This is a genomic window from Novosphingobium sp. FG137 (assembly GCF_057809735.1).
The window spans coordinates 567,177-621,737 of the sequence record NZ_JBMDKN010000001.1; the positions used below are offsets into that span (position 1 = coordinate 567,177).

At 64.9% G+C, this 54,561-nt stretch carries 58 protein-coding genes (2 of these 58 running past the window's edge); 27 read left to right on the plus strand and 31 right to left on the minus strand.

The window, feature by feature from the left end:
- From ACODS2_RS02550 to ACODS2_RS02575, 6 genes are all read left to right on the plus strand, one after another.
- Nucleotides 1-393 carry the 3' portion of an SDR family NAD(P)-dependent oxidoreductase gene (locus ACODS2_RS02550; protein ID WP_488997434.1) on the plus strand. Its footprint begins 348 nt before the window's first position, so the window shows 393 of its 741 coding nt (coding positions 349-741); its start codon lies beyond the left edge, outside the window; it ends in the stop codon at nucleotides 391-393.
- A 96-nt stretch (nucleotides 394-489) separates the two neighbouring features.
- Nucleotides 490-1,731 carry a cytochrome P450 gene (locus ACODS2_RS02555; protein ID WP_488997435.1) on the plus strand — a complete coding sequence of 414 codons (1,242 nt, stop codon included), beginning with the start codon at nucleotides 490-492 and terminating at the stop codon, nucleotides 1,729-1,731.
- Entirely contained in the window at nucleotides 1,728-2,759 is a 1,032-nt protein-coding gene (locus ACODS2_RS02560) for an acyl-CoA dehydrogenase family protein (RefSeq protein ID WP_488997436.1), read from the plus strand. Before ACODS2_RS02555 ends, ACODS2_RS02560 begins: the two co-directional genes overlap by 4 nt.
- Before the next feature lie 27 nt (nucleotides 2,760-2,786).
- Entirely contained in the window at nucleotides 2,787-3,527 is a 741-nt protein-coding gene (locus ACODS2_RS02565) for a ThuA domain-containing protein (protein WP_298167323.1), read from the plus strand.
- The gene (locus ACODS2_RS02570) at nucleotides 3,527-4,735 is read left to right on the plus strand and encodes an acyl-CoA dehydrogenase family protein (protein WP_488997437.1); all 1,209 of its coding nucleotides are present in this window, start codon (nucleotides 3,527-3,529) and stop codon (nucleotides 4,733-4,735) included. The genes ACODS2_RS02565 and ACODS2_RS02570 overlap by 1 nt, the downstream gene beginning before the upstream one ends.
- A gap of 123 nt (nucleotides 4,736-4,858) precedes the next feature.
- The gene (locus tag ACODS2_RS02575) at nucleotides 4,859-5,629 is read left to right on the plus strand and encodes a helix-turn-helix transcriptional regulator (RefSeq protein ID WP_298167329.1); all 771 of its coding nucleotides are present in this window, start codon (nucleotides 4,859-4,861) and stop codon (nucleotides 5,627-5,629) included.
- Between the two features lie 123 nt (nucleotides 5,630-5,752).
- Here ACODS2_RS02575 and ACODS2_RS02580 read toward each other — a convergent pair whose 3' ends face one another.
- From ACODS2_RS02580 to ACODS2_RS02590, 3 genes are all read right to left on the minus strand, one after another.
- A complete protein-coding gene (locus tag ACODS2_RS02580) occupies nucleotides 5,753-6,535 on the minus strand; it encodes an SDR family NAD(P)-dependent oxidoreductase (protein WP_488997438.1) in 783 nt (260 codons plus the stop codon).
- 203 nt (nucleotides 6,536-6,738) lie between these two features.
- Nucleotides 6,739-8,268 (minus strand): acetyl-CoA acetyltransferase, encoded by a 1,530-nt coding sequence (locus ACODS2_RS02585; protein ID WP_488997439.1) that lies wholly within the window; start codon nucleotides 8,266-8,268, stop codon nucleotides 6,739-6,741.
- On the minus strand, nucleotides 8,265-10,541 hold the full coding sequence (locus tag ACODS2_RS02590) for a CoA transferase (RefSeq protein WP_488997440.1): 2,277 nt from the start codon (nucleotides 10,539-10,541) through the stop codon (nucleotides 8,265-8,267). The genes ACODS2_RS02585 and ACODS2_RS02590 overlap by 4 nt, the downstream gene beginning before the upstream one ends.
- A gap of 59 nt (nucleotides 10,542-10,600) precedes the next feature.
- On the opposite strand from ACODS2_RS02590, the gene ACODS2_RS02595 reads away from it, so the two are divergent.
- The 4 genes from ACODS2_RS02595 to ACODS2_RS02610 all read left to right on the plus strand — a co-directional run bounded on the left by ACODS2_RS02595 (nucleotide 10,601) and on the right by ACODS2_RS02610 (nucleotide 15,054).
- Nucleotides 10,601-11,224 carry a TetR/AcrR family transcriptional regulator gene (locus tag ACODS2_RS02595; protein WP_488997441.1) on the plus strand — a complete coding sequence of 208 codons (624 nt, stop codon included), beginning with the start codon at nucleotides 10,601-10,603 and terminating at the stop codon, nucleotides 11,222-11,224.
- A gap of 97 nt (nucleotides 11,225-11,321) precedes the next feature.
- Entirely contained in the window at nucleotides 11,322-12,119 is a 798-nt protein-coding gene (locus tag ACODS2_RS02600; protein ID WP_488997442.1) for an enoyl-CoA hydratase/isomerase family protein, read from the plus strand.
- 14 nt (nucleotides 12,120-12,133) lie between these two features.
- Nucleotides 12,134-14,164 carry an oxidoreductase gene (locus ACODS2_RS02605; RefSeq protein ID WP_488997443.1) on the plus strand — a complete coding sequence of 677 codons (2,031 nt, stop codon included), beginning with the start codon at nucleotides 12,134-12,136 and terminating at the stop codon, nucleotides 14,162-14,164.
- Nucleotides 14,165-14,373: 209 nt separating this feature from the next.
- Nucleotides 14,374-15,054: a hypothetical protein gene (locus tag ACODS2_RS02610; RefSeq protein ID WP_488997444.1), complete on the plus strand. Its 681-nt coding sequence runs from the start codon at nucleotides 14,374-14,376 to the stop codon at nucleotides 15,052-15,054.
- A 9-nt stretch (nucleotides 15,055-15,063) separates the two neighbouring features.
- On the opposite strand, the gene ACODS2_RS02615 is transcribed toward ACODS2_RS02610, so the two are convergent.
- From ACODS2_RS02615 to ACODS2_RS02655, 9 genes are all read right to left on the minus strand, one after another.
- Complete coding sequence (locus tag ACODS2_RS02615) at nucleotides 15,064-15,843, minus strand: enoyl-CoA hydratase (protein WP_488997445.1); 780 nt, start codon at nucleotides 15,841-15,843, stop codon at nucleotides 15,064-15,066.
- A gap of 62 nt (nucleotides 15,844-15,905) precedes the next feature.
- The gene (locus tag ACODS2_RS02620) at nucleotides 15,906-16,172 is read right to left on the minus strand and encodes a hypothetical protein (RefSeq protein WP_488997446.1); all 267 of its coding nucleotides are present in this window, start codon (nucleotides 16,170-16,172) and stop codon (nucleotides 15,906-15,908) included.
- Between the two features lie 98 nt (nucleotides 16,173-16,270).
- A complete protein-coding gene (locus ACODS2_RS02625) occupies nucleotides 16,271-16,546 on the minus strand; it encodes an HU family DNA-binding protein (protein ID WP_292945975.1) in 276 nt (91 codons plus the stop codon).
- Between the two features lie 259 nt (nucleotides 16,547-16,805).
- The gene (locus ACODS2_RS02630; RefSeq protein WP_488997447.1) at nucleotides 16,806-17,171 is read right to left on the minus strand and encodes a hypothetical protein; all 366 of its coding nucleotides are present in this window, start codon (nucleotides 17,169-17,171) and stop codon (nucleotides 16,806-16,808) included.
- Nucleotides 17,172-17,182: 11 nt separating this feature from the next.
- Nucleotides 17,183-18,436, minus strand: coding sequence for an aromatic ring-hydroxylating oxygenase subunit alpha (locus tag ACODS2_RS02635; RefSeq protein WP_488997448.1), 1,254 nt, complete (start codon nucleotides 18,434-18,436; stop codon nucleotides 17,183-17,185).
- 35 nt (nucleotides 18,437-18,471) lie between these two features.
- Entirely contained in the window at nucleotides 18,472-18,954 is a 483-nt protein-coding gene (locus ACODS2_RS02640; RefSeq protein ID WP_488997449.1) for a nuclear transport factor 2 family protein, read from the minus strand.
- Between the two features lie 64 nt (nucleotides 18,955-19,018).
- A complete protein-coding gene (locus ACODS2_RS02645; protein WP_488997450.1) occupies nucleotides 19,019-21,445 on the minus strand; it encodes a TonB-dependent receptor in 2,427 nt (808 codons plus the stop codon).
- A 343-nt stretch (nucleotides 21,446-21,788) separates the two neighbouring features.
- The gene (locus ACODS2_RS02650) at nucleotides 21,789-22,814 is read right to left on the minus strand and encodes an AraC family transcriptional regulator (protein WP_488997451.1); all 1,026 of its coding nucleotides are present in this window, start codon (nucleotides 22,812-22,814) and stop codon (nucleotides 21,789-21,791) included.
- Nucleotides 22,815-22,849: 35 nt separating this feature from the next.
- Nucleotides 22,850-23,593, minus strand: coding sequence for an aspartate/glutamate racemase family protein (locus tag ACODS2_RS02655; RefSeq protein ID WP_488997452.1), 744 nt, complete (start codon nucleotides 23,591-23,593; stop codon nucleotides 22,850-22,852).
- A gap of 308 nt (nucleotides 23,594-23,901) precedes the next feature.
- On the opposite strand from ACODS2_RS02655, the gene ACODS2_RS02660 reads away from it, so the two are divergent.
- The 3 genes from ACODS2_RS02660 to ACODS2_RS02670 are packed head-to-tail and all read left to right on the plus strand — an operon-like array spanning nucleotide 23,902 to nucleotide 26,708.
- Nucleotides 23,902-24,264: a hypothetical protein gene (locus tag ACODS2_RS02660; protein ID WP_488997453.1), complete on the plus strand. Its 363-nt coding sequence runs from the start codon at nucleotides 23,902-23,904 to the stop codon at nucleotides 24,262-24,264.
- Entirely contained in the window at nucleotides 24,261-25,451 is a 1,191-nt protein-coding gene (locus ACODS2_RS02665; protein WP_488997454.1) for an aromatic ring-hydroxylating oxygenase subunit alpha, read from the plus strand. The genes ACODS2_RS02660 and ACODS2_RS02665 overlap by 4 nt, the downstream gene beginning before the upstream one ends.
- A 30-nt stretch (nucleotides 25,452-25,481) precedes the next feature.
- Nucleotides 25,482-26,708 (plus strand): NAD(P)/FAD-dependent oxidoreductase, encoded by a 1,227-nt coding sequence (locus ACODS2_RS02670; RefSeq protein ID WP_488997455.1) that lies wholly within the window; start codon nucleotides 25,482-25,484, stop codon nucleotides 26,706-26,708.
- Here ACODS2_RS02670 and ACODS2_RS02675 read toward each other — a convergent pair.
- The gene (locus ACODS2_RS02675) at nucleotides 26,705-27,610 is read right to left on the minus strand and encodes a LysR family transcriptional regulator (protein WP_298167387.1); all 906 of its coding nucleotides are present in this window, start codon (nucleotides 27,608-27,610) and stop codon (nucleotides 26,705-26,707) included. The two genes, ACODS2_RS02670 and ACODS2_RS02675, sit on opposite strands and share 4 nt — an antisense overlap.
- Before the next feature lie 101 nt (nucleotides 27,611-27,711).
- Here ACODS2_RS02675 and ACODS2_RS02680 point away from each other — a divergent pair, with 101 nt between their 5' ends.
- Genes ACODS2_RS02680 through pcaD form a run of 6 tightly spaced genes read left to right on the plus strand, consistent with a single transcriptional unit; the run spans nucleotide 27,712 to nucleotide 32,247 of the window.
- Nucleotides 27,712-28,875 carry a muconate/chloromuconate family cycloisomerase gene (locus ACODS2_RS02680; protein ID WP_488997903.1) on the plus strand — a complete coding sequence of 388 codons (1,164 nt, stop codon included), beginning with the start codon at nucleotides 27,712-27,714 and terminating at the stop codon, nucleotides 28,873-28,875.
- Nucleotides 28,875-29,159 (plus strand): muconolactone Delta-isomerase, encoded by a 285-nt coding sequence (catC, locus tag ACODS2_RS02685; protein WP_488997456.1) that lies wholly within the window; start codon nucleotides 28,875-28,877, stop codon nucleotides 29,157-29,159. Before ACODS2_RS02680 ends, catC begins: the two co-directional genes overlap by 1 nt.
- A gap of 20 nt (nucleotides 29,160-29,179) precedes the next feature.
- Nucleotides 29,180-30,085 carry a dioxygenase family protein gene (locus ACODS2_RS02690; RefSeq protein ID WP_488997457.1) on the plus strand — a complete coding sequence of 302 codons (906 nt, stop codon included), beginning with the start codon at nucleotides 29,180-29,182 and terminating at the stop codon, nucleotides 30,083-30,085.
- Nucleotides 30,082-30,789, plus strand: coding sequence for a CoA transferase subunit A (locus ACODS2_RS02695; RefSeq protein WP_488997458.1), 708 nt, complete (start codon nucleotides 30,082-30,084; stop codon nucleotides 30,787-30,789). Before ACODS2_RS02690 ends, ACODS2_RS02695 begins: the two co-directional genes overlap by 4 nt.
- Nucleotides 30,789-31,439: a 3-oxoacid CoA-transferase subunit B gene (locus tag ACODS2_RS02700; RefSeq protein ID WP_488997459.1), complete on the plus strand. Its 651-nt coding sequence runs from the start codon at nucleotides 30,789-30,791 to the stop codon at nucleotides 31,437-31,439. The genes ACODS2_RS02695 and ACODS2_RS02700 overlap by 1 nt, the downstream gene beginning before the upstream one ends.
- A gap of 22 nt (nucleotides 31,440-31,461) precedes the next feature.
- Nucleotides 31,462-32,247, plus strand: a complete 786-nt coding sequence (gene pcaD, locus ACODS2_RS02705) for a 3-oxoadipate enol-lactonase (RefSeq protein ID WP_488997460.1) — start codon at nucleotides 31,462-31,464, stop codon at nucleotides 32,245-32,247.
- Between the two features lie 4 nt (nucleotides 32,248-32,251).
- On the opposite strand, the gene ACODS2_RS02710 is transcribed toward pcaD, so the two are convergent.
- The 9 genes from ACODS2_RS02710 to ACODS2_RS02750 all read right to left on the minus strand — a co-directional run bounded on the left by ACODS2_RS02710 (nucleotide 32,252) and on the right by ACODS2_RS02750 (nucleotide 40,823).
- Nucleotides 32,252-32,551: a non-heme iron oxygenase ferredoxin subunit gene (locus tag ACODS2_RS02710; protein ID WP_488997461.1), complete on the minus strand. Its 300-nt coding sequence runs from the start codon at nucleotides 32,549-32,551 to the stop codon at nucleotides 32,252-32,254.
- Nucleotides 32,552-32,592: 41 nt separating this feature from the next.
- Nucleotides 32,593-33,075, minus strand: a complete 483-nt coding sequence (locus ACODS2_RS02715; RefSeq protein WP_488997462.1) for a nuclear transport factor 2 family protein — start codon at nucleotides 33,073-33,075, stop codon at nucleotides 32,593-32,595.
- 2 nt (nucleotides 33,076-33,077) lie between these two features.
- Complete coding sequence (locus tag ACODS2_RS02720) at nucleotides 33,078-33,452, minus strand: hypothetical protein (RefSeq protein WP_488997463.1); 375 nt, start codon at nucleotides 33,450-33,452, stop codon at nucleotides 33,078-33,080.
- Between the two features lie 22 nt (nucleotides 33,453-33,474).
- A complete protein-coding gene (locus tag ACODS2_RS02725) occupies nucleotides 33,475-34,695 on the minus strand; it encodes an aromatic ring-hydroxylating oxygenase subunit alpha (RefSeq protein WP_488997464.1) in 1,221 nt (406 codons plus the stop codon).
- A 178-nt stretch (nucleotides 34,696-34,873) separates the two neighbouring features.
- A complete protein-coding gene (locus ACODS2_RS02730; RefSeq protein ID WP_488997465.1) occupies nucleotides 34,874-36,172 on the minus strand; it encodes an acetamidase/formamidase family protein in 1,299 nt (432 codons plus the stop codon).
- Between the two features lie 183 nt (nucleotides 36,173-36,355).
- Nucleotides 36,356-37,717, minus strand: coding sequence for an efflux transporter outer membrane subunit (locus ACODS2_RS02735; RefSeq protein ID WP_488997466.1), 1,362 nt, complete (start codon nucleotides 37,715-37,717; stop codon nucleotides 36,356-36,358).
- Between the two features lie 20 nt (nucleotides 37,718-37,737).
- Nucleotides 37,738-38,868 (minus strand): HlyD family secretion protein, encoded by a 1,131-nt coding sequence (locus ACODS2_RS02740; RefSeq protein WP_298167416.1) that lies wholly within the window; start codon nucleotides 38,866-38,868, stop codon nucleotides 37,738-37,740.
- 10 nt (nucleotides 38,869-38,878) lie between these two features.
- Nucleotides 38,879-40,558: an MFS transporter gene (locus tag ACODS2_RS02745; protein ID WP_488997467.1), complete on the minus strand. Its 1,680-nt coding sequence runs from the start codon at nucleotides 40,556-40,558 to the stop codon at nucleotides 38,879-38,881.
- Between the two features lie 40 nt (nucleotides 40,559-40,598).
- Nucleotides 40,599-40,823, minus strand: coding sequence for a hexameric tyrosine-coordinated heme protein (locus tag ACODS2_RS02750; protein ID WP_421839502.1), 225 nt, complete (start codon nucleotides 40,821-40,823; stop codon nucleotides 40,599-40,601).
- Between the two features lie 443 nt (nucleotides 40,824-41,266).
- On the opposite strand from ACODS2_RS02750, the gene ACODS2_RS02755 reads away from it, so the two are divergent.
- Nucleotides 41,267-42,190, plus strand: a complete 924-nt coding sequence (locus ACODS2_RS02755; protein ID WP_488997468.1) for a LysR family transcriptional regulator — start codon at nucleotides 41,267-41,269, stop codon at nucleotides 42,188-42,190.
- Between the two features lie 4 nt (nucleotides 42,191-42,194).
- On the opposite strand, the gene ACODS2_RS02760 is transcribed toward ACODS2_RS02755, so the two are convergent.
- Nucleotides 42,195-42,623 (minus strand): organic hydroperoxide resistance protein, encoded by a 429-nt coding sequence (locus ACODS2_RS02760; protein WP_488997469.1) that lies wholly within the window; start codon nucleotides 42,621-42,623, stop codon nucleotides 42,195-42,197.
- Nucleotides 42,624-42,774: 151 nt separating this feature from the next.
- The gene (locus tag ACODS2_RS02765; protein ID WP_488997470.1) at nucleotides 42,775-43,242 is read right to left on the minus strand and encodes a carboxymuconolactone decarboxylase family protein; all 468 of its coding nucleotides are present in this window, start codon (nucleotides 43,240-43,242) and stop codon (nucleotides 42,775-42,777) included.
- A gap of 383 nt (nucleotides 43,243-43,625) precedes the next feature.
- Here ACODS2_RS02765 and ACODS2_RS02770 point away from each other — a divergent pair, with 383 nt between their 5' ends.
- Nucleotides 43,626-43,853, plus strand: coding sequence for a hypothetical protein (locus ACODS2_RS02770; RefSeq protein ID WP_488997471.1), 228 nt, complete (start codon nucleotides 43,626-43,628; stop codon nucleotides 43,851-43,853).
- A gap of 187 nt (nucleotides 43,854-44,040) precedes the next feature.
- Nucleotides 44,041-45,660, plus strand: a complete 1,620-nt coding sequence (locus tag ACODS2_RS02775) for a GH35 family beta-galactosidase (RefSeq protein WP_488997472.1) — start codon at nucleotides 44,041-44,043, stop codon at nucleotides 45,658-45,660.
- A gap of 10 nt (nucleotides 45,661-45,670) precedes the next feature.
- On the opposite strand, the gene ACODS2_RS02780 is transcribed toward ACODS2_RS02775, so the two are convergent.
- From ACODS2_RS02780 to ACODS2_RS02790, 3 genes are all read right to left on the minus strand, one after another.
- Nucleotides 45,671-46,522 (minus strand): transporter, encoded by an 852-nt coding sequence (locus ACODS2_RS02780; protein ID WP_488997473.1) that lies wholly within the window; start codon nucleotides 46,520-46,522, stop codon nucleotides 45,671-45,673.
- 61 nt (nucleotides 46,523-46,583) lie between these two features.
- Complete coding sequence (locus tag ACODS2_RS02785) at nucleotides 46,584-47,339, minus strand: anti-sigma factor (RefSeq protein WP_488997474.1); 756 nt, start codon at nucleotides 47,337-47,339, stop codon at nucleotides 46,584-46,586.
- Entirely contained in the window at nucleotides 47,336-47,758 is a 423-nt protein-coding gene (locus ACODS2_RS02790; protein WP_488997904.1) for an RNA polymerase sigma factor, read from the minus strand. Before ACODS2_RS02790 ends, ACODS2_RS02785 begins: the two co-directional genes overlap by 4 nt.
- On the opposite strand from ACODS2_RS02790, the gene ACODS2_RS02795 reads away from it, so the two are divergent.
- The 4 genes from ACODS2_RS02795 to ACODS2_RS02810 all read left to right on the plus strand — a co-directional run bounded on the left by ACODS2_RS02795 (nucleotide 47,684) and on the right by ACODS2_RS02810 (nucleotide 51,319).
- Nucleotides 47,684-47,869, plus strand: a complete 186-nt coding sequence (locus tag ACODS2_RS02795) for a hypothetical protein (RefSeq protein WP_488997475.1) — start codon at nucleotides 47,684-47,686, stop codon at nucleotides 47,867-47,869. The two genes, ACODS2_RS02790 and ACODS2_RS02795, sit on opposite strands and share 75 nt — an antisense overlap.
- A gap of 37 nt (nucleotides 47,870-47,906) precedes the next feature.
- Nucleotides 47,907-49,130 (plus strand): S8 family serine peptidase, encoded by a 1,224-nt coding sequence (locus ACODS2_RS02800; protein ID WP_488997476.1) that lies wholly within the window; start codon nucleotides 47,907-47,909, stop codon nucleotides 49,128-49,130.
- A 98-nt stretch (nucleotides 49,131-49,228) separates the two neighbouring features.
- Entirely contained in the window at nucleotides 49,229-50,161 is a 933-nt protein-coding gene (locus ACODS2_RS02805; protein ID WP_488997477.1) for a hypothetical protein, read from the plus strand.
- Between the two features lie 522 nt (nucleotides 50,162-50,683).
- Nucleotides 50,684-51,319 (plus strand): Crp/Fnr family transcriptional regulator, encoded by a 636-nt coding sequence (locus tag ACODS2_RS02810; RefSeq protein ID WP_488997478.1) that lies wholly within the window; start codon nucleotides 50,684-50,686, stop codon nucleotides 51,317-51,319.
- 117 nt (nucleotides 51,320-51,436) lie between these two features.
- Here ACODS2_RS02810 and ACODS2_RS02815 read toward each other — a convergent pair whose 3' ends face one another.
- Nucleotides 51,437-52,021: a DUF4142 domain-containing protein gene (locus ACODS2_RS02815; RefSeq protein ID WP_488997479.1), complete on the minus strand. Its 585-nt coding sequence runs from the start codon at nucleotides 52,019-52,021 to the stop codon at nucleotides 51,437-51,439.
- 226 nt (nucleotides 52,022-52,247) lie between these two features.
- Here ACODS2_RS02815 and ACODS2_RS02820 point away from each other — a divergent pair, with 226 nt between their 5' ends.
- A complete protein-coding gene (locus ACODS2_RS02820; protein WP_488997480.1) occupies nucleotides 52,248-52,613 on the plus strand; it encodes a PRC-barrel domain-containing protein in 366 nt (121 codons plus the stop codon).
- Between the two features lie 138 nt (nucleotides 52,614-52,751).
- On the opposite strand, the gene ACODS2_RS02825 is transcribed toward ACODS2_RS02820, so the two are convergent.
- From ACODS2_RS02825 to ACODS2_RS02835, 3 genes are all read right to left on the minus strand, one after another.
- A complete protein-coding gene (locus ACODS2_RS02825) occupies nucleotides 52,752-54,161 on the minus strand; it encodes a class II fumarate hydratase (RefSeq protein ID WP_488997481.1) in 1,410 nt (469 codons plus the stop codon).
- A gap of 8 nt (nucleotides 54,162-54,169) precedes the next feature.
- Nucleotides 54,170-54,376, minus strand: coding sequence for a NepR family anti-sigma factor (locus ACODS2_RS02830; protein ID WP_488997482.1), 207 nt, complete (start codon nucleotides 54,374-54,376; stop codon nucleotides 54,170-54,172).
- A 153-nt stretch (nucleotides 54,377-54,529) separates the two neighbouring features.
- Nucleotides 54,530-54,561 carry the end of a response regulator gene (locus ACODS2_RS02835; RefSeq protein WP_488997483.1) on the minus strand. It continues 790 nt past the right edge of the window, so 32 of the gene's 822 nt are visible here — the last part of the coding sequence; its start codon lies off the right edge, out of view — the gene reads right to left on this strand; the stop codon is at nucleotides 54,530-54,532.

Sequence of the window (54,561 nt, forward strand, 5' to 3'; positions counted from 1 at the left end):
CGCGCACTGATGCCGATGCTGGCCGCTTCCGGCCATGGGCGGGTGGTCAATGTCGGCTCGATCATGTCGCGCTATGGCGATGCGGGGCTGGTGGCCTATACCACCTCGAAGCATGCGGTGCTGGGGCTGACCCGCGCGCTGGCAATGGAACTGGGGCCAAACGGGATCACGGTGAACTGCGTGCAGCCGGGCGCAATTGCGACGGGAATGACGCGCGATCTGTTCGAAGGCACGCCGGGCGCGAAGGACTATTACGCGGGCCGTTCTGCGCTTGGCCGGATCGGTCAGCCGGAAGATGTGGCGGATGTCATGGTGTTCCTCGCCACCGACGATGCGCGCTTCATCACCGGACAAGGCATCATGGTCGATGGCGGCGTTATGGTACACTCTTGAAAACCTGCCCGGCAGGGCAAGCGAACCTAGCATTTTCGCGCGTGGCACGGGGTATTTGACGGTGCCACATCCAAGCTGAACCAAGTGGGAACTGCCATGAATGAAATGACCAGCGCGAAATCACTGCTCGATCCCGAGGTGATGCAGAACCCGTTCCCGCTCTACCAGTGGGCCCACGCCAATGCGCCGGTGATCGAGCTGCCCGAAACCGGCATGAAGATCATCATGAGCTACGAGATGTGTTCGGAAGCGGCCGGGCGTCCGGATGATTTTTCGAACGACTTCAGCGGCGTGCTTTCGGGTGCGCTGGCCGAGGATCCGGAAGTGAGCGGCATTCTGGCCGAAGGCTGGCCGCAGATGAACACGCTGCTGACCGCCGATCCGCCAGTCCACACGCGTTTCCGCAAGCTCGTCAACCTCGCCTTCTCGATGCCGCGCGTGAACGCGCTCGAAGCCGGCATCCGCGACAAGGTCAACAAGCTGATCGATGGTTTCATCGAAGACGGCGAGTGTGATTTCGTGACCGCGTTCAGCGTCGGCCTGCCGGTGCAGGTGATCTGCGAGCAGCTGGGCTTCTCCGAGGCCGAGCGCGCAGACGTCAAGCGTTGGTCGGATGCCTTTGCCGATCGGCTCGGCCACATGATCCCGCGTGAGCGCGAGATCGAGTGCGCGCACGAGATCGTCGACTTCCAGCGCAAGCTCAAGGTCAAGATCGACGCCCGCCGCGAGACGCCGACCGATGATCTGCTTTCGGACGTGGTCAATGCCCGGCTCGATGGCGAAACGCCGCTCAACGACGCCGAAATCCTCTCTATCGCGCAGCAGCTGATGGTTGCGGGTAACGAGACGACCACGCACTCGCTGGCAGGCGGCATCGTCCACCTCGCGCAAAATCCCGATCAGCAGGACAAGGTCCGCGCCAATCCCGCGCTGATCGGCAACATGATCGAGGAAGTGCTGCGGCTCGATACGCCGACGGCGGGCATGTGGCGGCTGGTGAAGAAGGACACCGAGCTGGGCGGGCACAGCTACAAGGCGGGCGAGATGGTCATGCTGCGCTATGCGGCGGCGAACCGCGATCCGGCCAAGTATCCCGATCCTGACAAGTTCGACGTCGAGCGCACCAATGCGCGCACGCACCTCGCCTTCGGCAAGGGCATCCACATGTGCGTGGGCAACATGCTGAGCCGCAAGGAAATGACTGTCGCCTTCACCGAGTTGCTGCGCCGGCTCGATGATATCCGTATCAAGGACGGCGCGGAGCTGCGCGTTTCTCCGAACCTGCTGCTGCGCGGGTTCGTTTCGGTGCCAATTACCTTCAAGAAGGCAGCTGCATGAACTTCGATCTCGACGAGAACCAGGAGCTGTTCAAGGCGGCGGTCGAGCGCTTTTGCCAGGGACAGGACGTGGCCGCACGGCGCGCGGCGCGGGCACTGCCCGGCGGGATCGACCGGGCGCGGTGGAAGGAGCTGGCGGAGCTGGGGCTGATCGGTCTCGCTGCGGGTGAGGCGGATGGCGGCATGGATGGATCGCACGGCGATCTCGCCGTGGTGGCGCAGGCGCTGGGCCATGCGCAGGCGGTGGAACCGTGGCTGGAGTGCGGGTTCCTTCCCGCGCGGCTGCTCGCGGGTTCCTCGCACCTCGAGGGCGTGATTGCGGGCGACAAGATCGCAGCGTTTGCCTTTGCCGAGCCGGGGCGGCGCTTCGTGCTGGAAGCGAGCGGCGTGAAAGCGCGCGGCGGCAAGCTGAGCGGCACCAAGCAGTTCGTGTTGGGCGGCGGCGCGGCGGATGTGTTCGTGGTGACCGCCGAGGATGGCGGCAAGACCGGGCTCTATGTGGTCGATGCCAAGGCGGCGGAAGTCGAAGTGCGGCCCTATCCAGTCGCGGATGGCGGCGTCGCGGCCATCGTGACGTTCCACGATGCGGCGGCGGAAGGCCCGCTCACGGCGGACCTCGCCGCGGTGATCGATGAGGCGCGGCTGATGGCGGCGGCAGAGATGACCGGCATTGCCCAGCGCCTGTTTGCCGACACGTTGGAATATCTCAAGACGCGCGAGCAGTTTGGCCAGCCGTTGGGGCGGTTCCAGGTGCTCCAGCACCGCATGGTGGATGCTTATGCGCGGGTCGAGAGCATACAGTCCGCGATTCTTCGCGCGCTGCTGCAGCCTGCGGCACCGATGGCGGCGATCAAGGCCCATGTGGCTGAGAACGCGATCTGGGTCGGTCATCAGGCGGTGCAGCTGCACGGCGGCATGGGCATGAGCGACGAACTTGGGATCGGCCACGGGCTCAAGCGGATCGTGCTTTTGTCCAAGCTGTTCGGCGATCCGGCGAGCGATATTCTGGATTACGCCCGCGCGGCGTGACCGCGGCGGGTAATTGGAGTGTTAGGAATGACCAAGCGGATCGATGCCCACTTCGTGGCCGCCGGCAAATACCACGATATCGACTTCGCCCGGCTCGAAGTGCTCAAGCTGCTCGGCGAGCATCCGGAAATCCGCACCACCGTGGCGATGGACTTTTCGAACACCGAGCGGCTGGAGCAGTGCCAGTTCCTCGTGACCTACACCTGCACCGTGCTGCCGACGCCGGAAGAGACGGTGAAGATCAAGGAATTCCTTGATCGCGGCGGGCGCTGGCTGGCGCTCCATGGCACCAATTCGATCCTGAAGTTTGTCGAAGGCGGGGTCGATTGCCCAGAAGAGCGCGACGACGTGATGGAAGTGCTCGGCACCCAGTTCAAGGCGCATCCGCCCATCGGGCCGTTCCGTGTCGAGGTGGTCGACAAGACCCATGCGCTCACGCAAGGCCTCGAAGATTTCGACGTGATCGACGAGCTTTACATCATGAAGGAAAAGGCGCCGATCAAGATCCTGATGCAGACGCGCTTCGATGGTGAGGCTACCGGCTTCATCGAGGCGAACTATTCGAACGTCGTCGTGCCGATCCTCTACTTGCGCGATCACGGCAAGGGCGGGGTGCTCTACAATACGCTCGGCCACTGCCGCAGCCATTTCGATGTCATTGAATTGCTGCCCTTTTGGACACATCCCGAACGCTGCAGTTGGAACTATCCCGTGTATTACGAGACGCTGCGCCGCGGCATTCGCTGGGCCATGAGTGAGATAGCCTGATGGATATGGATTTTGCCCCCGAGGATCTCGCCTTCCAGAAGGAAGTGCGCGCATTCCTCGACGACAAGCTCAACGCCCGCCTGCGCGAGGGCGCGGCCAGCACACCGAGCGTGTTCACCGAGCCCGACATCACCCGCGAATGGCAGGCCATTCTCGCCGAGAAGGGCTGGCTCGCCACCTCGTGGCCGGTCGAGGATGGCGGTCCGGGCTGGACGCCGACGCAGAAGTACATTTTCGAGAAGGAATGCGCGATTGCCGGCGCGCCTTCGCTGCCGATCCTGGGCCTGCGCCTCGTCGGACCGGTGATCTGCCACTTCGGCACGCCCGAACAGAAGGCGCGCTTCCTGCCCCGTATCATTTCGGGCGAGGATTACTGGTGCCAGGGCTATTCCGAACCGGGCGCGGGGTCAGACCTTGCTGCGGTGAAGACGCGCGCTGAACGGGTCGGTGACAAGTACGTGGTCAACGGCTCCAAGATCTGGACCACCCATGCGCACCACGCCAACTGGATCTTCGCGCTCGTCCGCACCGATCCCACTGTGCAGAAGCAGCGCGGCATCAGCTTCCTGCTCATCCCGATGGAGCAGCCGGGGGTCAGCGTCTCGCCGATCATCACGATGGCGAACGACCACGAGGTCAACGCGACCTTCTTCGACAATGCCGAAACCCCGGCGGACAACCTGATCGGCGAGGAAGGGCAGGGCTGGACGATCGCCAAGTTCCTGCTCGAGAACGAGCGCGGCGGTTCGTGCGCGGCGCCTGCGCTGCTGGCCAAACTCGACCGGATCGAACGCTGGGCGCGCGAGGAAGCCTCGGGCACCAATGGCAGCATGATCCATGATCCCAATATCTCGCAGCGCCTGGCCCGCCTGCGGCTTGAAGCGCAAGCCTTCGAAGTGACCGAGCTGCGCATCCTGGCCGAGCTCGCCAAGGGCCGCCCGGCTGGGCCGCAGACCTCGCTGGTTAAGCTCACGAGCTCGAACCTGCGGCAGGCAATCGACGAACTGGCCGTGGACCTGTTCGGCTACGATGGGTTGCAGCTCCCCGTCACCCGCCCGCTCTATGGTAACGAGGCGCCCGAATATGTCGGCAGCCGCGCTGCGCAGCTTTCGATGCCCGCCTATCTCAACGGCCGCGCCTACACGATCTTCGGCGGCTCGGACGAAGTGCAGAAAACCATCATCGCCAAGCAGGTCTTGGGCCTCTGACCTGTTACCCGGAAGCCCCATGTCCGAACCGTTTCGGATGGGGCTTCCGCTACGGCACGCACTAGGTTAGCATGCGAATCGATCCGGATGCCGGAATAACTGGCACCGACGAGAGGATGCACCATGGACTGGGCGAACACCACCTTCGAGCAGGTGACGATTCGGGCCGTTGAAGACGTGCGGCCCGCCGCAATTGCCATTCGCGACGTTGCCTTGAAGCTTGACCTGCGCATAGCGGTCTGCCCCGACATTTCGTCGAAGGAGCAGATGCTCGATGCCGATGGCAAGATCATCAACGCGGACATCTTCGGCTGGACCGCCGATGGCGAGCGCTGGTGGGAGAACGGCACGCTGGCGCTCTCCTCGCCCTTCCCGCGCGCCAGCCGGTATGAAAGCGAGCCCTTCTGGTGCAACGCCCACGGTGCTTTCACCGTCAGCCGCAACAACTACCTTGAAGACCTGAACTTTTCGGAGTTCCACAAGTTCAGCAAGGCGCGGGCGATGATCGTCATCCCCTCGCACCTCTCGTTCGGCCAGATCGCCGCAGCGAGCTTCGTGCCGGTGGACAAGACGCTCGATGACTTGTCGAACGTGTTTGCCGAGCACGGCGATTTCCTCGGTGCGCTGACCCGGCGCTTCGTGGCGAGCTACGTCAGCACGATGCGCACGCAGCAGTGGATCCCGAGCGACTGCCGCCTCTCCAAGCGCGAGGTTGAATGCCTGCGCTGGGCCGCCATCGGCAAGACCGACAAGGAAATCAGCCTGATCCTCGCGCTGAGCCACGCAACCGTGCGCTATCACATCCAGCGCGCGGGCGAGAAGCTCAACGCGGTGAACCGCAGCCAGGCTGTGTTCAAGGCGGGGCAGCTGGGGTATTTGGGGGCGGCGGCCTGAGGGCCGCCCAAACCCCAACCACCATTTCGTCATCCCCGCGAAGGCGGGGATCCAGAGCCGGCGCAGCGCAATGTTGCTCTGGATCCCCGCCTTCGCGGGGATGACGAGGTCTTGGGGCGGACCTTAAACCCCCATCATCCCCGCAGTGCTCGCCCCGTCGATCCCGTATTCCGAGCCGGAGATGAAACCCGCTTCGTCCGAGGCGAGGAACGCCACCAGTGCGGCAATTTCCTCGACCCGGCCCATGCGGCCGATGGCAGACATCGCGTTGAATTGCGCACGCGCGGCGGCGCTGTCGGGCGACCGGTCAATCACGCCCCGGATCAATTCGGTCTCGACCACGCCGGGGTGGATCGAATTGACGCGGATCTTCGTCTTCAGAGTGGCGCAGTGGAGCGCCGAGGATTTCATCAGCGCAATCAGCGCGCCCTTGCTCGCCGAATAGGCGACGTAGTTGGCCAGCGGCCGATAGGCGCTCATCGAAGAGTTCACCACGATGGAGCCGGTAGGCCCATCGGGATTGGCGCGCATCGCGCGGATCGCGTGCTGGATGGTCAGCATCACACCGGTGAGATTGACTCCCATGACCCGCTCCCATGCTTCCATGGTGATGTCCTCAACGCTGCTGTCACCGGTTTCGATGCCGGCGTTGGCGAAGGCGACATCAAGCCGGCCATGCTCGGCCTTGATTTGGGCCATCAGCACGTCCCATGCGGCGGCGTCCTCCACGCGGTGCGCGACGAACTGCGCGCCGGTTTCGGCGCAGAGCGCGGCGGCGGCTTCAGCCTTGGAGCCAGTGAACACGACCTTCGCGCCCTCGCTCGCAAGCCGCCGCACGGTGCCCGCCCCGATGCCCGAAGTGCCCCCGGTGATCAGCGCCACTTTGCCTGCGAACCGTCCGCTCATGCATTTCCTCCTTGGTTTGGAGCAATGATAGGGCGGCGATGCGGACCGGCTACTGGCAAATTTGATCTCGACCATAACTTCGTCATTGCGAGCACAGCGAAGCAATCCAGAGCGGTAGCGCGTGACGCTCTGGATTGCTTCGCTGTGCTCGCGATGACGAGGGAATGGTGTGACGGAGGTGGTTGGGCCAGGTTTGGGGGACCTTACCGCCCCCACACCCGCAATTCGCCTATCACGGCAATCGCACCGCTGGTGCCGACCGGCTCCACCGTCCCATCCATGAAGAAGCCGAGCATCGCGGCATCGGCCACATCGATGTGGCAGAGCGTGCGCCTGCCTTCCGGCGTGCGCGCGATGACCACGCCGCTGGAAGGCGCGCCTTCACGGTTGTGGAAGACCGTGTAGCTTTCGACCATTGCGGGGCCGACGTAGTCCTTGTCGAGTTCGGGCACAGGCCCGCGCGCCGCGTCGGCTTCGGCCTGATAGTCGAAGTCCTGCGGGAACTGCGCGGCGGCGATGGGCTGGCGCGAGACGACGATGCAGTGGTTGTCCGTTGCGTAGCCGCCGTTGGCGAACAGGAAGCCGGTCTGGCCATCCCCCGAGCGGAGGCGGTCCACCATCGAGACGACCGCATGGCTCATGTAATTGGCGATGGGGCCGCCGCCGAATGTCAGCCCGCCAAACACCGTGGCGGGCTTATCCAGCGGCCAGCCGAGAACGCGGCGCGCCATCTTGGGGACGCAGGGGAAGCAGCTGTAGAGCTCGACATGGTCGAAATCCGCGCCGGTCATCGCGTTGAGCTCCAGCGTGCGGCGTATCGCGGTGTCCATGCTGGAGGAGCGATCATAGCGGTCGCGGCGCAGGATGCTGGGGTCTTCCTTCGCGGCGGCGCCCATGCCGACGTAGATCAGCCGCTCCTCGGGAATGCCGCGCCGCCGCGCTTCGGCGAGGCTGGCGACAAGGAAGCCCGCACCTTGGTTCACAGAGGAGTTGGCGACGGTCAGCTTGGTATAGGGGAAGGCCAGCGGACGGTTGGACGGACCCGGCGTGAGGATGTCTTCGGCGCTCACGGCTTTCCTGATCCACGCGCCTTCATTGGCGGCGGCAACCTGGCTCATGCCCGCCCAGATCGCGCCGCTTTCGGCCTGCGCCTCGGCCAAGGTCTGACCATAAGCGGCGCGACCGGCATTTTCGTAGATCGGGTAGACATCGACCGGCGCGGTCAGGCCATGCGCCTGCGCGTAAGTAGGATCGCGGCGGGTCGAGACATTGCGGACCGCGTTGTAGCTCTTGTCCTCGCCTTTTGCCGCCAGCGCGGCAAGGCCGGCGGCGGTGCGCAGGGCTTCCGCGCCGACCACGGCGGCAAGCTTCACTTCGCCTGCGCCGATGCGGTTGGCCGCTTCGTTGAGCAGGCGGATCGGGGTGTCGCCATGCGGGGCTTCGGACTGGTAGTTTACCGCCGGGTTCGCGCCGATGGCTGCAGCCACGCGGTCGCACAGATTGCCGAGGTGGCGGAAGCTGATCTGATCGACGATAGCGAGGCTGTCGAGGTCAGCGAGCAGATTTCCGCCCGCATCGGTTTCCGCGATGCGCAGCGCTGCGGCCATCAGGCCCGGCGGATCGAGCCCGAGTTCGGGGCTCGCGGGCCGGTCGTTCAACTGGCCGACGCCGATGATTACGGGGATGCGTTCGGGATCAGTCCCCCATGAAGAATCGGACAAAGGCGCATTCATCGGGCAGTCTCCAGATAGGATTTGGTGGCGACCATCTCGCGGATCTTCTCGGGGATCGTTTCGAGCACGCCCGCCGCTTCAAGGGAAATGCATTCGGCTTCGTCCATACCCAGCCAGTCGTGCATCACGGCGTAAGTGTCCTGACACATCAGCGGGGCAGGGCGGGCGTCCGCATCCGGGATCGATTGCCAGACCGCAGGGCGGCGCTCGGCGGTCATCGGTTCGGGGAGCAGATCGTGCGGATCGCTGCGGAAGAGACCGCGCGCCGTGTAGTAGGAATGATCGGCAAGGTCCGCAGCGCGGAGCATGGGGGCAGCGGGAATGCCGGCGGCCTGCAAAGCTCGCGCGGCTTCTGCAGCCCCCCTGTCCGCCAGCCATGCGGCGAGGTCCTGGCTGCCGATCACGGCGGAGAGCCGCTGACGGTCGGCCTCATCGCGCGGGGTGACGACGCACCATTCATCTTCGCCCTTCGCGGGGAACACGCCCGATAGCGCGTCCTCGCTGTCTGCGAGGCCGAGCGCGGTGCCGGCGACTTCGGTGGCGAGTTGGGCAAGCATGACTTCGGCCTGCGCCACATCGACATGCCCGCCGCGCCCGGTGCGCTGGCGGCGGGCAAGGAGCGCCATGACCGCGCTCGCGCCGATGCGGCCGCAGACGTGATCAGGGTAGATCGTGACCGAGTCCGAGAAGCTCTCCGGATCATCGGGGTAGCGCCACATTGCGGTGAGCCCCGCGGCGGCGCGAACCAGCGGGCCGTAGCCCATGCGCTTCGACCACGGGCCGGTCGCGCCGAACGCGCTCGATTCCACCGCGATCAGCCGCGGGTTGATCCGGCTGAGTTCGGCATAGCCGAGGCCGAGCGATTCGAGTGTGCCGGGCTTGAAATTGGAGAGCATCACGTCGGCATCGGCGACCATGCGGCGCAGCAGGGCCTTGCCCTCATCGGACTTGAGATTGAGGCCAAGGCTACGCTTGTTGCGGTGACCTGCGCCGAAGCTGCTCGAAAGACCGATCTTCAGCCAGGTCTGCCGCGAGCCATCGGGGAAGGCAGCGGATTCGATCTTCACCACATCCGCGCCGAGATCGGCGAGCAGGCGGCCGGTCTCTGCACCGACAACGATCACGCCAAGATCGAGCACCTTGAGGCCTTCAAGCGGCCGGCCGGGCTTTGCAGTCGCGTGTGCCGGGCGCGGGGTGGGGGCACTGGCGTGGATTGGTCCCATGCGCTGCCCGTCGATCACCATCAGGCCATCGGGGACGGGCACGCGGCGACCGCCAGGCAGGTCCACCTCGGCAAAGGTGCCGCGCGCGCGGATGTGATCGGCGGCAAGGCAATCGCCGAGGGTGTTGAGCCCAGCAAGGGGGACGCCGTGCTGCTGGCCGAGCGCCTCGATTTCGGCGCGGGTCTTGTCGGCAAGGAAGGCCTGCATCGCCGCGAGCAGTTCCTTGCTTTTGAAGCGGATCATGATGTCGCGGAATTCCGGCCCGGCGAATTCGGCGGGCGAGCCCATCATCGCGTGCATCCCCTGCCACTGGCGCGGGGCGAGCACGCAAAGGCGGACATAGCCATCGGCGACCGGGATGATCGGATATTGCACGCCCTTGGGCGGGCGGCCGGGTGGAAGCGAGGCGGCGGGGCGGCCATTGGTGGCGCTGCCGGAAATGCCGAATGCGGGATCGAGCGCCTGCATCGCGCCATCGAGCGCGGCGTAATCGACATGGGTGCCAGTGCCGCTGACGAGCGCCTGCGTGAGCGCGGCCATCGCGACGAAGGCGCCTTGCGCCACCGCGCACTGCAGCGCGATCTCGCCCGGCGGTAGCAGCGGCGCACGGCCCCTGATGCCCGAGCGCGAGAGTTCGCTGGTGAGGGCGTGGAGCACCCCGTCGGTCCACTGCCAGTGTGAGAAGACGTTGCCGAGGCCGAAGCCGGTGGCGGTCATGTGGACGAGCGCGGGGTTGGCGGCGCGGATCGCGGCCCAATCGATGCTGTCCGATTCTGCGGAGAGATCTTCGATGATCAGGTCAGCGCAGGCCAGGCGTGCGGGGAGGTCTGCTTCCTCGATCGCCTCGATTCGCTTGCCGAGATTGGCCGTCCAGTATGCGAGTTCGGCGCGGGGCTGATCCTGCGGGCAGCCGCCGCGTCCGCCCAGTTCAAGGCGGATCACGTCGGCGCCGAGTTCGCGCAAGGTTCGGGCAATTCCCGCGAGCGGGCTGGCGACGAGATCGACCACCACGAGGCCGGAAAGCGGGCGGTCGATGGCCTCTGGCTGCATTCCGGGTCCCTCTCGATTATTATTGGACGAAGACTGTCCATAAAAGATACAAGGAGCCCATGCAACGATCTTCGCCCGATTCTGCGCCTGCTGCGGAGCCGCGATCGAGGGGGCGTCCGCGCAATCCGGATTTCGAGGCGCGCATTCTGGCGGCGGCGGCGCAAGTCTATGGCGCGGGGGGCTGGGCGGGCTTCAGCCTTGATGCGGTGGCGCGGGCGGCGGGGATCGGCAAGTCGACGCTCTACGCGCGCTGGACGAGCGGGGAGGACCTGCTCTGCGCGATGATCCAGCAGCGCTGGCAGGCGCTGGCGGCGATCGATACTGGAAGCCTACACGGCGATCTCACCGCGTTCGGCGCGCTGGTGCTGGCGCGCTATCTGGAGACGGGTGGCGGTGTGGCGCGGCACTTGCGGCGCGATCTGGCGGGGCATCCTGAGCTGGCAGCCCGGATCGGGCCAGTGCTGGGCGCAGTGACGGCGCAGGCCATCGCGATTCTGCGGCGAGGCCGGGCGCGGGGCCAACTGCGCGATGGCGTGAGCGCGGCGCTCGCGTCCGACATGCTGCTTTCGGCCATGGAATCGCATGCCGGGCGGCTCGGGCCGGGGGAGACGATGAGCGAGGCGGCGATTACGGCCTATGCGGCGCGGGTGGCGGACCTGCTGATCGGCGGGATCGGCGCATGACCGGGCTGGCTGTCAATATGGGCAGGTTTGCCGCGCGGCGCGGCATGACAGAAACGGCGGCTACGCCCGCAGGGGCGCGCAGGGGGAGCGAGGCGGCATGACCTATCGCACGATCACGGTGGAGAAGCGCGGCGCGGCGGACTGGCTGACGCTGAACCGCCCCGATCAGCTCAATTCCATTTCGCTGGAGATGGTGGACGAGCTTTCCCACTATTTCGGCGCCCTGTTCAACGACCGCGAAACGCGCGTGGTGGTGATGCGCGGGGCAGGTCGGGCCTTCTGCGCCGGGCTCGATATCAAGGACCGACAAGCGGCGAATGGCCCCGATCCGTTTGGCGGGGGCTTCGGCTTTCAGGGCCATCTGGCAGACGTCTATGTGAAGATGCGGCGCTGCCCGCAGCCGATTCTGGCGCTGGTGCACGGCGCGGCCTGCGGCGGAGGCTTTGCGTTCGTGCTGGCGGCAGATATCCGCCTTGCGGGCGAGAGCGCCAGGATGAATGCCGCTTTCATCAAGCTGGGCCTTTCCTCCTGCGACATGGGCGTCAGCTACTTCCTGCCGCGCCTGGTCGGCACTTCGGTTGCCTCGGAGCTTATGCTGACCGGGCGCTTCATCCATGCGCCGCGCGCGCTGGCGACGGGGCTGGTGAGCGAGGTGGTGCCCGACGACCAGCTCGAAACCGTGGCCGAGGGTTATGTTGCGGATATGCTCGCGGCCTCACCGCGCGGGCTGCGCATGACCAAGGAGGGGTTGAGCCTCGCGGTGGATGCGCCGAGCCTTGAAGCAGCGATGGCGATCGAGAACCGCAACCAGCTGATGACCGCCGCCAGCCCCAATTTCGCCGAAGGGATGCGCGCCTTCCTCGAGAAGCGCCGCCCGAACTACATTCCAGACTGAACGGACAACGGACCATGTCGCACGCCAAATATCCGCTGATGTTCTCCCCGCTGACGATCCGGGGCAACCGGCTCAAGAACCGCATCATCATGGGCTCGATGCATTCTGGCCTCGAAGATCTGCCCAATGCGGCGGAGCGCCTTTCGGCCTACTTTGTCGAGCGCGTGAAGGGCGGGGTGGGCATGATCATCACCGGCGGAATCACCCCGCACCCCAGCGGCGGGCGCGGCGCGAAGCTGAGCGAGCCGAGCGAAGTGCCGATGCACCGCGCGGTGACGGAAGCGGTCCATGCCGCCGATCCGGAGGTCAAGATCTGCATGCAGATCCTGCACTCAGGACCAATGGCTAACGTGCGCGAAGCGGTCGGTCCCTCGCCGGTTCGTTCGCGCCTCGCCAAGCATGCGCCGCTCGAACTCGATGAAGCGGGAATCGAGGAACAAATCGCCGCCTTTGCCAACTGCGCGGCGCTGGCCGTCGAGGCAGGCTACGACGGGGTCGAGATCATCGGCTCGGCGGGCTATCTGATTTCCACCTTCCTCGTCGAGAAGACCAACCAGCGCTCCGACCGCTGGGGCGGCTCGTGGGAAAACCGGATGCGCTTTCCCATCGAGATCGTGCGCCGCACCCGTGCCGCACTCGGCGATGACAAGATGCTGATCTTCCGCATTTCCGCGATGGACATGCTCGAAGGTGGCCTCGCCTGGGAGGAAGTGACGAGCCTGGCAAAAGCACTGGAAGCGAACGGTGCGGATGTGATCAGCACGCACTTCTGCTGGCACGAAAGCCAGGTGCCGACGATTGCGACGATGGTGCCGCGCGCGGCCTTTGCGCAGGTGACCGGCAAGCTGCGCGATGCGGTCTCTATCCCGCTCATCACCAGCAACCGTATCAACATGCCGCATGTGGCCGAAGAGGTGCTGGCGCGCGGGGATGCCGACCTCATTTCGATGGCGCGGCCGATGCTGGCCGATGCGGAGATCGTGAAAAAGGCGTGGGAAGGCCGCGAGGACGAGATCAACACCTGCATCGCGTGCAACCAGGCCTGCCTTGATCATACGTTCACCGGCCAGCTGACCAGTTGCCTTGTCAACGCGCGGGCCTGCCGTGAGACGGAGATCACGGTGGCGCCGGCCTCTGCCGCGCGGCGGATCGCAGTGGTCGGCGCGGGGCCGGCGGGGCTTGCCTATGCGACGATCGCTTCGGGGCGCGGGCACAAGGTGACGCTGTTCGATGCGGCGGACGAGATCGGCGGGCAGTTCAATCTGGCGCGCAAGATTCCGGGCAAGGAAGAATTCGACGAGACGATCCGCTATTTCGGGCGGATGATCGAGGTGAACGGGATCGAGCTGAAGCTCGCCACGCGCGTCAATGCCGACATGCTGTCGGCGGGCGGGTTCGACGAGATCGTGATTGCCACCGGCATCACGCCGCGCAAGCCCGAAATCGAGGGCATCGATCACCCCAAGGCGGTGCGCTATGTCGATGTGATCACCGGCAAGGCGCAGGTGGGCCAGAAAGTGGCGATCATGGGCGCGGGCGGGATCGGTTTCGATGTAGCGGAGCTGATCACCCACGCGGGGACGCCGGGTTCGCTCGATGTCGATGTCTTCGCCAAGGAATGGGGCATCGATTTCAAGAACCACCCGCGCGGCGGGGTGACCGGGGTGGTGCCCGAAGTGGCCTCGAGCGGGCGCGAAGTCTGGCTGCTTCAGCGCAAGGCGAGCGCGGTGGGCAAGGGGCTGGGCCGCACCACCGGCTGGACGCACCGCATCACCTTGCAGCGGCGCGGCGTGCAGATGCTGGGCGGGGTGGAGTATGACCGGATCGACGATGCCGGCCTCCACATCCGCGTGGAGGGAGAGCCTCGGCTGCTGGAAGTCGATACCGTGATCGTTTGCGCCGGGCAGGAACCCGCGCGCGGGCTCTATGACGAACTGGTGGCGCGCGGTCTTGCGCCGCAGCTGATCGGCGGCGCCTACGAGGCGGCGGAACTCGATGCCAAGCGGGCGATTCTGCAGGCGACCGAACTGGCGGTGGCCGTCTAGGCCCTGCCGGAGGCGCCACCCCGGATCGCATCCGGGGTGGCGTGGCAGTGGGGTGCCGGAGAATGCACGCGGAACGGACGGCTGGTGCCGCCTATCGCCGCCCACTCTCCTTATATGATTTGAAATATAACTAAAGGTATGTGTCAGTGCTGGTTTCCATAGCAGGAATCCGCTAGTCCCATCTGGTCGGACCGTCGGGAACTTGTTGTATGGTATGGCATACCTTGCCAATCCGGGCGCATTCAGCGCCGGAGCGGGATGCAAACTATCGTTTGGTAGAGGCTTGCGACTCGGCGGGAACCCGGCCGGCGCAAGCTTTTGGCGCGCTGGTAGAGCCTTATGCCGATTTCTTTGCCTATGGCACCGGTGCAGGCGGCAACGCCGCGGCGCTGATCGAGGGCCTGCTGCGGCTGGAGACCATGGCTGCGGCAATCGAGGCCAGGATCGCGCCCTTGTGGCAGGATCTGGCGCGGAGCGCGCTGACAGTGGCTGAGGACAAGAACAAGCAGCGGGTCGATCGCCTGTTCGGACTCGATGGCAGGGCCGGGTTGCTGGGCGAAGTCAGGCGCTTGCAGCGCCTTGCCGCGCAGGAATTGCCCCACATGTCCGAAGCGGACAAGACCGCATTTCTGGGCGCGCTGATCGATTGTGTCGGCGCATTCCTGCCCGGTGATAGCGGCGCGGTGGAGCATTCCGGGGTGCTTGCGTTGCCGGTCTATCTGCAGGCGCTTGCCCTTGTCGTGCTGGTGCGGGATTGGATTGCCGCACCTCCGGGCTTGGCAGAGCAGGCTGCCATCAGCCGCCACCGGGCGTTTCTGCTCGGTGCCGGAAGCCCGGCGGGTCCAGTGGCCGCTGCGTTCCACGCTGCTGCGCAGGCGCTGGCCTGCTAACGCTACGGCCTACTGGCTGCGGCCGCGCGCTTGCACCGCGAGGCGGCGGGCTTCGACTTCTTCCGGCTTGACCGCCGAGTTTGCAGCGGAGGAGCGGCTGGCCTCCAGCGCCATGCCTTCGCCAAAGGGCAGGGCATAGCCATCGTCGATCAGTGCCTTGTAATTGTGCAGGAAAGTGGGGTCGATCGAGGCCATGTCGCGCGCGATCTGCTGCGCGGCGGATAGCAAGGCCTCAGGTTCGACCACCCGGTTGACGAGGCCCCAGCGCTCGGCGGTTGCGGCATCGAGGAAGTTGCCGGTGAACGAGAGTTCCTTGGCACGGCTGATCCCGATCAGGCGCGGGAGCTTCTGCGAGAGGCCCCAGCCGGGATAGACGCCGACGCGTGCGTGGGTGTCGGCAAAGCGCGCGTTGGTGGAGGCGATCAACACATCGCAGGCGAGCGCGACTTCGAAGCCGCCGGTGATGGCGACACCGTTGATCGCGCCGACAACGGGCTTGCGGCAGATTTCGATCGCCTTGACCGGATTTTCGGAAGCGCCTTCAGCATTCGCTGCCCCGAGCGCGCCGGCCTGGGAACCGAGTTCCTTGAGATCGAGCCCGGCGGTGAAGGCGCGCGTGCCGGCGCCGGTGAGCACGACGGCGCGCACGGCATCATCGGCATCGAGCGCGGTCATCACTTCGGCAAGGCGCGCGCGCAGGGCCTTCGACAGCGCATTCATCGCCTCGGGCCGGTTGAGCGTGACGGTGGCGACACCGTCTGCGATATCGACGAGGATGAGATCGGTCATGGCGTGATCCTTAAGTAGGCAGGGCCGCTTTGACCACGGCGCGCGGGGCCATGCACCTCTGCTTATTGCGGAGGCTGCGACATCCCGCCGTAGAGATCCATGAAATTGCGCGCCGCATCGCGTTCGGCGAGATCCTTGAAGGCAATGTCGAGATCAGGCGCGCTGCCCAGGATGTGCATCAGCGCCCAAAGCGCAAAGCGGCGTGCCGGATCGGTTTCCAGCCCGAAATCGACGGAGAGGCGCTCGGCCCCGGCAGCAAGCTCGGCAGCGCTGAGGCCGCCAAGGTCCGCCGTGCCGAAGTAGCGGCGCATGAGATCATCGAAGCCCATCAGCCTTGTTCCTCCCCCAAAACGCGAACGGCACGCGAGAGAAGGTCCCCCGCGTGCCGTTCTGGCATCATCAGCGCACCTTGCGGGCGCATGACGGATCAGCCGTTAAGCTTGTCCTTGACCGACTTCGCGGCAGCGAAGGTCAGCTTGCGCGAAGCGGCGATCTGGATGGGGGCGCCGGTCGAGGGGTTGCGGCCTTCGCGGGCCGGGCTTTCCTTGACCTTGAACTTCCCGAACGCGCTCAGCGAGACTTCCTCGCCCTTGGCAGCCGCATCGGCAATCGCCGCGAACACGGTGTCGACCAGCTTCTTGGCATCGGCCTTGGTGAGGCCCGCGCTGGCAGCAACGGCTTCGGCGAGTTCAGCAGTATTCATGATCCCAATTCTCCAACGGTTGGACGCGCCGGTTAGCTTGGCCTGCGCCCTGCGTCCAGCCTCGAACACGCAGAATACGCTGGAATCTGGGGGAATCCGGATGAACCTGCCCATCCCTGTCGCCGGAACGATGTTCAAGTAGCGGCGATTCTGACGACAGAACATTGCTTGACGATATCGGCAGGGCGACTGCGCATCCGATCAGCGCTGAATCTGGTCAATCCCATTGCTGGTGTTCCGGCCACCAACTGGCTCGGCGCTATCGCAGCAGCGTGGCAGTTGATGCTGCGTCACCGTGGCCCGGCTGAAACCGCGGGGCGGCGAAGCTGAACGGCACGTCGGCGCTTCCACCATAGAGCTCGTGATGCGGAGCAGCTTCGGCGAACGCGGCGGCGAGGTTGAAGAGGTTGGTTTGCGCCTCGTCCATCCCGTCCAGTGCGCAGTTGGCCAGTTCCTCCAGGATATCCGGCAGCCGAGGCATGACCGCCGCATAGAGGCTGGCAAAGTCTGCCGCGCTCGCGCCCCAGCGGATCCGGCTGCGATCATTCTCCGTGGCCCGCCCCCACTGCTCCGCGAAGGGGGTGAGGTCTGAAAACGCTGCGGGCAGCGCAAGTGTCGTCGTCATCGGCGTTCTCCTCAGCGCGCAAGATACTGGTCGAGCGTGCGCGCGGCGTGACGGATCATGAACTCCTGATCCATGAGCTGCATGGTATCGATCGCGCCCGAGCGAATGCCGAGGAAGGTGTCCTCCATGGTGCCGGTGTCCTCCAGCCAGGCATTGCGGTGAAGCGCGTTGACGTGCAGCTGCGCGATCCGCTCAGCCGCATTGCGGGCAGGCCTGAAGTAGTTGATCCCCTCCCACAAGGTGCGGCCATGATCGAGCGGCCAGAACTGGTGCGTGAAGAAGGCCATGCCGGGATAGCCGCAACCCGCCGCCAGGTGGATCAGGAAGTTCGGAAAGATGTTCGGCAGTTCGAACTGGAAGTCGCTACGCCCCGTGGGATTGATCCCGGGCGGCACGAGTTCCGGCCGCGGGCCATGTTCGCGGTCGGCATGAAGAACCCCGGCAAACTGCGCCGTCGAGGCTGCCGCGTCCATCCCGCCCCCGTAGATCGTCGAGGAGGCATGCGGCCCTACCAGCTTGAAATCGGCGTGCTCGATGCCGGTGAAGCCCGGCAGCGATCCGGCGTGGATGGTGGGGACGTGGTACCCTTCCGAGAACGCGTAGAGGGCCACCTTCCAGTTGCATTCCAGCACGGTCGAATAGCGGAATGCCGTGGTTGCCTCGTGGTAGGGGAAACCGCTGAACAAGGCGCCGAAGTCTCCCAGATAGTCGGCGAGGCTCTGTTCAGGCTGATCCGCGAAGTTGATGAAGATGAACCCCTCCCACGTATCGCAGTCAATCTCCCGCAGGCCGAGGCAGGCCTTGTCGAGCTGCCCGAAGCCGCTTTCCAGCGGCACCGAGCGCAGTGGGCCGTCCGTGTTGAACACCCAGCCATGGAACCGGCACGAAAGGACATTGGCCCTCGCCTTGCCAAAGCTCTCGAAGCCGCTCGTCGGCACGACCTTGTTGCCGCGGTGGGTGCAGACATTGTGGAACGCACGGACCTTGCCATCCTTGCCGCGCACGATCAGCACGGAAGTATCGGCGACCGGCATTTCCTTGACCTTGTAGTCGCCCCGCTCGGGAATCTCCCAATCCGTCGCGACCTTGAGCCAGGCACGACCGAAGACCTTCTCCCGCTCGAGCGCATAGATTTCGGGATCGCGAATGGCATCGATCGCGACCGGGCCGACGCCCAGCTCCGTTCTGATCTGATCGATCGAACGGCCGAGATGGGCGAATTTCTCCGCGCCCGGACGCAGCGTTGCTCCGGAAAGATCATTCATGTGCAGTCTCCTGGATGTCAGAGATTGGGGCGGACTCAGGCGTCCGACAGTTGCATCGGTTTGGGCTGCCAGCCGTCCGGGTAGTGCGAGATCAGGTCCGCCTCGAGTTCGAGGTAGGCGAAGCGCCATCGGCCCTCGTCGAGCCTGACTTGCGCCTTGTAACGGCCCCCGATCCAGTAGGCCTTGCCGCTGGCCGCCGTGGCCGCCTCCCACAGATAGAAGTCGACTGTTCCCGCCGTTTGATCCTCGGCCAGGGCAACCTTGGGCGAGACCAGAAAATGGAGTGTCCACCGGAAGCCGGCATCGGCATTGCCCGCGACCCCGGCGGCGATCGCTTCGCTTCCCTCGAAGCTGCCGTACTGATCGATCACGAACCGGCTGTCAGCCGTGAACAGCGGGCGAAGCGCTGCTGCCGATGGGCCGCCGTCGAAGGCGCGCCCGAGGTCTGCAATCAGGTCGTCAATGGCGCGCAGCGCTTCGAGCTGGCGCAGGCGCTGTTCGAGATTGCCTGTGTCCATTGTCTTTCTCCCTGTCGCTGCCGGGGTGGCACGGGGCCACAGCCTTGGGCCACCCCGGCACTCGTCAGAACGAGAACCGTGCCGAGAGGTACCATTCGCGCGGACGGCCATAGACGCCCTCGGTGACTCCTCCGAAGGAATCGGCGTAACCCGAGCCGAGATAGAGTGCCTTGGTCAGGTTCTTGACGCCGAGCGTTGCGCCCCACTTCTCTGTCGGGTCGGTGTAGGCAATCGCCGCGTTGACGAGGTGGTAGCCGTCCTGGATCAGGAGCGGCGTGTTGATCGCATCGTTGTAGACGCGGGTGCGGTACGACCAGTCGATGCGCGGCTGGAAGCTGCCGATGTTGCCAGCCTGGATGTTGTAGGAAACCGCCGCGCTCATCGTCCAGCGCGGGGCATTCTGGAGCTTGGTCGCGGTCGTGACACCGGCATTTAGCGCGCGGATGTCGACATTGCGGTACTTGGCATCGAGATAGCCGAGGCCGCCCTCGATCCGCAGCCCATCCACGGGCCGCGCCTGGAATTCCAGTTCGAAGCCCTGGATGCGCGCTTCGGCAGCGTTCTGGATGATCGGTGCAAAGCCGAGGGTAGGATCGTTCACCGTGATCTGCAGGTTCTTGTAATTATTGAGGAACACTGCGCCGTTCAGGCGGAGCTTGCGGTCAAACAGATCGCTCTTGAAGCCGAACTCGTAGGTCTCGCTTGTCTCGGGCCGGAACGAGGGAATGAACGCGAAGGGCGGGAACACACGCTGGGTGAAGCCGCCGCCCTTGAAGCCCTTCGAGTAGGACACGTAGGTCAGGAGCTCAGGGCTGAAGCGATAGGACAGGCTGGTCATCGGCGTCCAGGCCTTGTCCTTGATCGAGGCAGTCTGCCCAAGCGGCCCCATCAGCGGATCGCCGTTCTTGAGCCCTGACCCATCGGGATTGAGCGGCGCGCCGGTCAGGAAACCAGCTTCGACCACGAACTGATTCTCGTTGCTGAAGGACTTCTTGTCCTGCGTCCAGCGGATGCCGGCAGTCAGGTTGAGATTGGGCACCACTTCGTAGGTCGCCTGGCCGAAGAACGCCAAGCTTTGGCCCTTCAGCGCCGCGCCGCTGAGGAAGACGGCGTCAACGATCTCAACCAGATCGCGATGGTTGCCGCTCTCGTCGGAGTAGTAGCCGCCGATCACCCAGTTGAGCTTCTTGTCGAACAAATCGCCCAGAAGTTGCACTTCCTGAGAGAACTGGTGCTGCTTCCAGTCGCTGTTGGTCTGGATGATCGAGGCAGGGCTGTGATCAGAATCGCGGGTCCAGAAGCCGGTTACCTTGCGGTAGGCGGTGATCGACTTGATCGAGAAGTTGGGAGCAACCTTCCACTCGGCCGTGCCGGAAGCGCCCCAGATGTTCACATTCGAGGCTGACTGATAGGGCTTTGGATTGAACCGGTTGAACACGTTCGAGACGGTCGTGAAAGTGCCGCCATGCCGGTAGGGTCCAACAACCCATTGGCTGTTATAGCAGGAGGTATTGGTCAGCCGCGCCGGGTTGTTGGTATCAAGGCAGACGCTCGGCGCGCCGGAATAGGCGGCATTCCAGTACTGGGCAGCCGGTGCGTTCTCGTTGATGGCGATGGCCACGTTGGGCGCCGAATTCTCGCGGGTGCGCGAACCGTCCACCGCAAGGTCGATGGTGAAATCGCTGCTGGGCTCCAGCCTGAGCGCGAACCGGCCCGCCAGATTGTCGGTATCGCCAAGATCCGGCGCGCCCGCGATCACGCCCTTCACATAGCCGTTGCGCTTGTGCACGAAGCCGGCGAAGCTGGAGTAGACGCCCTCGGCAAGCGGGACATCGATGTTGCCCTTGATCTGGACCCGGCCAAAGCTGCCTGTCGTGGCTTCCAGCGCACCGCCAAGATCGCGGCCCGGCTTCTTGGTCACCACGCTCACGGCGCCGCCGATGGTGTTGCGGCCAAACAGCGTGCCCTGCGGCCCGCGCAGGACCTCGATACGCTCGACGTTGAGAACATCCAGCACGTTGCCCACACCGCGCGAGATGTAGACGCCATCCAGGTAGAGTCCGACACCGGGATCGGCAGAGAGCTGGTAGTCGTTCTGGCCGATGCCGCGGATGAAGATCGCGGCGGTGGCGTTGCTGGCGGAAACCGGGACCGAGCTGTTGAATTTCACGTTCGGGGTGAAGTCGCCGATCTGGGTGACGTTGTCGATCCCGCGCTCCTGCAGGCCAGCGCCGGTAACTGCGGAGATGGCGATGGGGGTGTCCTGCAGCGATTCAGCGCGCCGACGGGCGGTGACGGTGATCTCTTCGACCCCGGTGTTGTCGGCTGCTTGTGCCTGCTGGGGCGCATCGGCGGCCTGTGCGTGCGCAGTCCCGGTCCCAACCAGCACTCCAAACAGCGATGCGCCCATCAGCAACCCGCAGCGCTTGATCGCTTCCGCACGGATCTGCTTGACCGGCATCCCCCCGGACATCACCGACAATCTTTGCATAATTAACTCCCCGTCATTACCTGATTGTGTGCGACCGGAGCAGAACGGGCCAGTGGCGATGGTTTGCCAGACAGTCCGGACCCCAAGCCCGATTATGCAAGTGTGATGCCTTGAGTGCCTGCAAAGCTGCTAGCCTCTGAACGCCGACTAGGACATGTCAGCGCCGCGAACATGGCCATGGATGGCATACTGCTTGGGGAGAACCGTCCGCGCGTAAACTGAAGGCAGCCATGCGGGACGGCGCCACGAACAAGGGGGCAGCCTTGCGACTGCCCCCTTGTTGCTCAAACGGTACGAATATCCTCGCCTGCTGACCGTTCCGGGTCTGGCGCCGCCGGTGCGCTCAGTGGAAGCCGATGCGCTTCAGCGTCTCCGAAGGGCGCTGCCCGAAGCGCTCGGTATAGTCGCGCGCGAACTTCGACAGGTGGGTAAACCCGCAGGAGAGGGCGACCTCGGTCACCGTGAGGCCGGTTTCGGCGGCCTCCTGCAACTGGCGATGCGCGAGCGAAAGGCGGCAGTTCTTGAGGTATACCATGGGTGTCGTCCCGCGGAACCGGCGGAAGCCCGTGTGCAGCGAGCGCGCCGATACGCCCGATACCGCGATCATTTCGTCAAGCGTTATCGGATCGGCGGCATGGTGCCGGATGAACTCCTCGACCCGGCGCACATAGTAAGGAGCCGGCGCTGCGGCCGGGGTATCGAAGAGCTCGGAATGATTGTGCGGCACGGCAGCAAGCAGCAGCCGCTGCAGTGCCTGTTCGACCGAGCCAACCACGCGGGTATGGCTGAAGGCGGAAGATCCCCGGTCGAGATCGTCGCAGATCGTGCGCACCAGTTGCGCGAAGCTGACGGCAGCGCCCGCGAGCGAGACCGGTGTGTTGCAGAACCGCAGGTCAGCCGCCTTGAACCCGAGTTCCTGAGAAAGCGCAGCCTCGAGACCGCCCTTCGACAGCTTCACCGTGAAATGCTTGTAGCCTTCGCCAAAGACCTGCTGGACCCGCTCTCCGGGATTGAGCACGCACATGTGCCCAGGCTCCATCTCGAAAGTCCGTTTGCCCTGCGTGATCCTCACCGCGCCGAACAGCGAGAACTGGACGAGATAGAGATTATCCATCGGGGGAATGTCGACGATGACCCGCCCGTAGGGATTGCCATAGTCCGTGGCGTTGAAGGAAACTGATCGCAGCGACGCATGGTGGTGGCGGAAGGCGATGGGCGGTCTGCCGCCTTCAAGGCGCAAATCGTGCGGGCAGAACATCTCGCTCATGTGGTGATGTACCTGGTCGATGTCGTGCGACAGCAGGCGCGGAAAACTCGCCAGCGGCATGCCGCTGCCGTCCCAGCGGCTTGATGCGAGTGCAGGTACCATAAGCGCGGCTCCCCCCTTTGTTATCCAATAGCCGGTCAGGCTCCCAGAACCACTCCATCCATGATCAGATCGGGCTTCGGATAGGCCCGTTTGCTGTGGCTGAGTCCCTGATTCAGCAGCATATCGCAAGTCATCAGACCTACCAGCCCGGGATTCAAAACAGGCACGGGCAAATGCTCGGCCAGATAGCGGTGCGACTGGTGCATTGTCGTCGAGCCGAGGATCAGCACATCGGCGCCGTCCTCTTCGATGGCCTGCTGCGCTGCTTCCAGCAAAAGCGGAAACACGCTGTCCTCCTTGCCGGCCAGCAGTTCGCTGGTATCGGGACGCACGCCGATCGAGCGGACCGACGCAAGTCGTCCAGCGAGACCGTTCTCGGCGAGGACCTTGTCATAAAGCCAGCGCCACCGGTCCCACATGCTGAGAATCGAGAAGCGGCGCCCCAACTGTGCGGCGAGGGCATATGTCGGCTGCGCTGCGCCGACGACGGGAATGGATAGCCGCGAGCGGAGTGCGGCGACCCCGGAGTCGCTCATCGAATTGACGCAGACCGCAGCGCACCCGTCGGCTTCGGCCGTCGCACCGGCTTCGAGGCAGAAGGCATCCGCGATCGAACCTTCATAGATCGAGCCGAGCGCACCGCCGCCTCTGGCTGCGCAGGTCATCTCGACCGTCACCCCGCGAGCCGCCAGCTCCGGTGGAACCTGCGCGGAAAAGGCGCGCAGGCCTTCCTCCGGCACAGGTACGGGGATGATCATCCTGATTCTTCGGTCGCTCACGCCATACCTCACTGGATAGCTGGCTCAGCCGGTAACGGCCTCTGCGGCGATGCAAGGCAGCGCGCTGCAGCCTGATCACTCGGTGATACCAAGGTGACCCGCGCGTGAAATCAGGTCCAATACTGAATGGGGCATCATACCAGACCCAAAAGGTATGATCTGACGCTCCCCGATCGTCGCCCGGCAGGACGGCTTTCTGCCGCCTTGACCCATTTCCGCAGTCAGCGGCCAGCCCTTGCGCCTTCGGGATAGCCCCACCTGATCCCAGGGCGCAGCCTTGGGCGAATACGCAGAGTCATGGAGAGGGTATGACGAGCACAAGTCAGTTGCCGGATCATTTCGCCGATCTCGCTCCGTTTCTCGAATGGGCACAGCCAACCGAAGTCGGGCGCAACGCCAAGCGGTGGCGTTCCTCGCTGGAAGAGAGCCAGCGCTTCTACGACACCATGCTCGAGCGCGGACCGGCGGCGTTGGAGTATCTCGGCGGGTTCGCGCTGGATGCCATCAGCGGACCGGATCGTACCCTGCTGAACCTGTGCCTCGCGCTCGCCGAGTGTTCGGCGACCATCGAGATGTACGAGAATCCGCAGCCCAAATACGTCTTTCCCATCGAGCGGTTCGTGCCGGTGCACGACACATGGGATGCTGCAAACCGGGGAGCAACGCAATGACCACCGCGCCGTGCCGCTTCATGGACCGCTATCCGGAGGAAGGCCGCGATCCCGTCCCGGTGGAGCGCTATACCTCCACGGAATACTTCGATCTTGAGCGCGAACGCGTATTCCGCCGCAAATGGCTGAACGTCGGCAATGTGCTCCAGGCACCCAAGCCCGGGGACTACTTTGTCGCCGACCTCAAGATCCTCGATACTTCGCTGCTGGTCATTCATGGCAAGGATGGCAAGTTCAGAGCCTTCCACAACCAGTGCTCGCACCGCGGCGCGCCGGTGGCGTGGGATGCGCAGGGCTCGTGCAAGGGCTATCTGGCCTGCCGGTTCCATGGCTGGGTCTACGATACCACTGGCAAGCTGGTGCATATCTCGGATGCCGAGAACTTCCCCGGCGTGAAGCCGGAGGACAATGGCCTGACCCCGGTTCATTGCGAAGTCTGGCAGAGCTTCGTCTTCGTCAATCTGGCCGCCGAGCCTGAAGAGACGCTGGCCGAGTTCCTCGCCCCGGTGGCGGGCGAGATCGGGCGATACGACTTCAGCGGCTTCACCCCGGCGTTCTCCTACCGGATTGATGAGGCAGTGAACTGGAAAACGCTGCAGGAAGCGCAGCTGGAAGGCTGGCACCTGCCCTTCCTGCATGAAAAGACCCTCGCCCGCGCCGTGAAGACCGATGGCAATCAGTATCGGCACGCCAGCATCGAGCTTTACGGACTGCACGGCGTGCTCGGCTCGCCGCCGCCAGACAGCTTCACGCCCTCGCCCGTGGCGCAACTGGCCAGCCGCTTTGGCACCGGTACCGTCCAGGCCTTCGGCGCGAAGGTCGAGAATGAGGGTGAAGGCTACAAGTTTCGGGGCTCGTTCGATTTCTGGCACATCTTCCCCAACTTCTTCGTGGGGTTGCTGAACGGCCTCTATTTCACCTTCAATATCTGGCCCGTCGCGGTCGACCGCAGCGTGTGGGAGATCAAGGGGTACTATCCGCCGGTCACGACCGCCGGAGAGCTTTTCGCGCGCGAATACTCCAAGGTGGGCTTGCGCGATCCGATGATGGAAGATTGCTTCACCCATGAGCTGATCTGCGCGCAGCTCAAATCCGGCGCGAAGCAGCATATCCATTTCCAGGATGAGGAAACGCTGGTCCGGCACCTCGGCAATGGGGTTGAGCGCTGCGTCCGCGGCCTTGCCTGAGCTGACGCGCCGAGAGATCCGGGAGTGGCCATGCGGAAGACTATGACAACGGGCGTGCTCGTGGTCGGGGCAGGGCACGCCGGCGCGGCCGTTGCTGCGCAGTTGCGTCAGGCTGGCTATGCCGCCCCGATCATGCTGGTCAATGACGAGGCGCGCCTGCCCTACGAGCGCCCGCCGCTTTCGAAGTTCTGCTTGCTCGATGCAGCGCAAGCGGAAGCGCCCTTGCTGCGTCCCCGCCACTTCTGGGCTGATGCCGAAATCGACCTTGTGAGCGGCGTGGAAGTTGTCGCCCTGAATCCGCTGGAGCGAAAGGCGGCATTGTCCGATGGCCGGACCATTGCGTTCGACTGGTGCGTCCTTGCCACGGGCGGAAGGGCGCGGGCGCTTACCTGTCCTGGCGCTGATCTGCCGGGCAGCCATGTTTTGCGAGGTCACGCCGATATGGAGCGCCTCCGCGAGCACCTTGCCACCGCGCAGAACATCGCGGTGATCGGGGGCGGCTATGTCGGGCTTGAAGTGGCTGCATCCGCGCGCGCTCTGGGCAAGTCCGTCACGGTGATCGAGGCGCAGCAGCGGGTCCTTTCGCGGGTGACCTCCGCGCCCGTATCCCGCTTCTTCGAAAACGTGCACCGGCGCCATGGCGTGGATTTCCACCTCGGGCGAGCCGTATCGGCGCTCGCAGGCCATGAACGCGTCGAGGCGGTGGTGCTGGATGATGGCACCGAAGTGGCGGCGGATGCGGTCATCGTCGGGATCGGGATCGATGCCGAGACCGCGCTTGCCGAGGCTGCCGGCATTGCCTGCCATGGCGGCGTTGTGGTGGACGCCCACTTCCGCAGTTCAGCCCCCCGCATCCTCGCGATCGGCGATTGCGCGCGCCATCCCAACGACTTCGCGGGTGGCATGTGGCGCCTCGAATCCGTGCAGCATGCCCAGGATTCCGCCGCAGTGGCCGCCATGACGATCATGGGCGAAACGCGGGTCTATCAGGACGTGCCGACATTCTGGTCAGAACAGTACGACCTGAGGCTGCAATCGGCCGGGATCGCGCGGGATGCAGACGACTTTGTGGTGCGCGGCGATCTGGACCACGGCCCGTTCTCGATCGTCTATCTGCGCGAAGGCCGGATGATCGCGGTCGATTGCATCAACAATGCCCGCGAGTTCATGGCTGCTCGCAAGCTGATCGGAACCCGGGCAAGCCTTGACCGGGAGCTTGTCAGCGACACCTCCGTCTCCCTCCGGGCGTTCGCCTAGCCGTGGCCGTGCGCAGCGCTCGCGTGGATCTCGCAGCTGATCCGGATCAGCGTCGCCAGTTCTGGCGTTACGTCGCCCGAGCGATGGACCATCATGATCGGCGAGCGGGCGCCGCGGTCCGCAAGCGGCAGATAGCGGACATCATCCCGGCGCAGACGCTGCACCGACTCCGGGACAACGGCAAAACCGGCATAGGCGGCGACCAGGCCGATCGCGGTCTGGAGTTCGCGCACTTCCATGATCTTGGCGGGCGTCAGGCCAAGGTCATGGATCACGCCCAGCACCTGATCCGCGTAGCTCGGGCGTGCCGGCCTTGGATAGACGATCAGCGGTTCAACCAGCAATTCGGACAAGTGCACGGCGCGGCCAACCGATACGAGATGGTGATCCGCCGGAACCGCCGCGACCAGAGGTTCGTCCGCCAGCACGATGCGGCGAACCGCCGGATCCTCCACGCGCAAGCGGCCGAAGCCCACATCGATCCGGCCTTCCTTGAGCGCCGTGATCTGTTCGACCGAAGAACACTCCAGCAGCGAAACGTCCGCGCTGATCGACTCTTCGCGAAAGCGGCGGATCACCTGCGGAAGCAGGCCGTAGAGCGTCGAGCCGACGAACCCGATCACGAACCGGCGCCCGCCCTGATCGGACAGGCGGCCGACCATCGACTGGATCTGCTCCATCCCGGCCAGCACCTGGACCGCCTGCTCATGCAGAAGACGACCCGCTTCGGTGAGCTTCAAGGGGCGGCTCGACCGGTCGACCAGCTCGGCCCCGACCTCTTCCTCGAGCAGGCGGATTTGCCGGCTGAGTGGCGGCTGGGCCATGTTGAGGAGCTGCGCCGCGCGGGTGAAGTTCCGCTCCCGGGCGACGGCGACGAAGTACCTGAGGCGCCTGAGATCCATATCATACCCTCAAGGTCTTGCCGTTTGCGGGGGTCATTCACGGTCAGTTGGCAAAAATTGACCTGTTTTCAGTCTCTCTCAGCTTCAAAGACCATCCTGTCATGACAGTCAAGATCACGCACATCGATACCTGGATTGTCGATGTACCGACAATTCGACCCCATGTTCTGGCCATGACCTCGATCAGCCGACAGAGCATGACGCTGGTCCGCATTCACACCTCCGATGGCGTCATCGGGCTCGGCGAAGGCACGACGATCGGGGGACTGGCCTATGGCGAAGAGAGCCCGGAATCGATCAAGCTGACGATCGACCAGTACATGGCGCCCTTGCTGATAGGTCAGATGCTGATCGATCCGGCCGCGCAGCTGGCGCCGATCCGCAGCACCATTGTCGGCAACCACTTCGCCAGGAACGCGGTGGAGACCGCGCTGCTGGATATTCAGGGGCAGAGGCTCGGGGTACCCCTCACCACGCTTCTGGGCGGGCGCCAGCGCGACCGGATCCCGGTACTCTGGACCCTTGCGAGTGGTGACACCGCCAAGGATATTGCCGAGGCGGAGGCCCTGATTGCCGGCCGGCGGCACAACATCTTCAAGCTGAAGATCGGCAAGCGTGCTTTGGGTCAGGATGTCGCGCATGTCGCCGCGATCAAGCGGGCGCTGGGCGACGAGGCCTCGGTGCGGGTCGACGTCAATCAGGCATGGGATGCGGTCACGGCTCTGCGCGGCGCCGCCATGCTCGCCGACGCCGGCGTCGATCTGATCGAGCAGCCACTGCCCCGCGCCGATCGCCTGGGGATGGCTCACCTGACAAGGCATTCGCCCCTCCCCATAATGGCGGACGAAGCCTTGCGCGGCCCGGTCGATGCGATCGACTACGTCGCCGCCCGGGCCTGCCATGCCTTCTCGATCAAACCGGCGCAGGCTGGCGGATTGTTCGCGGCGCGCGACGTTGCGGCGATCGGAGAGGCCGGGCAGATCGGCATCTACGGCGGCACGATGCTGGAAGGCAGCATCGGCACCGCAGCATCGGCGCACCTGTTCGCGACACTTCCCTCGCTCGGCTGGGGCACGGAACTGTTCGGGCCGCTCCTCCAGACCGAAGACATTCTGACCGAACCGCTCGAATATCGCGACTTTGCCCTGACGGTACCCGCTGCGCCGGGGCTCGGACTCAGTCTCGATCTCGACAAGATCAACCGCTTTCGCCGCGATGCGCCGTCAAGAACGGTCAGCACGCCCGGACGACAGGAGAACACCTGATGCTTTTCATGGTAAAAATGGATGTGCACGTGCCCCACGAGCTCGATCCTGCGAAGTTTGACGCACTCAAGGCCATCGAGAAAGCGCGGGCGGAGGAACTGCAGCGCAGCGGCAAGTGGCGGCACCTCTGGCGCATCGCCGGACAATACGCGAACGTCAGCATCTTCGATGTCGCCGATGCGGCCGAACTCCACGAACTGATGATCAGCCTCCCGCTGTTCCCCTACATGACCACCGAGGTGACGGCCCTGTGCCGCCACCCTTCTGCCATTTCCGCCGACTGACCCGCAACGAGGAGGATGCCATGACCGACATCGTGAAATCACCGGCCGTGCAGGCCCTGTTCGACCGCGCCGCCGGGCTGGATCAGACCGGCGGCAACGCGCGGCTGAAGGCGATCCTGCGCGATCTGCTTGAGGCGCTCGCCGTCACCATTGAGAAGCACGACATTTCCGAAGGCGAGTTCTGGGCCGGACTGTCCTTCCTCCAGAACGGCGCGCAGGAGTTCGGGCTGATCGCACCGGGGATCGGGATCGAGCACTTCCTCGATCTGCACATGGATGCCAAGGACGCAGAGGCCGGCGTCAGCGGCGGTACCCCGCGCACGATCGAAGGGCCGCTCTATGTGGCGGGGGCCCCGCTCGTCGATGGTGACCTTACCCGCACCAACGACGTGAACCTGACCACCGATCCCGATGATACGGAAACCCTGACGATGTCGGGCACTGTGACCGGGCCGGACGGCGAACCGGTGAGGGATGCGGTGCTCCATGTCTGGCATGCCAACTCCAAGGGCTTCTACTCGCACTTCGACCCGACCGGCGCGCAATCGCCGTTCAACAACCGCCGCCGGATCAAGCTCGGTTCCGATGGCCGCTACGCATTCCGCTCCAAGATGCCGCGCGGCTATGCCTGCCCCCCCGGCGGCGCGACCGAGCAGCTCATGCACGCGCTCGGCCGGCATGGAAACCGCCCGGCCCACGTCCATTTCTTCCTTGAAGCGCCGGGGTATCGCACCCTGACCACCCAGATCAATTTCGGCGATGATCCGCACGCACGCGACGACTTCGCGTTCGGCACGCGCGAGGGGCTGCTGCCTGTGCCCGAACGGACCGGCGACGGCGCCCATATCGCCTTCGACTTCCGCATGCAGAAGGCCCGCTCGGCCGATGAACAAGGCTTCTCGCAGCGCCCACGGGCAGCCGCGTGAGCAAGGTCTTTGCGTCTCCTGCGGCGGCGCTTGCAGGGCTGCTGTTCGATGGCATGACGATCATGTCGGGCGGGTTCGGGCTCTCTGGAAATCCCGAGAGTCTGATCCCTGAAATCCGCGCCAGCGGGGTGCGGAACCTGACGGTGATCTCGAACAATGCGGGCGCGGAAGGGTTCGGGCTGTGGATGCTGCTGCAGTCCCGGCAGATCCGCAAGATGATCAGCTCCTATGTTGGTGAGAACAAGTTGTTCGAACAGCAATACCTATCAGGCGAACTCGAGCTTGAACTCAACCCGCAGGGCACCTTGGCCGAGCGGATCAGGGCAGGGGGGGCCGGGATTGCGGCGTTCTACACCCGCACCGGCGTCGGCACGGTGGTCGCCGAGGGCAAGCCGACCGAGATGTTCGAAGGCGAGGAATATGTGCGGGAAACCTGGCTCAGGGCGGACTTGTCCATCGTGAAGGCCTGGAAGGCCGATACGGCAGGCAATCTGCTGTTCCGCAAGACCGCGCGCAATTTCAACCCGGATATGGCGACAGCTGGCGGGGTGACCGTGGCGGAAGTGGAGGAAATCGTCCCCGAAGGCGCGATCGATCCGGACTGTGTGCACACACCTGGCATCTATGTTGACCGGGTGGTTCTCAGCACGATCAACGAGAAGCGGATCGAACAGCGCACGGTGCGCCAGCGGGAGCCGGCCTGATGCCCTGGTCGCGCGATCAGATGGCCGCACGGGCGGCCCGCGAACTGCGCGATGGTGCCTACGTCAACCTTGGCATCGGCATCCCCACGCTCGTCGCAAACCACATTCCGCCGGGCGTCCATGTAACGCTGCAATCGGAAAACGGCATGCTCGGGATGGGACCGTTCCCCTTCGACGATGAAGTCGATCCCGATCTCATCAACGCGGGCAAGCAGACGATCACCCAGCTGCCCTCGTCGAGCTTCTTCTCCTCATCCGCCAGCTTTGCGATGATCCGCGGCGGGCATATCGACGTTGCCATCCTCGGCGCCATGGAAGTCAGCGCACGCGGCGATATCGCCAACTGGACCATCCCCGGCAAGATGGTGAAGGGCATGGGCGGGGCGATGGATCTTGTCGCCGGGGTAAAGCGGGTGGTCGTGATCATGGACCATTGCAGCAAGGATGGCTCACCCAAGATCGTCTCCCGGTGCTCGCTTCCCCTCACCGGGCGCGGGGTGGTGGACCTGATCATCACCGATCTGGCGGTCCTGGCCTGCACGCGCGGCGAGGACCAGCTGAAGGTGCTTGAACTCGCCCCCGGCGTCTCGATCGAGAATGTCCGCGACCGCACCATCGCGTCGCTCGATTTGACCGGCGTGGCTGGCTGAACCAACTCCTACAGGTGAGACAATGATACACAGCAGCGGCCTGGCGATGATGAACGATGGCGCGGCCATCGCCTGGACCCTCGAAGGGCCAGCCGATAGCCCCGTCCTCATGCTGTCCAATTCGCTGGGCACCAACCGCGCCATGTGGCAACCGCAGCTGCCGGCGTTCACCGCCCGCTACCGCGTCCTGCGCTATGATACGCGGGGTCACGGCCAGTCAGCCGTTACCCAGGGTGATTACGGCCTCGATCGTCTGGGGCGCGACGTGGTGAATCTGCTCGATGCCCTTGGCCTTGATCAGGTCGATTTCTGCGGCCTCTCGTTGGGGGGCATGACCGGGCAATGGCTGGGCGTTTTCGCGCCCGAACGGGTCCGGCGGCTGGTGCTTGCCAACACATCGGCCTTCATGGGGCCGCCCACCGGCTGGCAGGATCGGATGAACCGCGTGCGCTGCGAAGGCATGGCCGCGATTGCCGATGCGGTGATCGCACGCTGGTTCACCCCGGCGTTTGCCGGCAGCCCGGCAACGGCCCAAGTCCTCCAGACCCTGCTAGGCACCGACCCCGCGGGTTACGCCGGGTGCTGCGCCGCGATCCGTGACATGGACTTGCGCCGCATCATCCCGCTCATCGACCAGCCCACGCTCGTGATCAGCGGGTTGCAGGACCCGGCAACCCCGCCCGAGCATGCGGCCTTGATCCATCAGGCAATTGAGGGCTCCACGCTCGTTTCGCTCGATGCAAGCCACTTGTCCAACATCGAACAGCCAGCGGCTTTTGCCGAGGCTGTTCTCGCATTTCTTGGCTGATGCTCTAGCGCTCGATGCGCAGTTCGCCGTCCTGTTCGGTCACGTCGTAGGCTCGGATCGGCACCGAGCAGGGCGCCGCGCGCGGCTCGCCCGTGCTGATGCAGAACGATCCCATGTGGAACGGGCAGAAAATCTGGCCATTCTCCACATAGCCTTCCGACAGCGAGGCTTCGCCATGGCTGCACAGGTCGTCCGTGCAGTAGAAGCCGTCCTTCCAGCGATAGACAGCCAGCGCGTGGCCATCGTCCAGCTCCACCCGCAAGGGCTCGTCGGCAGGCACGTCGGCGGCCCGGCACAGTGTCAACACAGAGGTCTCCTTAAAATCGGATGGTCAGCCACGAACGCTCAGGCCATGGGCACTTTGCCGGCCCACGGCGCCGCTGCCGGACTGGAAAGGCGCGGATCGAGCCGCACGCGGTCGAACCGCCACTCACCGCCGTGCTCGCTGAGTTCGCTGTCATACCAGCCGCCGTACCAGGTATCGCACGCGCTGCCGTCGTCCCGCCTCATGGTTGCGAGCTCCCACAGGTACCACCGGCAGGTCGCGGTGGTCGCATCCGGCCCGAGTTCGATCAGCGGCGAGACCATGTAGTGCAGCGACCATGTGACGAAGCCCTGCGCCAGTTCGGACAAGCCGGCGGCAATCGCGTCGCGCCCCTTCAGGTGCGCAACGCCGTCGAGCTGCCATTCGGCATCAGGATGGAACAGCGGCGCGAGGATGGCGGGATCGTTCTTGCGGTCGGCACCCACGGCATAAGTCGCGATCAGTTTCCGGATCGCCTCGCAGGCCTCGATGCGCCGCAGCCGCAGTTCGAGTTCGGCGGGCACGATCAGCGCGGTCCGTTGGGCGCAAGCGCCTGCCAGGTCTGGTCGCGGCCGTGGACCGCTACGAAGCGCTGTTCCTCGAAGGCGTACGGCACCCCCACCTGGCCCCGGTAGAACTCGATGTGCGGCGCGACCTCGGCCATCGACAGCGCAATGTTGAAAATGCCACGATGCGATTCCGGCAGCTCGCCGAGCGGGAAGGCGTCGCAGGCATCAAGGATCGCCTCGATGTGCGGCAGCACGCCGCCATAAAGGGCGTGAAGGTCCGCTTCGCTCGCTTCGCGGCGCGCGCAGGTGCGCTCGTCCGCAGTGCCAAGGTTCCAGCGTGCGAAGGGGATCAGCGCCTCGAACCCGGCGGGGACGGTCATTGGCTGGTTCATGATCAGGGTCCTTCCAGCGGGATCAGGCGTTGACGTAATCGTCCACAACCTTGCAGTTGTGGCGGATGAGGATCTCTTCATCTTGCAGGTGCTGGACCTTCTTCGCGCCCGAAAGCATGGCGCGGTAGGTGTCTTCCATCGTCGCGGTATCCTCCAGCCAGGCATTGCGCTGGAGAACCATCGACCGTTCGAAGCCCCACAGCTCACTGTAGGTGCGCGGCTTCTTCAGGTAATATTTGCCTTCCCACAGCGTCTTGTCGTGCGCGATCGGCCAGAACTGGTGGGTGAACCAGATGCCCTCGGAGACGTGCAGCAGCACGCTGGGGAACAGCACGCTCAGCTCGAACGCCCAGTCCGGCTCGCGGTTGGGGTTGAGTGTTGGCGGCAGGCTTGAGGCTCCACCCTGCGCGGCCAGCGATCCGCGTGAACGCTCGTTGGCCAGATCGCCGATCGGGGTTTGCGGCAGGTTTTCGATCTGAAGCCTGACCGAGCAAGTCCGGTGCGGCCCGAACAGTTCTACATCCTCGATTGGCCCCTTGAACACGTTGGGGAAGGACCCGGCGTGGATGGTGTCAACATGGTAAGCTTCGGCAAAGGCGTCCGATGCGACCTTCCAGTTGCAGTTGAGCGTCGTGTGATACGTGAAGCCATGGTCGCAGGCGGCGAAATCGAATCCGCCGAAATGATCGGCATAGCCGCCAAGGAAGTCCTTGAGCGACTGGACCGGGCCGGGATCGACGTTGACGAAGACAAACCCGGCCCAGGTATCGCAATGGACTTCGGTCAGGCCGTTCTCAGCCTTGTCGAAGCAGCTGTAGAAGCGTTCTTCCTGCGGCACGTTCACCAGCTCGCCCTGCGCGTTGTAGACCCAGCCGTGAAACCGGCAGGTGACCACCCCGGCGCGATTGCGCCCGTAGGTTTCCTGGCCGGTCTCGGTCACCACGGTGTTTCCGCGGTGCGAGCAGGCGTTGTGGAACGCGCGAATGACCTTGTCCTTCCCGCGCATGATGATCACCGAGGCATCGGCGAGGTCCAGCCGGCGGACCTTGTACGAGCCCACCTCCGGAACTTCCCGTTCAAGCGCGACGTAGAGCCACTGCTTCTTGAAGATCTTCTCTTTTTCTTTCTCGTAGTACGCAGGGTCGATGTAGGGCGCGACCGGAAGCGGTTCCTGGCCAAGATCGGGGTACTTGCGCGCCCAGCGGCCGGGTTCCTTGTCGATCTGAAGTGCCTCTGTTGCCATGCTCGCTCTCCTGCGCCTGTCACCCTCGGATCGAACCGGGCGCGCTGATGGGTTGGACCTGTGCTGCGCGGGGACTTGCCTCCCCCTCAGCAATCCTGCGCCGATGAGCTAGCCTTGCGGTCTGCTGCATCGCTATCCCGCGACTGCACCGCCCTGCACGCGGGGCGCACAAATGCGCTCAGCCGTACTGTTCCTCGACGAGATGAAGGATGCCGAGCCGGGCGAGGATCGTCTTGGGGCACATGAAGGTGACCCGCACCACACCGGGAAGCCGGCTGATCTCGATGGACCCCGCGATGGTCGCGCGGTTCATCACTTCGTCATAGGGAATGCCGGTGATCCGCGCCGCGCGATCGAGGCCGTTCTTGGTCGCATCGTTGAGGGTTGCTCCCGATCCGATGAAGGTGATGGGTGCGTTGTCCTCGATCTCGTTCTGGCCATACCTGGCGCCGAGTGCGATCACCGCGTCCCGTTCGGCGGCATCGAGCGGACGGGCGAGGAACGGGACATCGTCGAGATTTTGCAGCAGGATCGGGCCATCGAGCGCGAGGCCCTTGATCACCTCGACCTGTAGTTCAACCTCGCCGGCGACATCGGTGGCATGGCCGGCGATCTCCCCGTTGCCCTGCTGGGCGTGCATGTCGCCCATGTAGATCCCGCCCCCCGGAATCTTGACCGGGCAGATCAGTATCGCGCCCTCGCGGACGCTGTTCGTGTCCATGTGGCCGTCGGTCTTGTGCTGGTCGAGTTCCTCCTGCGAAAAGCTGTAGCCATGGGGGGCATCGAGCAGGAAGGTGCCGAAGTCCCCGGCATTGTGCGAATCCGGCAGATCGCGTGAGGGCGATGTGCCGATGTTGCCGAGGAAAGGCCGCATGCGGGCGGCGAGGCCGGCGATGTCTGCGCGGGCCAGCGAGAGGATCGAGTGCTGGGCCGAAGCCTCAGGCAGGGCGGAATTGACTTTCGCGTCCTGCGCCAGCGCCTCTGCCACCTGCTTGTTCACGGTCAGCGAGACCTGGTTCTCGCGATCTAGGACGATCACGTAACCATTGCTGAAGCGGAATGCGCTCACCTCTGCGCCGCAGCTGTCGCAGTGCACGGCATCGTCGCCAATGCCCTCGACATGGCTGGAGGGCGCGGTTGTGCCGCAGGCCGGGCACAGCTTGGCCACGAACGGATCGCCGACATAGCGGCCATCGACGAACTCCATCACGCCCGACGAGGTCGCCAGCGAAGTGACCCGAACCTTGCGCAGACGGATGGCGATCGCATCGCCGACTTCAGCGCCTTCGACGAGCACGGGCCGGGTTACTTCGTGCCCGCCCTGAAACTTCGGCGTGATCATCGGACCCCAGCATCCGGGCGGCGTCCCCGTGCGGATGACGCCGCCATCGCGCACGATTGCAGCCGGTGCGATGCCGGGCCCGACGATGCCGCCGCTATATTCGTAAACTCCAACCTCGTCGCGAACGCTCGCCATGATCATGCTCCCTGAGGCCGGTGACTACCTCTGTGCCAAGCGGACTCAGCGCTCGGTATCGGCAGTCATACGAGGGGGATGAATGCGGCCAAAAGGCTGCCAGCGCAGGAATTAGCCGCTCAGCGAAGCAAAGCGCCGATGGCAGCCCTCCGATCACGGGTTGGCCGGGTCAGTCCGTGCCCATCACCTTTCCAAGGCAGCCGCTGTCCTTGTCCAGCCGCCGCCCAGCGCCTGATAAAGCTGCACGCGCGCCGTCAGCGCATCGGTTTCGAGGCTGACGAGCGCCAGATCCGCGCTCAGCAACCCGCGCTGCGCGTCGAGTTGTTCGAGATAGCCCGAATAGCCAGCGCGGTAGCGATTGGTGGCGAGCCGCAGCCCCTCGGCCAAGGTATCGCGCTGGTGCCGGGCGAGCGCGATCTGCTCGTCGATGCCCTTGATGAAGGCCAGCGCGTCTTCGACCTCGCGAAAACTTTGCAGCACGGCGCGGCGATAGGCGAAGGCGGCCTGATCGCGCTGCCCCGCCGCGGCTTCGGCCCCTGCGCGCAGGCGCCCGCCAGCAAAGATCGGTGCAAGCGCGCTGCCGCCGAGCTGCCAGAGCGTGATGGGATCAGCGAGCAGGCTCGAAATCGCCAGCCCCCCGCTCAGCCCGAGGCGCAGCTGCGGCAGGAAGCGCTTGCGCGCGGCGGAAAGCGCTGCGTCGGTGGCGGCGAGCTGGTCTGCCGCCTGGGCAATGTCCGGGCGGCGCTCGAGCAGGGCCGAAGGCAGCCCGGCGGGTACCGCAGGCACGGCAAGGCTGGCGAGCGGCTTGCCGCGTTCGATTGCGCCGGGGGTTTCCCCGGAAAGCTGGCTCAGGCTGTCTTCGTTGCGCCGGATCGCGGCCTCGATCTGCGGGATGATCTGCGCGGTCGCGTCATATTCGGCGCGGGCCTGCTGCAGCTCAAGCTTCGGCGAATAGCCTGCCCGGTCGCGCGATTGGGCAATGCGCAGGGACTCGGCGCGGGCGGCCAGCGTCTCTCTTGCGACGTGCAGCCGCGCATCGAGGCCGAGCAGAGCGATGTACTGGCTGGACACAGCCCCTGCCACAGCCAGCCGCACACTGTCATGCGCGGCCTCGCTCGCGAGGAAGGCGGCGCGCGCCGCCGTCACGGAATCAGCGAGGCGGCCGAACAGGTCCACTTCGTAGCTTGCGGAAAGCTGCGGCTGGGCGAAGTCCTGATTGAGCGGGGTGCCGAAGGCGCTGACCGTGCGCGAATGGCCGCCCGCCAGGCCTGCATCGAGCGTGGGCAGAAGCTGCGCGCGCGCCAGCGCCACATTGGCCCGCGCTTCGCGCACTCGCCCGGCGGCGATGGCGACATCCGGGTTGTTGGCGACGGCGTGCTCGACCAGCTGCGCGAGCGCCGGATCGCCGAAGGATTGCCACCACTGCGCATCGATGGCGCCGCCACCCTGATCGGCCGCGCCGCGCCACGCAGGCGGCGGCGCTATCGGCGGCGCGTTCTGCGGCTGCCCGCCGGAAACGCAGGCGCCCAAAAGCAGGACAGGCATGAGAAGGGCGGCGCGCATCATCATTGCCCCATCGCGCGTGTGTCCACCGACACTTCGACCGACATGCCCGGCCGCAGCCGCCGCGCCGCCGCCTGTCCGGGGTCTACCCCAATGCGCACCGCGATCCGCTGCGCGACCTTGACGAAATTGCCGGTCGCATTGTCAGCCTTGATCACCGCAAATTCGGATCCGGCAGCGGGGGAGATGTTCTGTACATGGCCTGTCAGCACCTTCCCGCCCAGCGCATCGACGCGGAACGTGGCAGGCTGGCCGACCGCCATGGCACGCGTCTGGCTCTCCTTGAAGTTGGCGACGATCCAAGCATCGTGGGGAACAAGGAAGACGAGCTGGGTCCCCGGAGTGACATAGGCGCCATTGCGCACGCCGATCTCGGAAAGCTGGCCATCGGCCGGCGCGCGGATCACGGTGTTTTCGAGATCGATCTGCGCCAGCCGCAGCTGCGCTTTTGCCGCCTCGACCGCCGCACGCAGGCCGTCGCGTCCGACGACCACGGTTCGCACATCTTGCGTCCCGATGGCGCGTCCTGCCTCGGCCTGGCGCACCCCGGCTTCCGCAGCCATCAGCGCAGCGTGGGTCTGGTCGCGTTCGCGCTCCGAGATCGATCCGTCGGCCACGAGGGCATCTGCGCGCTTCATGTCTGCGCGGGCACGATCGAGCTGCGCGTGGGCATTGGCGATCGCGGCATCCTGGCTGAGCGTCGCCGTCTCGCGCGAGCGCTGGGCCTGCGCGGAATTGGCCAGTGCGGCTTCCTGTGCCGCGACGTTGGCCTCGGCCTGCGCCACCCGCGCGCGGTAGATGCGGTCGTCGATGGTCGCGATGATCTGCCCGGCCTTCACCTCAGTGAAATCCTGCACCGGCACTGATGTCACATAACCGCTGACCTGCGGCGCGATGATCGTCACCCGTCCGCGCACATAGGCGTTGTCGGTCGCTTCGGTGATCCCGGCAAAAGGCGGGAGGCGCCACGCATAGAGCAGCGCCATGATCGCCAGCAGCGCCACCACGATGATGATCGCCACCGTCGTCCGGCTCTTGGTGGGCGGGCTCCAGCCTGCGGGCGGTGTGGCCGCGACTTGCGGATCGGCGGCGGTACCGGGCGGCGAAGCGGTGATGGTGGCGGTCTCGGTCATGGCTATGGCCTCATGGCTTTGGCTGCGCAGCTGCCTGTGCAGCCTGCGCCATTTTCTGCTGCAACAGGATGACGGGTGATGGCTCGCGCCGCCGCCAGATCGACCAGCGAATGGCAAGGCCCCACAGCTCGGTCAGCACCGCAAGCGCTCCGACCAGCAGGAAAACGTCGTTGAAGGCGAGAATGTTGGCTTCGCGCGCAACCTGCTGCGCAACGAGCGCACCACCAGCCGCGCCGCGCAGCGCGGCGTCACCCTGGGTCGGCGCCAGCACGACCGCGCTGCCGCGCATTCGCGCCGCGACGACCGGATCGGTCATCACGATCGACTGCACCAGTTCGTGCGAGTGGTACTTCTCGCGCTCGATCTGGAAGGTGCCCAGCAGCGCCGTCCCGACCAGCCCACCGACACTCTGGCTCATGGCGAAGAGGACAACAAAGCTGATGAAGTGCTTTGGCCCCGCCAGTAGCGTGCGCGAGATGCCGATGACCATCGCCTGCGCCAGGAACAGCAGCGAGGCAAACCCGATTAGCGCCTGGCTGAAATAGAGGTTTTCCGGCCGCGTCAGATTGGTGGCCGAGGCGTCGATGAACGCCCCGATCGCGATCAGCAGCACGGCAAAGTTGATCGGCGCGGTGAGGTTGCTGGGCCGGAACGTAAGAACCGCTGTCGCGAGGCCAGCGAGCGAGGCGGCCACGACGATCAGGTTCAGCGTCACCATCTGGTCGTTGCTCATGCCAAGGACAGTGAGCAGGCCGATCGAGCCGAATGCCTGTTCGGAGAGGAGGATGCGGATCGAGGCGGCAACGAGGATCAGCCGCACGAGGTGGCGCGTGCCGAGCCAGCGTGTCTGGATCAGCGGATTTTCCCGTAGATGCTCCAGGATGAGCGAGGCGCCGATCAGCACGACGCTCAGCACCAGCGCGATCCCCATCCACGGGCGCTCGGTCCACCATTCGATGCGGCCTTCGGAGAGCACCGCGACGAGGAGGCCAATGCCCGGCGCAAACAGCGCGAAGGTGAGGAAATCGAGCGGCTCGAACACCTTTTCGCGCTCGCTAGGCGGCAACGGGAGCGCCATGACCGCCGCGAGCGTGGCCAGCGCGAGGCCGAGCTCGAACCAGTAGAGCATGTGCCAGTCTCCCCAGTCGAGCAGCCGGGGCGAGAGCGCGCGGGCGAGCGGTGTCGCCAGCATGGGCACGCAGATGCCGATCATCGCGCCCGCCAGCCGGCGCGGCGCGGTCATGCTCTGCATGAAATAGAGGATCGTCAGCGTCGAAAGGCCGCTCGCAGCGATGCCGCTGATCGCTCGGACGGCGACTGCTGACCAGAAATCGTGAACGAAAAGGTGCAGCAACGTGGACACCGCATAGGCCGCGAGCATCCAGCGGATGAACGGCTGCAATCCGAACTGCTGGCGATACTTCACCAGCAAGAGGTTGGACGGCACATTTGTCATGAAATACGCTGCCGTCAGCCAGGTCGCCTCGTCGCTGTAGAGTCCGAGCGAGCCTTGCGCGAAGCCCAGATTGACAAGGGTCAGCGCATTGCCCAGCCCGCCGGTGATGCCGACAAGCGCGCCAATCGCGAAATAGCCGCGCCGCCGCGATGCGGGATGATCGGGATTCGCGGGCGAACCAGGCAGCGTTGGCCGTTCGTGCAGCTTGAAGACATAGGGCGCTTCCTCGGTCATCGTGGCGCCCCTTCAATGCCCGCCCGCATTGCTGCCGCGCTCAACGCCAATAGGCATTGGCGGCGGCGATCGTCTGGAAGTTCACCGCCACGACATGCGATGAGGCGATGAGGGCATTGGCGTCGTCCTCGTAGATCGGACGCAACTTCTGGCGCACTTCGTCCGAAGGCTGGGTGAGCTTCACCGCCATGCGCGACAGCTTCATCGCGAGGGCAAAGCCGGCTTCGGGCGTGTCGGTCACAAGTGTTTCAAGCCAGGTGGTCATGATCTCGCTCCTTCAGTGCAAGGCAAATGCAAAGTGTTATCGATGCCGCCCGGAGTCGCCCGTTCCAGCAACATTTTTATCGTGTTTTTCGGTACTTGGCTTGCCGAAAGTAAAGCGCAAGGGCCGCTCTCGGCCGCGGTGACCGCGATCATTGCCCGAGGCGCCCAGCCCCCCGCAGATTGCGGGCCAAAGCGCAGGATGTCCGCCATCGCGGTCGGCATGGGCTGCCTCTGCGGTGCGGGCAAGATCGCTGGGAAGGTCGCTCATGGCAGTGTCTTCGGCATCGGCGAAACCTCGTTTTGCTGTTGCGGAGTTAAGCCCGTTTCCCGCCAAGTGTTATCGGCCAGCGCGGCATTTGATTGTTGCCCGAAACGCCCCAATATGCCCGGTATCGGGAAAGCGGTCAGGCATGGCCGGGCGCCCTTTTGCAGGAGTTGGCCGCGATGCCGCACATGCCCGATTTCGAAGCATGGGCCATCTTTGCCAAGGTCGCCGAGCGCGGCAGCTTCAGTCAGGCGGCGGAAGAGCTGGGCCTCGCCAAGACGACAGTATCGAAGGCCGTCACCCGGCTGGAGGAGCGGATGCAGACGACGCTGCTGCACCGTACGACCCGGTCCTTGTCGCTCACGGAAAGCGGGCGCCTTTCGCTCGAACGTGCGGCGCGAATTCTTGCCGATGGTGCGGCGGTCGAGGCAGAGATACTCGAGGAAGCGGCGATCCCCCGCGGGCTCATCCGCCTTGCGAGCACGACGGCGTTCGGAATCCAGCAGCTTGCACCCCTGCTGCCGGAGTTCATGGCGCGCTACCCCGAGATCATGGTGGACTTCGAGCTGACCGACCGGCGGATCGATCTCATCACCGAAGGCGTCGACGTGGTGCTGCGGGCGGGGCCGGAACCCGATTCATCGCTCAGGATCAGCAAGCTCTTCGCGTTTCGCGTGCCGCTGGTCGCCTCGCCCGCCTTTTTCGAGAAGCATGGCCGTCCGAAGCATCCGGCCGAACTGGCGCACTATCCGGCGCTGGTTTTCTCGCACATCGCGGGCTCGGAAACCTGGCACTTCCGCCATGCGGTCCACGGCGAAGTCACGGTGCAGGTCGATGGACGCATGCGCGTGAACAACGGCGTGGCAGCGGTTCCTGCGCTGGTGGCAGGCTTCGGGATCACGTCGCTGCCTGAAGCCTATGTCTCCGAGGAGCTGGCCGACGGCCGGCTCGAGGAAGTGCTCAAGGACTGGCCGGTGCGGCCGGCGCCGCTCCATGTGGTGACGCCCCCCGGCCGGGCTCGACCGGCGCGGGTACGCGTCCTGCTCGATTTCCTCCGCCAGCATTTCGCGACGAAATCCTGGGCCGAAGGGATCGAGTCCTGATCAATCAGGCGATGGAAATGCGAACGGCCACATTGCCGCGCGTGGCATTCGAATAAGGGCAGGCCTGATGTGCGGCGGCAACGATCCGTTCCGCTTCGGCACGTTCAAGCCCGGGCAGATCTACCGCCAACGCGATATCGAGCGCGAAACCGGGGCCGTGCTCGTTGGGGCCGATGCCGACCGTTGCAGTGACATTGGCGTCGGCCGGGACCGCGGCTTTCGACTGTCCGGCGACGAACTTGATCGCCGAGAGAAAGCAGGCCGCATAGCCGGCTGCAAAGAGCTGTTCCGGATTGGTGCCGACCGCCCCGTCTCCGCCCAGCTCGCGCGGCGTTGCAAGCTGCACCCGCAGCGTACCGTCGGCACTGGCAGCCGATCCGCTGCGCCCGCCGACAGCGGTGGCTTGCGTCTGATACAGTATCTTCATGGTCATCGTCCTTTGGCACGGGGTGCACACATCCGGGCAGCGATGGGGGGGGAGGGGAGGGCGCCCGGATGTGCACATGGTTGAACCTAGGGCGCCGTTCAGTCAGCGATAATGTGCCCGGCAGGCAATTGACTGGTGACGAACAGGCACCAATCGCTCAGGCGGCCTCGTCCAGCGCAGCGACTGCGCCGGGTACCGCGCGGAATGCCACGCCCAACCGGTTGTAGGCGTTCATGAGGCCGATCGCGATTGTGAGATCGGTCAGGGCGCGCGGGCTGAACACCTCGCTGGCCGCCACATAGTCAGCCTCTGGCACGCCGGTATCCGCCACGCGCGTGATGGCCTCGGCCCACGCCAGTGCGGCGCGTTCCTCGGCGCTGAACAGCGCGTCTGCCTCGCGCCAGACGGCAAGCAAAGCGATCTTGGCGGCTGGCACACCACGCTTGGCAAGGTCTCGGGTGTGCATGTCGATGCAATAGGCGCAGCCGTTGATCTGGCTGGTCCGCAGATAGACGAGATCGACGAGGCCCCCATCCAGACCGGACTGCATGATATGGCCATAGACCTGACCGAGTGCCTTGACCCCGGCGGGGCTGGCGGCGGTGTAGTCGAGACGGGCGGACATGGTGGCGGCTCCTTGGTTGATCCGGGCCACCGGAAGGCGGCTCTGCCAGCACGGATAGGCCGCTGCACAGCCCGCGATTAGAACCAGTTCGCCATCTCACTTGTGCCGGCCCGGCTGTACCGGTTCGGGTGGGGCATCCCCCCATTTGCCCAGACAGAACTAACCATGGGGGCAGGTTCAGGTTTGGCGCGCTTGAACGACAGAGAGCTTGCCCAACTCTCATCCTCGCGACCTGAGCGCAGAGCCTGAGGTCCCAGCAGGGAGGATTTCCGAAGGTGCCTCTTAACCAGTTGGTCAGCAACGTCATTTTCGCGCACGCACTGCGGGCGAGCGAGTAGCAGACGAGCAGCTCCGCGCCCTCGGTCAACGCGTGCTTCCGCGTGGTGCGCTGGATCAGGCAGACCCCGATCGCGCGTACCAGTTCGGACAGCCGCTCGCTGACGGCGGACATGGCAGGCTTCGCGTTCGCGGCGGAAGACCGCACCCGGGTGAAGCATTTCGTGCTGATGGACGCGTCGATCCCCGGGGTCGGGCCCTGGGAGGAAATGCTGAAAAGCCCGCTGCTCCGGCACTTCCAGTTCGGCGGGCCGGACAATGCCGAATTGCGTTAAACTCTATGCAAAATGGTCAATGCACGCAGCGAGCCTGCCAGCAATACAACTTTGAACCACAGTTTGCCAAATGAGAAGGGGCATTCTAGTTATGTGAAAAATGCGCTAGCGCGAAGAGGATCCTGTCTTGCAAAAACGCCTGCTCGGACTGGCCATGGCCTTGGCGGCGTTGCCAGTGTCGGTTGCCATGGCCGCCGAACCGCTCCCCGTCCTGCGCGATCGCCAGCTGCTGGTGGACGGCAAGCCCTATCTGGCGCTGGGCGGCGAGCTCCACAATTCCAGTGCTTCCAGCCCGGAATACATGACCTCGGTGTGGGACAAGCTTCAGGCCATGCACGTGCGCACGGTGGTCTCGACGGTGTCCTGGGAGGACTCTGAGCCGGAGGAAGGCCGGTTCGATTTCAGCCTTGTCGACGCGCAGATCGCCGAGGCGCGGGGGCGCGACATGCGGATCGTGCTCATCTGGTTCGGGGCCTTCAAGAATGCTTCGTCGACTTATGCGCCAACATGGGTCCGCGCAGACACTTCCCGCTTCCCCCGTGCGGTCGCCAAGGGCGCACTGAAGGAGGTGTTCACCTACCCCGGCGCCATGCCCAAGCCGGTGCTTTCCGTGTTCTCGCCCGAATTGCTCAAGGCTGATCGCACAGCTTTCGCGGCGCTGATGAAGCATCTGGCCACGGCCGATCCGGATCACCGCGTGATCATGGTGCAGGTGAACAACGAATCCGGACTGCTACGCGACAGCCGCGATCGCTCGGCTCTGGCAGAAGCGGCGTGGAGGGCACCGGTGCCGACGGAACTCTTGAGGTTCCTTGGCGCAAACCGTTCCGCCCTGAAACCAGAGCTCGATGCGTTGTGGGCCCGTCAGGGTCGCCGCTCCTCCGGCACGTGGGCCGAGGTATTCGGAACCGACTGGCAGGCCGACGAGGTGTTCATGGCCTGGCACTTTGCCCGCTACATGGAAGCTCTGGCTGCGGCGGGCAAAGCGGAACTCAAGCTGCCGATGTATACCAACGGCTGGCTGGGTCCGCAGGACGGCCAGCCCACGGCAGGGCAGTATCCCAGCGGGGGTCCCGCGCGGCGCGTGCTCGATGTCTGGCGCGCAGCGGCGCCTTCGCTCGATATGCTCTCACCCGACATCTACACGCCCAACGCCAAGCAGGTGCTGGCCGACTACGATCATGCGGGAAACCCCGTATTCGTGCCCGAGGCCGAATTTCGCACAGGCAACCTGTTCTGGGCGCTCGGGCAGCATCGCGCGATCGGTTACTCGGTTTTCGGGATCGAGGATGGGCGGGTCGATAGCCAACTCGCGCAGGCCTTGTCCCAGCTTTCTGGCCTGGACGCGGTGATTGCGCGCGCGCAGGCGGAAGGACGCATCGCGGGAGTTCTGCTCGACGATGGCAAGCCCGCCGTGATCACGTTGGGCGGCTACAGCATTACGGTTCAGGAGACGATGGGACTGCTGCGGCAAATGCTGCTCGACGTCGGACTGCAGGCACCGCCGCCACCCCCGCCGCTCCCCAGCGAGACGGAAGGGCCGCTGGCCCGGCCTGCGCCGGGGGATGGGCGGGCATTCGGCATCATCATTGCCGAGGGGAAAGACACATTCCTGATCATCGGCAAGGGCTTTACCGCCGACTTCTCCAAGGGTTCGGTGCTCGCCGAACTCGACCGGGTCGAAGAAGGGCGCATGACTGCCGAAGGATGGAAGCCCGGCCGAAACCTGAATGGTGACGAACGGCTGAGCATCGTGCCGACTGACCGCGTCGGCACGATCCGGATCAGGCTGATGCCTCCGGGCTGAGCGCAGCGACCTAGAAACCTGCTCCCAAGCGCAGGCCCAATTTGACATCGGGCGCGCCCCGGCTCAGCCCGACGTCACCTTGCAGCCCGAGCTGCAGCTTGCGAGCAATGCCAACGCCGAGCCCGAGGCCGATGCTCTGGCGATCAGCGAGCGCGCGCGCTGCGGATTGCTCATAGGAATAGGAAATCGCCGCCGATGCCCGCGACGAGAGCGCAATGCGCGTTCCGGCCGAGGCCGCGAGCTTGTTGCGCACGGCAAACCCCTCCGGCTTGCCGACGAGAGTGTATCCCACCGCCGCAAACGGCGTAATGCCGCCGCGCAAGGGACGGGCGATTTCGGCGTTCACCGCGTAATCGACCTTGCCGGTACCCAGGCCCTTGCTGCGCGAGGCTGTGGGCAGCTTCACCCCGGCGCCGAGCGAGGCGATGAAGCCTGCTGCTGGCACGTCGTAGGCGGCCTCGATTGCCGCATCGCCGATCCCTTCGCGCCGCGTCCTAACCGTCTGGCTGGTGCTGCTGCCCAGCAGCGGGCTTCCAAACAGACCGCCCTGACTGACGACCACGTCGATCGGCGCCGTTGTCCGCACATAGGGTACGGCCGCTGCCAGCCTCACCCGCCCCTTGCGCAGGCCCACACCGATCTTCGCCGAAGCGGTTTCGACTTTCGCACCGGTGCCGTAAGTGCCTTGCTCATAGTCCACACCGCCAAAGACCTCGGCAGTAGTTCGGCCTTTTGGGGTCTCATGCGGACCAAGTGCGGAAGGCTCCTGCGCCGAAGCTGGCTGGGGCAGCGCGAGAGCTGCGGTCAGAACGCCGGAAATCATGAACTTGCGCATGGTCGTCTCCACGATATGGCGGCTCACTGGGCCGTGCCTTCGTGGCGAAAACGAACGCCGCGCGCCGCTTAATCCATCGTGTCGGCGTTCATTGTGGCGTCTTGCGCCAACCGCGCGCCTTCGCGTCCTGTTCCTGCGCAGCGTCGAGTGCGCCGTCCTGCGCCATGTCCTGCGCCATGGCCATCAGCGCGGCATCGGTGCTGCCCGCTTGCCGATAATCGCCCGACTGGCCCGCCGTGGCGCCAAACACCTTCCGCAGCTGCCAGCCCCGTTCATCGCGGCACGCGATCCCGGCCTGCGCCTTGCCCGCGAAGGCGCGGCAATAAGTGCCGGTCCTGTCGCGGAAGCTGAGCAGGATACGCGTCGGTGCCGTACCGGATGTTTCGCCGGATAGTTGCTTGCCGAGTGCGTCGGCAAGTGGCCCTGAAGCATAATCCGGACCATTCGCCATCGGGGTTTCCCGATCGGCAAGCCGGGGCAGCAGGACGGCCAGAACCAGCGTGGCAGCCAGCGCAGGTCCGGCAATCCATGCCCAGCGCCGCAAGGATCCTTGCCGCCAGTCCGTAGCGGGAGCCGGCCGGCGGCTCGCCCGTTCCTTCCGCGCTGCGGCGAAATCGATCACCAGGCCTTGCGGCTCCTGCAACGCCGCCGTCAGTCGCTCCGGGATCGGGGCATCCATGATCGGGGCGAAATGGGCGGAAAGCTTGTCCCGCAGTGCGCGATGCTGCACCACCTGGCGGACAAGATCGGGATCAAGCGCGACCACTGCGGCAATGGCCCGCGCCTCCGCTTCCGGGAGCTGACCATCGGCAAAGGCCGCAAGCTGTTCCGGGGTGATTGTCATGGCGTAGTCCCAAGTAAAGTGAGTAATGCATCGCGGCCGCGTACCAGCCGCGAATTCAGCGTACCGACCGGGCAGCCGACGATCTCGGCGGCTTCCTTGTAAGAATAGCCCTCGACCATCACGAGCAGCACCGCCTCGCACTGCTCGGTAGGCAGGCGCGCGAGGGCGCGATCGATGTTGCCAAGCTCGACAACAGCTTCCTGATCGCCGCTGGCTCCTTCGGCTGCGCCGTGTTCCTCATCGACGAAGGTTTGCCACCGGCGTGAGCGGGAACGCGTTTCGTCAATCCAGATGTTGCGCATGATCCTGAACATCCAGCTGTCGAGCCGCGTCCCTTCCTGCCATTGATCCCGGCGGACGAGCGCACGTTCGATGGTCATCTGGCACAGATCGTCGCCGTCGGCCTGATCGCGCGCCAGCCCGACCGCAAACCGCCGCAGGCGCGGCAGGTGCGTCAGTATCTGCGATTCGAAGCGTTCGGCCAGCTTTCTGCCCTTTCATGGATGAAACGCCCGGCCCCGCTCGTTTAATCCGCAGTTCAGCAAAAAGAATCAAGGCTTCAACGTCATGCACTTGCGCCTGCTCCTATCACTCACGCTGGTCGTGGCTGCCGCTCCGGCTGCTGCCCAGCTCGGCCTGCCCGGCATCGACCAGACGCTGGGCCGGGTGAGAGGCAGCATAGACGGTCTTGTCGATCAGACGGTGAGCACCGGCCTCGAGACGGTGGAACGGCTCGCCTCGGTCCGGACCCTGCGGCTGGACCGGCTGGTGCGCGATCACCGCGAAGCGATCGAGTTCGACGGGGATGGCCAGCCCGCGCGGCGCGGCGAGCTTCTGCTCGAGGGTGCGGACAATGCATCGCTCGCGCGTGCGCTGCAGTACGGTTTCACCCTCATCGCCCGAGAGGACGTGCCCGAGCTTGGCATCTCGGTCGTTCGCCTTGCGGTGCCAGCCAGCCAGTCGCTCGCCCGAGCGCAGCGGGAGCTGCACGGGCTGCTGCCTGGCGCGACCATCGCTGCGGATCAGCTCTACCTCGCATCTGGCGAGGCAGCAGCCGGTTCGCCCGGCAAGGCGGCGCCGACGCTCGAAGCCGTGTCCACGCGGATCGGGGTGATCGACGGAGCGCCTGCGGCCTCCGCGCCCGTCGCAGCCTTGCGCGGCTTTGCGCGCGGTGCGCCGCTTGCCAGCGATCATGGCAGCGCGGTCGTCTCGCTGCTGCGGCATGCGGGCGCGTCCCAGATCGTGGCGGCTGATGTCTATGGCACCGATCCCGCCGGCGGGAATGCCATGGCCATCGCGCAGGCGCTGGGCTGGATGGTCGCGCAGCAGGCGCGGGTCGTCTCGATCAGTCTGGTCGGCCCGCGCAATCCGGTGCTGGAGCGCGCGATCAAGGCGGTCCAGGCGCGCGGCGCGGTCGTGGTGGCGGCGGTAGGCAACGATGGCCCTGCCGCGCCGCCGTCGTTTCCCGCCTCCTATCCCGGCGTGCTCGCCGTGACAGCGGTCGATGGCCGCAACCGCGCCCTGATCGAAGCCGGCCGCGCGCTCCATCTCGATTATGCCGCTCCGGGTGCCGATATGCTGGCGGCCAACGCTGCCGGGGTGTGGAAGCCGGTGCGCGGCACATCCTTTGCCGCGCCTCTGGTCGCGGTGCGCGCCGCGCATGCCTTGTCAGGCGCAGGCGCGCGCTGGCAGGCCGAGCTTGACGGCGAAGCGCACGATCTTGGCCGCCGCGGGCCTGATCCCGTCTTCGGGCGCGGCCTCATCTGCGGCCTTTGCCGCCTCACGCGATGAAATTTTCGCCTGTGATGGATTAAGCCGCAACGCCCATCCGTTTCCCTTGCATGCGGCACGAAGGGATCGTGCCCGCACCGGAACGAAAGGGAATTGCCATGAAGATCCTTCTCGCATCGACCTCCGCGCTGCTCCTCACCATCGTGCCCGCGCACGCCCAGCTCATCGGCGGCGGCGGCGGGGCGCTCGGCGGCACACTGGGCGGCACCTTGGGCGGAACGCTGGGCGGTACCTTGAACGGCCCGGGCAGCCTTGGCTCGACGATGGACACCGTCCGCTCGCCGGTCGACACTGTCGGGACCGCCACGCGCGCGAACTCGAAGTCCAGCGCCCGCACCGCCGGCAGCCAGAACGTCAACGCGAAGAGCGGCACGGTTCATGCCGATCGCAGCGCCAATGCTGGGCTGACCGGGATGACGGCGCAGGCTGTCTCCACGCCTGCACAGGCGATGGCGGGTAGCGCCTCGGGTGGCGCTTCGGGCAACGCCGCAGGTAGCGCCGATGCGCAGCTCATCGGCACAGATGCGCTGACCCAGACCGCCACGGGCACACTCACCACGGCCCGCACCGCTGCATCCGATGCCGCAATGACCGCGCGCAGCAGCGCGGGGATGATTGGCTCTGCAGCGCGGCAGACTGGCGGCTCGGCCAGCGGCGTTGCGATGGGAACGGCGAACGGCAGCGCCAACGGCCTGCTGTCTGGCGCATCGGGCAATCTGGCCGCTGCGGGCAGTCTGGCGGCAGCTGGCGACGGAGCCTTCTCCGTCAGCCGTGGCATGAGCGTCCTCGGCCCTGACGGGAACCGCCTCGGCAAGGTCCGCAGTGTGATCGCGGATACGCATGGTGAAGTGCAGGCGGTCCTCGTCAAGGTCGATGGCGCAACCGCCACGCTGCCGGCTGCGAATTTCTCAGGCAAGGGCAATGCGCTTGTTTCGGCGATGGGCGAGAGCCAGATCAAGCAGCAACAGGTCGCTGCGAAGAGCGCGGCGCCCAAGCAGGCAACGCCAGCGCGGTCCACGGCCCGGAAGTGACCTCGTGCAGTGACCTCGCTGCTGCGGGATGACCGCGGCAGCGAGGTCGGGCACTATCGCCCGCAAAGAGGCGGGTGGGACGAGCCAGGTCGTGCCGGGCGCAAAGCCCACCCCCGCCCTTACCCTGACAGGGCATCACCTGTCGGCGTTTCCATGAAATTTGGCCGCCGGCGTAGATGACGACATACTGCTTGCCGCCCACAATTGCAGGTTTGCTCTGGGTGGCAGTTCATGTGCCGATCCGGGTATGCGTCGCAGAAGTCGCAAGCGCGAATTGCGATTGGTTCGACCCTCTTGGCAAAAATCCAGTCCGCGCCAGAAACGAGCGCCGCCGACCATCGTCGTTTTCAAGCCTGCTGTCGGCGCCATCCTTCTTGGCGCACCAGTCACTGTCGGGTTGGCCGCGGGAAAGCCATGACGCGATGTGCAGAGATTGCCGTGCGACCAGCATCGGTTTGGGCGGGAACAGCCGCCCGGCGAAACGATTGAATGGTGACAGACCCTCACGCGGAGGAAATGTCGATGGCTGCAATTGCAATCGAACCGGCCGAAGTACGGCACATACGCCGCCATGCACACTTGGTGCGGCGCAATGAGACGACCGACCGCCTGTTCCGGGTCGTCGACGGCTGGGCGTGCCAGTATCGGCTCCTGCCCGATGGCCGCCGCCAGATCATTTCATTGTTCCTGCCTGGCGACTACTGTGAAGCGCAGTGGCTCCTTACCGGCCGGGCCAATTGGCCGATCGTGGCTCTGACCGATGTTTCGTTCGTCGAGCTCCCGCTGGCCCGGATTCGGGCCGACCTCGCGCACGGGGCACTGGGCATCATGGAAGTGCTGAACGCGATCGCACGTACGCTGAAAAACCATGAGACATGGATCGTGAACCTCGGGCGGATGAGCGCGACCGAGCGCATCTGCGCGCTGCTTGTCGATCTTTTCGAACGCATGGAACTGACGGGCAAGGTGGTGGCCAACCGCTGCCCAATGCCGCTGACGCAGCACGATATTGCCGATGTCGTGGGGATTTCGGCGGTCCATGCCAACCGCGTGCTGCAGATCCTTCGCGGTGCAGGGGTGATCGCCCTCCAGACGGGCCGGCTGGAATTGCTCGACCCGGCAGAACTGCGGCGCATGTGCGGCCCCGCGTGCCAGTAAGCCGTGCCAATCTGCCAAAAAAGACCGGCCACGACACCGAGGGGCGTCGTGGCCGGTATGATCCCGCGCGGGAGATCACGCTTCGAGGGTTGAAGCGAGGTTCCCGGCGCGGACTGCCTAGTGGGCGGGGGACGAGCCAGGCAGTTTGTCCAGCATATCGAGATGCGACTGGACTACGGGGGCGATCGTTGCCGCGACCGCCTTAAGGTTCGGCGTATCGCCATCAGAAGCGTAGTGCTGGTGCAGGTCCAGCGCATCCCTGTGCGCGGTGTGCTGCATGTCGAGGTAGAGTTTGTCAGCGTCGGCCCCATTTGCGGCGGCGAGTTGGCCAAGCTTCTCCTGCTGATCATCGGTCAGAGCCGGCAAGCCCGGCGCGAGTTTGATCTTGTCTGCTGCGCTGCGCAATTCGTTGGTGGACTTCTCATGCGCGGCGATCATCGTTTTGGCGAACGAGCGTATGTCCGCGTTCCCCGTGGTCTTCAGGATCGCCTGCGAGGACTGGATTTCGAAGCTGTCCCCGGCTGCCGCCTTGTCGAGATAGCCGCGTGCATCAGTCGTCTGGGTAACTGCCGCGGGCAACTTGATGTCCGGCGCTTCAAGCGTCACCTTGTCACCCGACGGACTCTCGTCATCCACCTTCTTGTCGCACCCGGCTAATGCCAAAGCGAGGGCCGGAGCCACGATCCAGAACGCACGATCCATAAGCCATCTCCTCTGAAAAATGGCATGGTAATGCCATCGCAGACCCATCCAGAGAGGAGGGCCCAGTGCCGCAGATAACGTTCGCCGAGCCGGAGAGGTCCATCAGGAGATACTGATTTGGGTTAGAAAGTCGGAAGGGGGGTAGAGCCGGAACAACGCCAGTCGCTCCAAGTTGTCGCAATGTCCTCAGGCACCCTGAGGCCATTTCAACAGCAGGAGCCATGACATGTCCGACACGTCCGATACTTATGAGACGCATGATCTCATCTCTTCCGACAGGGTTGAAGGCACAGCAGTCTACAATCCGCAAGGCGAGCGCCTTGGCACCATCCAGCGCTTCATGGTCGACAAGCGCTCGGGCAAGGCACACTATGCCGTGCTTCAGTTCGGTGGGTTCTTTGGCATCGGCAGCGATTACTACCCCATCCCGTGGGAAATGCTGGCCTATGATCCGAACAAGAGCGGCTATGTTGTCGAGCTCAATCAGGAGCAGCTCGGTGATGCGCCGCACTATGGCGATTCCGCAGCACCGGAATTCGACCGTCAGTATGGCAAGGAGATCTACTCCCACTACGGCCTGACCTACTACTGACTGCGTGCGGCGTGGGACGTAAGCGCGCCTCTCGGCACTCTCACCGGAGCGTCCTTTGCCCACGCCGGACGGTCAGCCGAACGACATCGCGCCGAGCCCACGGGGGGACCGTAGTCGGTGCGTAATTTGAGTCATGGTTCAGCTTTGCGGGGTTACCATGTCCTGTGGGCGGACAAGTCGATCGAAGACTTCTGCATCGACAATCCCGCTTTCAAGCGCTGCTTCGCGCAGGGTCAGGCCGCGAGCATGGGCATCGTGCGCAATTCGCGCGGCCTTGTCGTAGCCGATATGCGGCGCGAGCGCTGTAACGAGCATGAGCGAGCGTTCGACGAGATCGGCGATGCGGCCCTCGTCAGCGCGAAGGCCCTGGAGGGCGTGGCGAGTGAAACCCGCTATCGCATGGCTGAGCAGGGTGACAGAGCGCAGAACATTCACGCCGATCAGGGGCATGGCGGGGTTCAGCTCGAACTGACCCTGCAAGGCACCAAGCGTGACCGCATGTCCGCCCGCGATCACCTGCATCGAAACCATGATCAGCATTTCGCACTGACTGGGATTGACCTTGCCCGGCATGATAGAACTGCCCGGTTCGTTGGCGGGCAGGACCAATTCGCCAAGCCCGGCCCGGGGGCCCGAGGCCATCAAGCGAATATCGCCGGCGAGCTTGGTCAATGAAGTTGCCAGTTGGGCCAGCGCGCCCTGCAGTCCGACGAGCGCATCGCGGCTGGCAACGGCTTCGAAAGAATTGGCCGCCGGGCGGAAAGGAAGCTGCGTGATCGCGGCGATCTGCGCGACCACAGCGGAAGCAAAGCCCGGCGGGGCATTGAGCCCTGTGCCAACAGCGGTGCCGCCTTGCGCTAGCTCCCAAAGGTCGTCCATTCCCTTCACCAGGGCCCGCCGCGCCCGGTCGATCTGTGCAACGTGCGCGGAAAATTCCTGCCCGAGCGTAAGCGGCACCGCATCCTGGAGGTGCGTGCGGCCGATCTTGACCACATCCTTCCAGGCGCGCTGATGTTCGATGAGGCTTGCCAGGAGGCTGTCAATCGCGGGCAGAAGATCGCGCGCCAACTTGGACTGAACCGCGATGTGGATCGCACTCGGAAAGCTGTCGTTCGAGGATTGTGCGCGGTTGACGTGGTCGTTGGGATGCACCGGCGCGCTCCCACCGCGCACACCAGTCAGGATCTCGTTTGCCCGGCCGGCAATGACCTCGTTGACGTTCATGTTGGTGTGCGTACCCGAGCCGGTTTGCCACACAGTGAGGGGAAAATGGTCGTCGAGATCGCCGCACATCACTTCCTGCGCCGCTGTTTCGATTCCATCGGCAAGATCGGCTGGTAGGCCATGCGCGCGATTGATACGTGCAGCCGCTACTTTGATCGTGGCCAGTGCATGCACGATCGCAAGCGGCATTCTTTCCGGTTCCGGAAAATCGAAATGAACCAGACTGCGCTGTGTCTGGGCACCCCAATATGCTGCAACAGGGACCTCGATCGGACCGAAGCTGTCGTGTTCGGATCGGGTCCGACCATCGGATTGCAGCACCATGTCGCAACCTACTCGGAAATGTCGCTGGCGATCTGCGCCAGCAAGTCGAGAAACTCCTGCGGCACAGGCTCTTCAACCACGGCGTCGTAATAGGCGCGGATGTCCTTGTTCCAGTCGGCCTCGGGAAGCTCGCCATCCTGTAGATCGACCGGCGCCGCCCGCTTTCGTTCAAAGCCGGGAGCAGGTTTCGCTTTCGAGAACGGGTCCTTGTTCATGTATCGTTTCCCATGCCCGATACCGCACATGCTGGCCTGCACAAACAGAGCCCGCTTATGGCCATTGAAATCTCCGAAAAGCATACTCCGTTCCCGGATTCCATTGTCGTCTTGTACCATTCCCGGCAGTGCAACGCACTTACCGGGAATACCTCACTGTCGGCCGTGTGAGCCGAAGAAGAGCG

Excerpts from the sequence above, each read along its gene's own strand:
- ACODS2_RS02660 (WP_488997453.1), top strand. The coding sequence starts at position 23,902 with ATGACGAGCACAAGTCAGTTGCCGGATCATTTCGCCGATCTCGCTCCG.
- ACODS2_RS02605 (WP_488997443.1), top strand. The coding sequence starts at position 12,134 with ATGTCGCACGCCAAATATCCGCTGATGTTCTCCCCGCTGACGATCCGG.
- ACODS2_RS02595 (WP_488997441.1), top strand. The coding sequence starts at position 10,601 with ATGCAACGATCTTCGCCCGATTCTGCGCCTGCTGCGGAGCCGCGATCG.
- ACODS2_RS02720 (WP_488997463.1), bottom strand. The coding sequence starts at position 33,452 with ATGAACCAGCCAATGACCGTCCCCGCCGGGTTCGAGGCGCTGATCCCC.
- ACODS2_RS02745 (WP_488997467.1), bottom strand. The coding sequence starts at position 40,558 with ATGACCGAGGAAGCGCCCTATGTCTTCAAGCTGCACGAACGGCCAACG.
- ACODS2_RS02635 (WP_488997448.1), bottom strand. The coding sequence starts at position 18,436 with ATGAATGATCTTTCCGGAGCAACGCTGCGTCCGGGCGCGGAGAAATTC.
- ACODS2_RS02775 (WP_488997472.1), top strand. The coding sequence starts at position 44,041 with ATGGCCGCCGAACCGCTCCCCGTCCTGCGCGATCGCCAGCTGCTGGTG.
- ACODS2_RS02590 (WP_488997440.1), bottom strand. The coding sequence starts at position 10,541 with ATGCAGCCAGAGGCCATCGACCGCCCGCTTTCCGGCCTCGTGGTGGTC.
- ACODS2_RS02805 (WP_488997477.1), top strand. The coding sequence starts at position 49,229 with ATGAAGATCCTTCTCGCATCGACCTCCGCGCTGCTCCTCACCATCGTG.
- ACODS2_RS02560 (WP_488997436.1), top strand. The coding sequence starts at position 1,728 with ATGAACTTCGATCTCGACGAGAACCAGGAGCTGTTCAAGGCGGCGGTC.
- ACODS2_RS02800 (WP_488997476.1), top strand. The coding sequence starts at position 47,907 with ATGCACTTGCGCCTGCTCCTATCACTCACGCTGGTCGTGGCTGCCGCT.
- ACODS2_RS02610 (WP_488997444.1), top strand. The coding sequence starts at position 14,374 with ATGGTATGGCATACCTTGCCAATCCGGGCGCATTCAGCGCCGGAGCGG.
- ACODS2_RS02815 (WP_488997479.1), bottom strand. The coding sequence starts at position 52,021 with ATGGATCGTGCGTTCTGGATCGTGGCTCCGGCCCTCGCTTTGGCATTA.
- ACODS2_RS02810 (WP_488997478.1), top strand. The coding sequence starts at position 50,684 with ATGGCTGCAATTGCAATCGAACCGGCCGAAGTACGGCACATACGCCGC.
- catC (WP_488997456.1), top strand. The coding sequence starts at position 28,875 with ATGCTTTTCATGGTAAAAATGGATGTGCACGTGCCCCACGAGCTCGAT.
- ACODS2_RS02730 (WP_488997465.1), bottom strand. The coding sequence starts at position 36,172 with ATGGCGAGCGTTCGCGACGAGGTTGGAGTTTACGAATATAGCGGCGGC.
- ACODS2_RS02670 (WP_488997455.1), top strand. The coding sequence starts at position 25,482 with ATGCGGAAGACTATGACAACGGGCGTGCTCGTGGTCGGGGCAGGGCAC.
- ACODS2_RS02585 (WP_488997439.1), bottom strand. The coding sequence starts at position 8,268 with ATGAATGCGCCTTTGTCCGATTCTTCATGGGGGACTGATCCCGAACGC.
- ACODS2_RS02700 (WP_488997459.1), top strand. The coding sequence starts at position 30,789 with ATGCCCTGGTCGCGCGATCAGATGGCCGCACGGGCGGCCCGCGAACTG.
- ACODS2_RS02555 (WP_488997435.1), top strand. The coding sequence starts at position 490 with ATGAATGAAATGACCAGCGCGAAATCACTGCTCGATCCCGAGGTGATG.
- ACODS2_RS02570 (WP_488997437.1), top strand. The coding sequence starts at position 3,527 with ATGGATATGGATTTTGCCCCCGAGGATCTCGCCTTCCAGAAGGAAGTG.
- ACODS2_RS02625 (WP_292945975.1), bottom strand. The coding sequence starts at position 16,546 with ATGAATACTGCTGAACTCGCCGAAGCCGTTGCTGCCAGCGCGGGCCTC.
- ACODS2_RS02620 (WP_488997446.1), bottom strand. The coding sequence starts at position 16,172 with ATGGGCTTCGATGATCTCATGCGCCGCTACTTCGGCACGGCGGACCTT.
- ACODS2_RS02600 (WP_488997442.1), top strand. The coding sequence starts at position 11,322 with ATGACCTATCGCACGATCACGGTGGAGAAGCGCGGCGCGGCGGACTGG.
- ACODS2_RS02820 (WP_488997480.1), top strand. The coding sequence starts at position 52,248 with ATGTCCGACACGTCCGATACTTATGAGACGCATGATCTCATCTCTTCC.
- ACODS2_RS02755 (WP_488997468.1), top strand. The coding sequence starts at position 41,267 with ATGCCGCACATGCCCGATTTCGAAGCATGGGCCATCTTTGCCAAGGTC.
- ACODS2_RS02575 (WP_298167329.1), top strand. The coding sequence starts at position 4,859 with ATGGACTGGGCGAACACCACCTTCGAGCAGGTGACGATTCGGGCCGTT.
- ACODS2_RS02690 (WP_488997457.1), top strand. The coding sequence starts at position 29,180 with ATGACCGACATCGTGAAATCACCGGCCGTGCAGGCCCTGTTCGACCGC.
- ACODS2_RS02725 (WP_488997464.1), bottom strand. The coding sequence starts at position 34,695 with ATGGCAACAGAGGCACTTCAGATCGACAAGGAACCCGGCCGCTGGGCG.
- ACODS2_RS02580 (WP_488997438.1), bottom strand. The coding sequence starts at position 6,535 with ATGAGCGGACGGTTCGCAGGCAAAGTGGCGCTGATCACCGGGGGCACT.
- ACODS2_RS02640 (WP_488997449.1), bottom strand. The coding sequence starts at position 18,954 with ATGGACACAGGCAATCTCGAACAGCGCCTGCGCCAGCTCGAAGCGCTG.
- ACODS2_RS02615 (WP_488997445.1), bottom strand. The coding sequence starts at position 15,843 with ATGACCGATCTCATCCTCGTCGATATCGCAGACGGTGTCGCCACCGTC.
- pcaD (WP_488997460.1), top strand. The coding sequence starts at position 31,462 with ATGATACACAGCAGCGGCCTGGCGATGATGAACGATGGCGCGGCCATC.
- ACODS2_RS02765 (WP_488997470.1), bottom strand. The coding sequence starts at position 43,242 with ATGTCCGCCCGTCTCGACTACACCGCCGCCAGCCCCGCCGGGGTCAAG.
- ACODS2_RS02680 (WP_488997903.1), top strand. The coding sequence starts at position 27,712 with ATGACAGTCAAGATCACGCACATCGATACCTGGATTGTCGATGTACCG.
- ACODS2_RS02830 (WP_488997482.1), bottom strand. The coding sequence starts at position 54,376 with ATGAACAAGGACCCGTTCTCGAAAGCGAAACCTGCTCCCGGCTTTGAA.
- ACODS2_RS02750 (WP_421839502.1), bottom strand. The coding sequence starts at position 40,823 with ATGACCACCTGGCTTGAAACACTTGTGACCGACACGCCCGAAGCCGGC.
- ACODS2_RS02760 (WP_488997469.1), bottom strand. The coding sequence starts at position 42,623 with ATGACCATGAAGATACTGTATCAGACGCAAGCCACCGCTGTCGGCGGG.
- ACODS2_RS02740 (WP_298167416.1), bottom strand. The coding sequence starts at position 38,868 with ATGACCGAGACCGCCACCATCACCGCTTCGCCGCCCGGTACCGCCGCC.
- ACODS2_RS02675 (WP_298167387.1), bottom strand. The coding sequence starts at position 27,610 with ATGGATCTCAGGCGCCTCAGGTACTTCGTCGCCGTCGCCCGGGAGCGG.
- ACODS2_RS02665 (WP_488997454.1), top strand. The coding sequence starts at position 24,261 with ATGACCACCGCGCCGTGCCGCTTCATGGACCGCTATCCGGAGGAAGGC.
- ACODS2_RS02645 (WP_488997450.1), bottom strand. The coding sequence starts at position 21,445 with ATGCAAAGATTGTCGGTGATGTCCGGGGGGATGCCGGTCAAGCAGATC.
- ACODS2_RS02650 (WP_488997451.1), bottom strand. The coding sequence starts at position 22,814 with ATGGTACCTGCACTCGCATCAAGCCGCTGGGACGGCAGCGGCATGCCG.
- ACODS2_RS02825 (WP_488997481.1), bottom strand. The coding sequence starts at position 54,161 with ATGGTGCTGCAATCCGATGGTCGGACCCGATCCGAACACGACAGCTTC.
- ACODS2_RS02630 (WP_488997447.1), bottom strand. The coding sequence starts at position 17,171 with ATGACGACGACACTTGCGCTGCCCGCAGCGTTTTCAGACCTCACCCCC.
- ACODS2_RS02565 (WP_298167323.1), top strand. The coding sequence starts at position 2,787 with ATGACCAAGCGGATCGATGCCCACTTCGTGGCCGCCGGCAAATACCAC.
- ACODS2_RS02785 (WP_488997474.1), bottom strand. The coding sequence starts at position 47,339 with ATGACAATCACCCCGGAACAGCTTGCGGCCTTTGCCGATGGTCAGCTC.
- ACODS2_RS02735 (WP_488997466.1), bottom strand. The coding sequence starts at position 37,717 with ATGCCTGTCCTGCTTTTGGGCGCCTGCGTTTCCGGCGGGCAGCCGCAG.